This window comes from Bradyrhizobium sp. DN3, assembly GCF_041357655.1.
Taxonomy (GTDB): domain Bacteria; phylum Pseudomonadota; class Alphaproteobacteria; order Rhizobiales; family Xanthobacteraceae; genus Bradyrhizobium.
In genome coordinates, this window is record NZ_JAULLN010000014.1 from 1 (window position 1) to 56,828 (window position 56,828).

General features: G+C 62.0%; 56 protein-coding genes and 2 pseudogenes (1 of these 58 running past the window's edge). 19 read left to right on the plus strand and 39 right to left on the minus strand.

Going from position 1 to position 56,828, the window contains the following annotated elements; genetic code table 11:
- Positions 1–136 precede the first annotated feature (136 nt).
- From AAE027_RS20870 to AAE027_RS20900, 7 genes are all read right to left on the minus strand, one after another.
- Complete coding sequence (locus tag AAE027_RS20870) at positions 137–400, minus strand: hypothetical protein (protein ID WP_370986710.1); 264 nt, start codon at positions 398–400, stop codon at positions 137–139.
- Between the two features lie 204 nt (positions 401–604).
- Positions 605–1,189 carry a TIGR00645 family protein gene (locus AAE027_RS20875; RefSeq protein WP_091888732.1) on the minus strand — a complete coding sequence of 195 codons (585 nt, stop codon included), beginning with the start codon at positions 1,187–1,189 and terminating at the stop codon, positions 605–607.
- A 32-nt stretch (positions 1,190–1,221) separates the two neighbouring features.
- On the minus strand, positions 1,222–1,860 hold the full coding sequence (locus AAE027_RS20880; RefSeq protein WP_370986709.1) for a TerC family protein: 639 nt from the start codon (positions 1,858–1,860) through the stop codon (positions 1,222–1,224).
- Positions 1,857–2,219 (minus strand): hypothetical protein, encoded by a 363-nt coding sequence (locus AAE027_RS20885; protein ID WP_176945648.1) that lies wholly within the window; start codon positions 2,217–2,219, stop codon positions 1,857–1,859. Before AAE027_RS20885 ends, AAE027_RS20880 begins: the two co-directional genes overlap by 4 nt.
- A gap of 2 nt (positions 2,220–2,221) precedes the next feature.
- Positions 2,222–2,683: a tellurite resistance TerB family protein gene (locus AAE027_RS20890; protein WP_370986708.1), complete on the minus strand. Its 462-nt coding sequence runs from the start codon at positions 2,681–2,683 to the stop codon at positions 2,222–2,224.
- Positions 2,684–3,683: 1,000 nt separating this feature from the next.
- Positions 3,684–3,992 (minus strand): hypothetical protein, encoded by a 309-nt coding sequence (locus AAE027_RS20895; protein WP_370986707.1) that lies wholly within the window; start codon positions 3,990–3,992, stop codon positions 3,684–3,686.
- A gap of 105 nt (positions 3,993–4,097) precedes the next feature.
- Positions 4,098–4,526: a hypothetical protein gene (locus AAE027_RS20900; RefSeq protein ID WP_479714238.1), complete on the minus strand. Its 429-nt coding sequence runs from the start codon at positions 4,524–4,526 to the stop codon at positions 4,098–4,100.
- Here AAE027_RS20900 and AAE027_RS20905 point away from each other — a divergent pair.
- From AAE027_RS20905 to AAE027_RS20925, 5 genes are all read left to right on the plus strand, one after another.
- On the plus strand, positions 4,443–4,997 hold the full coding sequence (locus AAE027_RS20905; protein ID WP_370986705.1) for a nucleoside monophosphate kinase: 555 nt from the start codon (positions 4,443–4,445) through the stop codon (positions 4,995–4,997). The genes AAE027_RS20900 and AAE027_RS20905 overlap by 84 nt on opposite strands.
- A gap of 33 nt (positions 4,998–5,030) precedes the next feature.
- The gene (locus AAE027_RS20910; RefSeq protein ID WP_370986894.1) at positions 5,031–6,590 is read left to right on the plus strand and encodes a HEAT repeat domain-containing protein; all 1,560 of its coding nucleotides are present in this window, start codon (positions 5,031–5,033) and stop codon (positions 6,588–6,590) included.
- Positions 6,591–6,592: 2 nt separating this feature from the next.
- Entirely contained in the window at positions 6,593–7,135 is a 543-nt protein-coding gene (locus tag AAE027_RS20915; protein ID WP_370986704.1) for a DEAD/DEAH box helicase family protein, read from the plus strand.
- A 223-nt stretch (positions 7,136–7,358) separates the two neighbouring features.
- Positions 7,359–7,859: a class I SAM-dependent methyltransferase gene (locus tag AAE027_RS20920; protein WP_370986702.1), complete on the plus strand. Its 501-nt coding sequence runs from the start codon at positions 7,359–7,361 to the stop codon at positions 7,857–7,859.
- A gap of 167 nt (positions 7,860–8,026) precedes the next feature.
- Positions 8,027–11,032, plus strand: coding sequence for an HsdM family class I SAM-dependent methyltransferase (locus AAE027_RS20925; RefSeq protein WP_370986701.1), 3,006 nt, complete (start codon positions 8,027–8,029; stop codon positions 11,030–11,032).
- A gap of 76 nt (positions 11,033–11,108) precedes the next feature.
- Here AAE027_RS20925 and gor read toward each other — a convergent pair whose 3' ends face one another.
- From gor to rpiA, 3 genes are read right to left on the minus strand one after another with little or no spacing between them, the layout of a single operon-like run.
- Positions 11,109–12,497, minus strand: a complete 1,389-nt coding sequence (gene gor, locus AAE027_RS20930; protein WP_370986700.1) for a glutathione-disulfide reductase — start codon at positions 12,495–12,497, stop codon at positions 11,109–11,111.
- Between the two features lie 46 nt (positions 12,498–12,543).
- Positions 12,544–13,083, minus strand: a complete 540-nt coding sequence (locus tag AAE027_RS20935) for a DUF2059 domain-containing protein (protein ID WP_091888746.1) — start codon at positions 13,081–13,083, stop codon at positions 12,544–12,546.
- 11 nt (positions 13,084–13,094) lie between these two features.
- On the minus strand, positions 13,095–13,799 hold the full coding sequence (gene rpiA, locus AAE027_RS20940; RefSeq protein ID WP_128945585.1) for a ribose-5-phosphate isomerase RpiA: 705 nt from the start codon (positions 13,797–13,799) through the stop codon (positions 13,095–13,097).
- Between the two features lie 167 nt (positions 13,800–13,966).
- Here rpiA and AAE027_RS20945 point away from each other — a divergent pair, with 167 nt between their 5' ends.
- The 6 genes from AAE027_RS20945 (at position 13,967) to AAE027_RS20970 (ending at position 20,250) form a co-directional block, all read left to right on the plus strand.
- The gene (locus AAE027_RS20945) at positions 13,967–14,659 is read left to right on the plus strand and encodes an HAD family hydrolase (RefSeq protein ID WP_370986699.1); all 693 of its coding nucleotides are present in this window, start codon (positions 13,967–13,969) and stop codon (positions 14,657–14,659) included.
- A gap of 134 nt (positions 14,660–14,793) precedes the next feature.
- Entirely contained in the window at positions 14,794–15,261 is a 468-nt protein-coding gene (locus AAE027_RS20950) for a hypothetical protein (RefSeq protein ID WP_370986697.1), read from the plus strand.
- Positions 15,262–15,370: 109 nt separating this feature from the next.
- Positions 15,371–16,405 carry a GTP 3',8-cyclase MoaA gene (gene moaA / locus AAE027_RS20955; protein ID WP_370986696.1) on the plus strand — a complete coding sequence of 345 codons (1,035 nt, stop codon included), beginning with the start codon at positions 15,371–15,373 and terminating at the stop codon, positions 16,403–16,405.
- A 172-nt stretch (positions 16,406–16,577) separates the two neighbouring features.
- On the plus strand, positions 16,578–17,159 hold the full coding sequence (locus AAE027_RS20960) for a TRAP transporter small permease subunit (protein WP_370986695.1): 582 nt from the start codon (positions 16,578–16,580) through the stop codon (positions 17,157–17,159).
- 26 nt (positions 17,160–17,185) lie between these two features.
- Positions 17,186–18,841, plus strand: a complete 1,656-nt coding sequence (locus AAE027_RS20965; protein WP_370986694.1) for a TRAP transporter large permease — start codon at positions 17,186–17,188, stop codon at positions 18,839–18,841.
- 119 nt (positions 18,842–18,960) lie between these two features.
- Entirely contained in the window at positions 18,961–20,250 is a 1,290-nt protein-coding gene (locus AAE027_RS20970; protein ID WP_370986693.1) for a M20/M25/M40 family metallo-hydrolase, read from the plus strand.
- 129 nt (positions 20,251–20,379) lie between these two features.
- Here AAE027_RS20970 and AAE027_RS20975 read toward each other — a convergent pair whose 3' ends face one another.
- From AAE027_RS20975 to AAE027_RS20985, 3 genes are all read right to left on the minus strand, one after another.
- Complete coding sequence (locus tag AAE027_RS20975) at positions 20,380–21,786, minus strand: ATP-binding protein (protein ID WP_370986692.1); 1,407 nt, start codon at positions 21,784–21,786, stop codon at positions 20,380–20,382.
- A 1-nt stretch (position 21,787) separates the two neighbouring features.
- Positions 21,788–22,462, minus strand: coding sequence for a response regulator transcription factor (locus AAE027_RS20980; protein WP_370986691.1), 675 nt, complete (start codon positions 22,460–22,462; stop codon positions 21,788–21,790).
- 176 nt (positions 22,463–22,638) lie between these two features.
- Positions 22,639–23,202 (minus strand): MarR family winged helix-turn-helix transcriptional regulator, encoded by a 564-nt coding sequence (locus tag AAE027_RS20985; RefSeq protein WP_370986690.1) that lies wholly within the window; start codon positions 23,200–23,202, stop codon positions 22,639–22,641.
- Between the two features lie 363 nt (positions 23,203–23,565).
- On the opposite strand from AAE027_RS20985, the gene AAE027_RS20990 reads away from it, so the two are divergent.
- Positions 23,566–24,651 carry an alpha/beta hydrolase family protein gene (locus tag AAE027_RS20990; RefSeq protein WP_370986689.1) on the plus strand — a complete coding sequence of 362 codons (1,086 nt, stop codon included), beginning with the start codon at positions 23,566–23,568 and terminating at the stop codon, positions 24,649–24,651.
- Between the two features lie 45 nt (positions 24,652–24,696).
- Here AAE027_RS20990 and AAE027_RS20995 read toward each other — a convergent pair whose 3' ends face one another.
- Positions 24,697–25,599, minus strand: a complete 903-nt coding sequence (locus AAE027_RS20995) for a LysR family transcriptional regulator (protein WP_370986688.1) — start codon at positions 25,597–25,599, stop codon at positions 24,697–24,699.
- Between the two features lie 100 nt (positions 25,600–25,699).
- On the opposite strand from AAE027_RS20995, the gene AAE027_RS21000 reads away from it, so the two are divergent.
- Entirely contained in the window at positions 25,700–26,680 is a 981-nt protein-coding gene (locus AAE027_RS21000) for a Bug family tripartite tricarboxylate transporter substrate binding protein (protein WP_370986687.1), read from the plus strand.
- Positions 26,681–27,164: 484 nt separating this feature from the next.
- Here the strand turns inward: AAE027_RS21000 and AAE027_RS21005 are convergent, their stop codons facing one another.
- From AAE027_RS21005 to AAE027_RS21020, 4 genes are all read right to left on the minus strand, one after another.
- The gene (locus tag AAE027_RS21005; RefSeq protein ID WP_370986686.1) at positions 27,165–28,253 is read right to left on the minus strand and encodes a TRAP transporter substrate-binding protein; all 1,089 of its coding nucleotides are present in this window, start codon (positions 28,251–28,253) and stop codon (positions 27,165–27,167) included.
- Positions 28,254–28,417: 164 nt separating this feature from the next.
- Complete coding sequence (locus AAE027_RS21010; protein WP_091888831.1) at positions 28,418–29,506, minus strand: TRAP transporter substrate-binding protein; 1,089 nt, start codon at positions 29,504–29,506, stop codon at positions 28,418–28,420.
- Between the two features lie 205 nt (positions 29,507–29,711).
- Positions 29,712–30,848 carry an Mrp/NBP35 family ATP-binding protein gene (locus tag AAE027_RS21015; protein ID WP_370986685.1) on the minus strand — a complete coding sequence of 379 codons (1,137 nt, stop codon included), beginning with the start codon at positions 30,846–30,848 and terminating at the stop codon, positions 29,712–29,714.
- Positions 30,849–30,900: 52 nt separating this feature from the next.
- Positions 30,901–31,338: a VOC family protein gene (locus AAE027_RS21020; RefSeq protein WP_128945625.1), complete on the minus strand. Its 438-nt coding sequence runs from the start codon at positions 31,336–31,338 to the stop codon at positions 30,901–30,903.
- 197 nt (positions 31,339–31,535) lie between these two features.
- Here AAE027_RS21020 and AAE027_RS21025 point away from each other — a divergent pair, with 197 nt between their 5' ends.
- From AAE027_RS21025 to AAE027_RS21045, 5 genes are all read left to right on the plus strand, one after another.
- A complete protein-coding gene (locus AAE027_RS21025) occupies positions 31,536–32,408 on the plus strand; it encodes an NAD(P)-dependent oxidoreductase (protein ID WP_130213866.1) in 873 nt (290 codons plus the stop codon).
- Between the two features lie 118 nt (positions 32,409–32,526).
- Positions 32,527–33,807, plus strand: a complete 1,281-nt coding sequence (nhaD, locus tag AAE027_RS21030) for a sodium:proton antiporter NhaD (RefSeq protein ID WP_370986684.1) — start codon at positions 32,527–32,529, stop codon at positions 33,805–33,807.
- Positions 33,808–33,972: 165 nt separating this feature from the next.
- The gene (locus tag AAE027_RS21035; RefSeq protein WP_176945652.1) at positions 33,973–35,568 is read left to right on the plus strand and encodes a sensor histidine kinase; all 1,596 of its coding nucleotides are present in this window, start codon (positions 33,973–33,975) and stop codon (positions 35,566–35,568) included.
- 44 nt (positions 35,569–35,612) lie between these two features.
- Complete coding sequence (locus AAE027_RS21040; protein WP_370986683.1) at positions 35,613–35,816, plus strand: DUF1289 domain-containing protein; 204 nt, start codon at positions 35,613–35,615, stop codon at positions 35,814–35,816.
- A gap of 28 nt (positions 35,817–35,844) precedes the next feature.
- Positions 35,845–36,399 (plus strand): TIGR02281 family clan AA aspartic protease, encoded by a 555-nt coding sequence (locus AAE027_RS21045; RefSeq protein WP_370986682.1) that lies wholly within the window; start codon positions 35,845–35,847, stop codon positions 36,397–36,399.
- 5 nt (positions 36,400–36,404) lie between these two features.
- On the opposite strand, the gene dusA is transcribed toward AAE027_RS21045, so the two are convergent.
- From dusA to AAE027_RS21110, 13 genes and pseudogenes are all read right to left on the minus strand, one after another.
- A complete protein-coding gene (gene dusA, locus AAE027_RS21050; protein WP_370986681.1) occupies positions 36,405–37,397 on the minus strand; it encodes a tRNA dihydrouridine(20/20a) synthase DusA in 993 nt (330 codons plus the stop codon).
- Between the two features lie 469 nt (positions 37,398–37,866).
- A pseudogene (gene dhaK, locus AAE027_RS21055) lies at positions 37,867–38,845 on the minus strand (dihydroxyacetone kinase subunit DhaK).
- A gap of 38 nt (positions 38,846–38,883) precedes the next feature.
- On the minus strand, positions 38,884–39,315 hold the full coding sequence (locus tag AAE027_RS21060) for a hypothetical protein (RefSeq protein ID WP_370986680.1): 432 nt from the start codon (positions 39,313–39,315) through the stop codon (positions 38,884–38,886).
- Complete coding sequence (ptsP, locus tag AAE027_RS21065) at positions 39,312–40,937, minus strand: phosphoenolpyruvate--protein phosphotransferase (protein ID WP_370986679.1); 1,626 nt, start codon at positions 40,935–40,937, stop codon at positions 39,312–39,314. Before ptsP ends, AAE027_RS21060 begins: the two co-directional genes overlap by 4 nt.
- Positions 40,915–41,223, minus strand: a complete 309-nt coding sequence (locus AAE027_RS21070) for an HPr family phosphocarrier protein (RefSeq protein ID WP_370986678.1) — start codon at positions 41,221–41,223, stop codon at positions 40,915–40,917. Before AAE027_RS21070 ends, ptsP begins: the two co-directional genes overlap by 23 nt.
- Positions 41,216–41,602 carry a dihydroxyacetone kinase phosphoryl donor subunit DhaM gene (dhaM, locus tag AAE027_RS21075; RefSeq protein ID WP_027557143.1) on the minus strand — a complete coding sequence of 129 codons (387 nt, stop codon included), beginning with the start codon at positions 41,600–41,602 and terminating at the stop codon, positions 41,216–41,218. The genes AAE027_RS21070 and dhaM overlap by 8 nt, the downstream gene beginning before the upstream one ends.
- Positions 41,599–42,213 carry a dihydroxyacetone kinase subunit DhaL gene (gene dhaL / locus AAE027_RS21080; RefSeq protein ID WP_370986677.1) on the minus strand — a complete coding sequence of 205 codons (615 nt, stop codon included), beginning with the start codon at positions 42,211–42,213 and terminating at the stop codon, positions 41,599–41,601. Before dhaL ends, dhaM begins: the two co-directional genes overlap by 4 nt.
- A complete protein-coding gene (locus tag AAE027_RS21085) occupies positions 42,210–43,217 on the minus strand; it encodes an ABC transporter ATP-binding protein (RefSeq protein ID WP_370986676.1) in 1,008 nt (335 codons plus the stop codon). The genes dhaL and AAE027_RS21085 overlap by 4 nt, the downstream gene beginning before the upstream one ends.
- Entirely contained in the window at positions 43,210–44,307 is a 1,098-nt protein-coding gene (locus AAE027_RS21090) for an ABC transporter ATP-binding protein (protein ID WP_370986675.1), read from the minus strand. Before AAE027_RS21090 ends, AAE027_RS21085 begins: the two co-directional genes overlap by 8 nt.
- Positions 44,308–44,313: 6 nt before the next feature.
- A complete protein-coding gene (locus tag AAE027_RS21095) occupies positions 44,314–44,526 on the minus strand; it encodes a hypothetical protein (RefSeq protein WP_370986674.1) in 213 nt (70 codons plus the stop codon).
- The gene (locus AAE027_RS21100) at positions 44,523–45,476 is read right to left on the minus strand and encodes a carbohydrate ABC transporter permease (RefSeq protein WP_370986673.1); all 954 of its coding nucleotides are present in this window, start codon (positions 45,474–45,476) and stop codon (positions 44,523–44,525) included. The genes AAE027_RS21095 and AAE027_RS21100 overlap by 4 nt, the downstream gene beginning before the upstream one ends.
- Complete coding sequence (locus AAE027_RS21105; protein ID WP_370986672.1) at positions 45,473–46,432, minus strand: carbohydrate ABC transporter permease; 960 nt, start codon at positions 46,430–46,432, stop codon at positions 45,473–45,475. The genes AAE027_RS21100 and AAE027_RS21105 overlap by 4 nt, the downstream gene beginning before the upstream one ends.
- 101 nt (positions 46,433–46,533) lie before the next feature.
- Positions 46,534–47,868, minus strand: coding sequence for an ABC transporter substrate-binding protein (locus AAE027_RS21110; RefSeq protein WP_370986671.1), 1,335 nt, complete (start codon positions 47,866–47,868; stop codon positions 46,534–46,536).
- Between the two features lie 167 nt (positions 47,869–48,035).
- Here AAE027_RS21110 and AAE027_RS21115 point away from each other — a divergent pair, with 167 nt between their 5' ends.
- Positions 48,036–48,347, plus strand: coding sequence for a hypothetical protein (locus AAE027_RS21115; RefSeq protein WP_370986903.1), 312 nt, complete (start codon positions 48,036–48,038; stop codon positions 48,345–48,347).
- Here AAE027_RS21115 and AAE027_RS21120 read toward each other — a convergent pair.
- The 8 genes and pseudogenes from AAE027_RS21120 to AAE027_RS21155 form a co-directional block, all read right to left on the minus strand.
- A pseudogene (locus AAE027_RS21120) lies at positions 48,248–48,534 on the minus strand (SDR family NAD(P)-dependent oxidoreductase); the annotation flags it as partial. The gene AAE027_RS21115 and the pseudogene AAE027_RS21120 sit on opposite strands and share 100 nt — an antisense overlap.
- A gap of 35 nt (positions 48,535–48,569) precedes the next feature.
- Entirely contained in the window at positions 48,570–49,271 is a 702-nt protein-coding gene (locus tag AAE027_RS21125) for an HpcH/HpaI aldolase family protein (RefSeq protein ID WP_370986670.1), read from the minus strand.
- Positions 49,272–49,285: 14 nt separating this feature from the next.
- Positions 49,286–50,089 carry an SDR family NAD(P)-dependent oxidoreductase gene (locus AAE027_RS21130; RefSeq protein ID WP_370986669.1) on the minus strand — a complete coding sequence of 268 codons (804 nt, stop codon included), beginning with the start codon at positions 50,087–50,089 and terminating at the stop codon, positions 49,286–49,288.
- A gap of 7 nt (positions 50,090–50,096) precedes the next feature.
- Complete coding sequence (locus tag AAE027_RS21135; protein WP_370986668.1) at positions 50,097–51,779, minus strand: hydantoinase B/oxoprolinase family protein; 1,683 nt, start codon at positions 51,777–51,779, stop codon at positions 50,097–50,099.
- 12 nt (positions 51,780–51,791) lie between these two features.
- Complete coding sequence (locus AAE027_RS21140; protein WP_370986667.1) at positions 51,792–53,858, minus strand: hydantoinase/oxoprolinase family protein; 2,067 nt, start codon at positions 53,856–53,858, stop codon at positions 51,792–51,794.
- Positions 53,859–54,101: 243 nt separating this feature from the next.
- Positions 54,102–55,040, minus strand: coding sequence for a nitrogen assimilation transcriptional regulator NAC (gene nac, locus AAE027_RS21145; protein ID WP_370986666.1), 939 nt, complete (start codon positions 55,038–55,040; stop codon positions 54,102–54,104).
- A gap of 125 nt (positions 55,041–55,165) precedes the next feature.
- Positions 55,166–56,374, minus strand: coding sequence for an aspartate transaminase (locus AAE027_RS21150; protein WP_370986665.1), 1,209 nt, complete (start codon positions 56,372–56,374; stop codon positions 55,166–55,168).
- A gap of 60 nt (positions 56,375–56,434) precedes the next feature.
- Positions 56,435–56,828 carry the 3' portion of a branched-chain amino acid ABC transporter ATP-binding protein gene (locus AAE027_RS21155; RefSeq protein WP_370986664.1) on the minus strand. Its footprint extends 347 nt past the window's final position, so the window shows 394 of its 741 coding nt (coding positions 348–741); its start codon lies off the right edge, out of view; it ends in the stop codon at positions 56,435–56,437.

Genomic DNA, 56,828 nt, shown 5'->3' on the forward strand with positions numbered 1-56,828 from the left:
AATAGTCTCACCTAAGGCTGCGGCCCCTCACCCGATTTGCACTGGACGATGCTTCGCATCGCCAGGCGCAATCCGACCTCTCCCCGCCGGGGAGAGGTGGACCCCGAACAAACGACGGGCGTACTTCCAACATTCACTAACGGATGATCGTCGTCAGCGACGAGTAACGCCTGTTCGGCCTGGCTTCGCCCGGCGCAAATTGCGCAAATGCGTCGCTGACACGCACCGCCGGCGGCGTATCGCTCGCAAAGCGAAATTCCTTCGGCCGCGGCGCGTAGAAGCTGGCGCGGAAATAGGCGTCGTCGAAGCGTGCCTCGCCGACCCCGAACAATGCGTCGCAGACGAACAGGAGCGCGTACACCCCTGCGATCGCAGCGACGATCTCCCTGAGAATAGACATGCGGATGCCCTGCCCTTTTGCCGGCAGGATGCACGCGGGTTCCAAAGTCGAGGTTTAAGGCCGCACGTTTCTTGTGCGCAGGGTTTGCCGCTGCTGTGCGGATTGCAGACAATTTTATCGATCCGGAAAAGAGAGCCCGCCTGATCGCGCGATCAGGCGGGCTCCAGGCTTGGCCGCTCGGGAGGTATCAGACGGCCAGGTCCATCAGCCGTGGCGTGCCTCCTTGCGATGGCCGCTCTCGCTGAGGCGGTCGACCCAGGCGATGCCGATCGCCGAGATGATGAAGGTCAGGTGGATCAGCACCTGCCACATCACGCCGCTCTCGGTGAAATTGCTGCGCGTCGTGCCGAGATTGCCCGCCTCGATGAAGGTCCTGAGCAGCGAGATCGAGGAGATGCCGATGATCGCCATCGCCAGCTTGATCTTGAGCACGCTGGCATTGACGTGGCTCAGCCATTCCGGCTCGTCGGGATGACCGGTCAGGTTCAGCCGGGAGACGAAGGTCTCGTATCCGCCGACGATCACCATCACCAGCAGGTTCGAGATCATGACGACGTCGATCAGCCCGAGCACGACCAGCATGATCTGCTGCTCGCTGGCGTCGAACGAGTGCGCGACCAGATGCCAGAGCTCTTTAAGGAACAGCAGCACATAAACGCCCTGCGCGATGATCAGGCCGACATAGAGCGGCACTTGCAGCCAGCGCGAGCCAAAGATGAGCTGCGCAAACGGACCGATCTGCGGCGCTGGCGCGGAATGCGCCGAAAGTGCTTTGGTTTCAGACGTCATTGATCACTCCGGAGTGAGACAGGAAACGCGCCTCAGAGACTCGCGATGACAGGCGCGAGCTCGAGCGAGCCGCGATAGATCATCTCGAAGGCGACGTAAACGATGATGGCGAGACCGACATAGGCGATCCAGCGCTGCTTCTGCAGCACGCGGCCAAGCAGGTCTGCGGCTACGCCCATCATCGCCACCGACAATAGGAGACCGAACGCAAGGATGTAGGGATGCTCGCGCGCGGCGCCCGCGACCGCGAGCACGTTGTCGAGCGACATCGAGGCGTCGGCGGCGACGATTTGCAAGGCCGCCTGCCCGAAAGTCTTATGCGGCACAGGTGCGTCGCTCGCGCCGCCGCCATGGCTGAATGCAAGCTGACGCGAATGCGCGGCCCGCTCGCGCAGCTCGCGCCACATCTTCCAGCAGACCCAAAGCAGCAGCACGCCGCCGGCGAGCAGGAGGCCGATCACTTGCAGCAGCTGGGTCGCAACGCCGGCGAAGACGATGCGGAGCGCAGTAGCGGCGACGATGCCGACCACGATGGCGCGCCGGCGCTGCTCGGCCGGCAGCCCCGCCGCGGCAAGGCCGATGACGACGGCGTTGTCGCCGGCCAGCACGAGGTCGATCAGGACGACCTGGAGCAGCGCGGCCAGCGCCTCGGTGGTGATGAATTCAGTCATGATCGATCATGTTTCGATGCGGACGGATCGAGCCATTGCGGCTTCTTCCGCTCGACCCAGTCCAGGACTTTCGAACGTGAGGAGCGCAACGCGGGCACGTCCTCCGCAAGCAGCGCGAGGCCGAGTGGCAGCATCCAGACACCCAGTATCGGCAGGAAGGAGAACACGCCGCCGACGACGAGCAGCGCGCCCGAGGGGATCCTGACCCAGCGGCTCGACGGCTTGAGCAGATAGGTGACGGTGTCGCCCACGCGCGGCGGCAGGCAATTGACGAGTTTGTCGAGGCGCGGGTCGCCGCCGGCCATCTGGCTGGCAGCATCCTCGGCTCCCGTCGTACGCTGGTCCGAGGCAGTGGTCATGCTCATTCCTCGGCGGCGGCGCGGGCCGCGGCCGGTACGACCCGCTTTGCGCGCGGCAGCGCCAGCGTCAGCAGGCGCAACAGCTTGATCGCCTGCACCTCATGGGGATGGACGTCCTCGTCGGCGGCCGCGACGCGCTCCGACAACTCCATCAGATGAGACGACAGCGGCATGTCCGAGACCGGTCGCAGCGTCTCGATCACGACGTTGGCAAAATCCGGCTCCTCGAGTCGTTCGGCGAGTGCGTCGAACATCGCAAGCAGCCTTTCGTCGCCGATATGGGGCGCCAATCCGCGATCCCGGATGAACCGGATCACTTCGTCGCGCTCGACCGGCGAAACGCGCCGGTCGGCCACGGCGACCAGCGCGCCGGCAATGACCAGCGCCGCCGCAGCCTGCTCGTTCAGGCTGGACGGATCCGCGATCTCGATCTCGTTCGGATTTGAATGCTTGGCGTCAGACATCGTTGCTCCTCGATCTTGCGAAATGGCCGCACGGAGCTGCGATGGAGCGACTGGTCGGAGAGAACCGAAGAAGGCCCGACGATCGGCCGATCCATCGCATTCGCGCGGGACAGGTCATCCGACATCACGAGGTTTGCCGACATCGTCGGCGTCCTCGCCAGAGGGGCCCGGATTCTTGTTCACCGACACATAAAGACCGGTCTGTCGGAATCAAGGCGATGCGACTGCGACCAGCCGCCGCATCGGGTTCCATGGTGCGGCAGAGGCGACTTTGCACGATGGCGACGGGCACTCCCCGCCACGTGTGCACGAATGTAGCAACATCCTCGGTGTCGTCCTGGCGAAAGCCAGGACCCATTGCCACAGGGAGACGTTGTAGCCGATGAAAGTGGCCCCAGCGTGCTTCAATAACACTGACCGGGGTAATGGGTCCTGGCTTCCGCCAGGACGACATTGTGGAGGTCTCTCGCTCATTGCTTCAATCTCATCATGATGGTGTGCGGCACGCGTAACTCCCGCCATCTCTACCTGCGACCTCACCAAGGAGGTCACCGCGGTCGAGCGCGCGATTGCGGTCGAAAACAAATGGCGCGCCCATCATCGTCGCGCGCGGCAGCTCCGCGGAATTCCAGCTTCGCGCCTACGCGGAGGACATCGGGGCGGTCTCGCGCTGGATCGCAGCCTCGACGATCTCAGGCACGAGCACTCCGATCGGAAGCGTTCCTGCTCCGTCATAACGCCCACGCAAGCTTCGGCAACGAAATGTCGTCCCGAATTCGGGTATCGTGGAGAACCGCATGAATCATGTCACGTCTTGCTCCGGCTGCGGCCACGGACTTGTCCCAATGCTTTCGGCAAAGGGCCGCGCGGAGCTCAGCTGCCTCTGGTGCGAAGGCATCGACGTGCGAACGATGGACATGGCGAAGTGGGCGGACAGTCCATCCGGCAAACCTGAACGGGCCGCTCGCCAGTCGTTCGAATGACGGTCGTCCTGCTCCTGTCAGATTCCCGCCGCCACGCGTTGCGGAGGCATATTACCCGACTCCGGGACACGATCAGCCGATGACTGTCGGGGCGGCCGGCGCCGCCGCACGTAGAGGCAGTTGACGAGGATCGGCTCGTCATCGCCGAGCGTTGTACGCTCCTTGACGAGCAAGCTCATGACCGAACGCATCTTGAGGATTTCCTGCGCGACGAAGCTGCAGTCCTCGTCCCGGTCAACTTGCTCACGCATGATGGCTTCGGCCTCGAGCATGCTGACACGAAGCGCTCGAATGGTTCTGCGGATTTCGTTGATGCGGTTGTCCATCGCTGCCTCCCATCATGGTTGCATGCATAAGAACAAAACATGAACAAATCGTCAAGCCCTCAAAACGTCAAGCCCGCAAAACGTCAAGGCCTCACAGGCGAAAGGCTACTCCGCCGCCTGGCGCACGTGGAGTGCGGTCGGCGAGCGCATGGTGACGAGCTCTTCGGCCGCGGTCGGATGCAGCGCGATCGTGGCGTCGAAATCGGCCTTGGTCGCCTTCATCTTCACGGCGATCGCGACCGCCTGGGTGATCTCGGCGGCGGCATCGCCGACGATGTGGCAGCCCAGCACGCGGTCGGTGGCCCCGTCGACGACGAGCTTCATCAGCACGCGCGTGTCGCGGCAAATTCGTTGGCTTTCGGAGTTGGGGTTTGTGCACCGCATCATACTTAGGCTAGCCGATATCTCAGGTTGCTTCCGAAGGTAGAGGCGACTAATGTCGTTCGCGCGATGCTTGTAACCCTGTTTGGCCCGCCTGGCTCGGGAAAGAGCACTCTTGGGGATCACCTTGAGGGTTCGCATGGCTTCACGCATATCGCCATTGGCCGGCTCCTCAAGAACGAGGCATTCCGAAATCAAATCGGAGTTTCAGAGACACGCGTGATGACCGCAATACAAACTGGCCGTACCATATCTTTTGATCCCCTATTCGACTGGCTCGACCAGACTGTACTCGACTTGAACAAGCCAATCGTCATTGACGGGTACCCGCGGGAGTCTAGGGCTCTGCCTAGGTTCAACATTCTCGCTAACAAATTGAAAGGAAAACGTGCGGTTCTGGCTATTCATCTACCACTGACCTTTACTGACTCCCGCAACAGGCTTGCGCGCCGGGGGCGCTCAGACGATACCGCGAAATTGGCCGAAGTGAGATACGATGAATATATCAACGAGCAATTGCCGTTATTTGCGGAACTTCACCCATCAGTGTCTCGGATAGAGTTTCCGCCCGAAGCGACGACAAATGCTATCGCCTCCAGCATAATCGGGAGATGCATCCTTTAACGTCCCGTTTCTTCATCATTTCCTTTGTCTTATATGACTCCGCCTTTTTCCGCATTTTCCCTGCGCACAACACGACCTATACGCCGTACTGGCCTCATCATTCCTGCCAGTCCCGAGCGCACGCAATTCGTCCGTTTCCGACTAGCGTCTGCAGATCCGAGAGAGAATAAGCGCGGACTGCAAGATGCATGCGAATTACTTGAGACAGGTCATGCCTTCCTGGACAACGCAGCGCTCTTAAAAGAACTGGAACGATTGATCTCTAGCAGCGACCCCAGAGTAAGGCGGTGGTGCTACAAACTGGCCGCCTTGATCAAGGACGATCGAGCACTTCCTTCTTTAGTTTTGGCCTTTGAATCTGAACCTGACCCGGAAAATCAAAGCTGGATCGCCGCTGCCCTCTTTAGCATAATGCATGACCAACAAATCGCACATTGGCTCAAGCAGCACGATCAGAGGTTCTTTGGAACCTTCCTTGAACTCGCGGCTAGGCTGTTCGCAAGAACCACTTATCTCGAAGGGAAATCAGCGCTGGGGCGAAATCACTTCGATCGGGATCCGATGGTCCGCAAATGGACATCGCTTCTTTGCGGATATCGAGTGGAAATACCTCAGCCTATTCTGGGTCACATCGACCAACTAGACCTTGTCGGCAATCTCGCGGAAGACGACGATCACGAAAGCGTAGAGTATGCTATATGGGCCCATCATCGAAATCCCGATGGTTCGGATCGAAAACTAACCAAGAGCCCTCGCCAACTTTTGGACGACTCGCCGCCGAACGTTCGCCGTTGGGTACTAAGGGTTGTCACGAAGGAGCTAGATGCGGCAAAGCGAAATAAGGATATTGTTGTCGCTGGGATAGACGACAGTTCCATTGAGGCTCGCGAAGGCCTTGCACTTGGTTTGGGCCGAATTCGCCCCTTTGGCTTACAATCGGAAATCAGGAGATGGTTCAAGAATGAGCAAGACACGGCGGTTTGCGTGGCACTCGTGGATCACATTGCACGTTGCGCAAGCACTGACCCCAATTGCATGAATGAACTCATCAATAGGTACGCGGAGACCCATGATAGCAGCGTTCTGTGTCGCAAAATCGAAACGGCTTTGGCGGGCGAATCAGACGCAAAGCGCCGATTGAAAGATATCCGAGACAGATTCAAATCAACAGACGCGAATTCACAACAATCGAACCTCCCCTTTGGAGGCAACCAACCTCAAATGGTGTTCAACATGGTCAAGATTTCAAACTCAACGCTGTCCAACGTCGCAATCAACGTAGAGGAAATTTCGAATTCAATCATTGGGAACGTCAATGGCAGCAACAATGCTGGCGTTAGAGAGATGTCGGACGCTGTTCGCACACTTATAAAGGCGCTGAATGATGATACAACGTTGGACAAGGATCTTAAGAACGAGGTCTTAAACCAACTAAACGATTTTTCTGGAGCCGAGGACGAAGCAAAGCGACACTCTCTCGGCAAGCGGCTCTTGTTAAGCCTCAACGGACTCCTACAGCTTGGAGCGAACGCTGGAACGGTCGCTCTGGCCATTGAACAATTTGCTCCGAAGCTACAGGCGCTGTTGGGATAACTATGGCACTTCGCATCTACCTTTCAGGCTCAGTTCGGAAGGGAGCCACTGACGATCGGCCGTCAGAGCACTATTGGACCGACGATGATGAAGAACGGATTCGTGCTGGGCTACGGCCTCACGAGGTCACCCTACTCAATCCTCAGAAATCAGGAGTGGACCGCTCTGATCCCAAAGCCAATTTTGGCTGCGACTTATACCTGGTAGAAACTAGCAACGTAGTCTTAGTAGATGCCCGAACCAAGAAAGGAATTGGCATCGGTGCTGAAATGATGTTTGCATGCGCTCGAAATATTCCAACGATAACTATCGCTCCTAAACATTCTCACTATCGGCAGGCCCTCGTTCGCAATCTCTTCGGAGAGGACGTGCGCGACTGGACGCATCCATTCGTGTTGGGACTGTCAGATTATGTCGTCGAGTCGCTGACCGAAAGCATCGAACTGCTCAAACGACATGTGACGCTCGGCAGCTTACCTCTTACCAAGAACATTGATGAAGCGATCGAATATTATCGTCGCTCGCAAGGATCACATGCGATCTAATGATGTTATATTCGCTGCCCTTGGAGACGATATTTGGCTCTACACCAGTGAGACGCCCGGGCCTGATCATGTTGTGCGGGATGGACGACGATACTCCCGCTTTATGGACCGGATATACATTCCCTGCGCGACGGCCGAACTTAATCTGAGGCAAATTCTTATTCTCAATCGGTACCGAGAGAGCATTTTATCCTCGGACCCACAATTTAAGCATCGAACTCGGATGCGGCGCCTCGCGATCGACTTTATCGACGCCGTCAGCAATGGAAGTCTATTCGAGATTGGCTGCGGCCTCTATCCACTCGTGAACGAACTCGGGTCTCGGACAAATTACGTCGCTCTCGAGATCGATTCGTTTGCCTGCGCGCAATTGCGGGCCCAAGGACTGGATTGTTGTGCTCAGCCCTCCGAAATCCGATATCGCCTTCAATCATTCGATCTGGTGGTTGCCTTGTTCGTAATGCAGTTTCACGTGCCCGACGAGACCCTGCAGTTGCTAGTGTCCTCTACCGGCTTGGACACCGTGTTTCTCTTCAACGTCGCGACTAAAGACCCTGCAATCCGACACGCGGTATCATCCAAACTGCTTGAGCAAGGGATGTGGATGCACGCGATCCAAGCACCAACCTTAGGGAACGATACAATTTTTGTCGGCGCGAAGCGCGCTGGAATACTTCGGGCGCTTCATGGGGCGGCAGCCGTCCAAACCGGACTGCAGGACTGATTCGCTTCTCTCTCACACGCCCAGACCATCTTCAATATGAGCCCTCGCCGATATAGGATGGATTCTAGGTGGCATGGGATTAGAGAGTCGTGGACCAGTCCAACGTATTTGCAGAGGTGTTAGGTCAGACCGGATACTTGCTATCCGGACGGCCCGTGGCTGGGCTATTGCTTGCTAACGATTTTAAAACTGAAACTAGCAATTTTCTCCGATTCGAGCGCCTATTCGGTACCTCCGATAGAGGTTTTGGCGCCAATGCTCTGTTTGTCTCGCAAGGGTCGCCGATTATCGTCTTCAAGGACCTCACGGACACCTCGGAGCCAGTTGACCCCCAGATCATTGACTTCCAATCTCTGGCATGGAACGCCGGATTGGCTCCGCTCGTTTGGGTCACAACGAAGAATCGCATCTTCATATTGAATGGATATGCACGTCCCTGCGGAAACGTCGAGGCAATTACGCTGGAAAAGTTTGCGTGCGGAGATCAAACCGCACTTAAACGTCTTGAAAGTATCTTTGGGCGTCTCGCAATCGACTCCGGCCTTTTTTGGGAAACAGAGCTGGGGTGTCGCTTAGATCGCCGCACGAAGGTCGATGCCGCACTGCTCCGGGATCTCGCAGCTTTAGAAGAAGCACTTGAAACCTCAGGACTCGATAGCTTTCTCGCGCAAAAACTGATCGGGAGAACAATTTTTGCGAAATACCTTGCTGATCGCGGCCTATTGACTGGTTCAACCTTGAAACAGGTCACTAGGGCCCCTGGCCTCGTGGAGGCGCTTCGTTCTCCCTCGTCCGCTTGGCGGCTGTTTCGGTGGATACAGAAGACGTTCAACGGTGATCTTTTCCCACCCGAGCAGAAGGCGGAGCATAAGCTCGTCAACGCAGAACAACTTGAACTCCTCGCGCGCTTCTTAGAGGGGGAGCAACTCGATACAGGGCAGCGCTCACTGTTTCCTTTTCGCTTCGAGGCGATACCAATCGAAGTTATATCAGCGATGTATGAACAGTTCGCCCATGCAGTTGCTGGTACTGCAGCCGCTCAACAGAGCCTCCATTATACACCCACGAACCTTGTAGATTTTCTTTTGAATCGCGCGTTCGAAGGGATTACGTCGCACGCCAAAGTGCTCGACCCTGCGTGCGGCTCAGGTGTTTTCTTAGTTGAGAGCTTTAGAAGACTTGTACGGCTAAGAGCTGGCAAAAAGGAGGTGACCCGCGATTTGGTCCGAGAGGTCCTCTACAACCAACTTTTCGGAGTCGACATCAATCCAAGCGCTTTGCAGGTTACGGCCTTCAGCCTTTACCTGTCTGCGCTTGATATGGATCCCCTGGCGGGATCGAACTGGCACGATCTCAAGTTCGAGAAGCTGCTCGGACGCTCGCTCTTTTGTTGCGACTTCCTAACTTCTCCGCTTTTCTCAGAATGCAAGTTTGATCTAATCGTCGGAAACCCACCTTGGACCTACGGAGGAGCATCAAGTAGGCTCAAGCGCAAATCCGAGGGGCGATCTTGGGGGCCTACGCCGAGCAGATCTCCAGACTGGGATTTCTTATGGCGAGCAAGCAGCATTTGTTCCGCAAGTGCACGAATCGCATTGGTAATGAAGGCCACACCGTTTTTTAGCCGAGACGCCACGGCGGCTCGTGCGCGAAGTCAGCTCCTACTTTCATTCTCGAATGTTTCCCTCATCAACCTGTCGCAGCTTCGAGGCGAACATCTATTTCCCAGCATTTCCAGATCGTCGGATAGAGCAGGCGCTCCAAAACGCGGTCGTCCAAATCTGGCACCAGCCTTGCTGTTCTTTGGCTCCCGGAAAAATGCACAAGAGGATGCTGAGTTGACCGTGGGAAATGTTAGTTGGTCGAACACATTCCGGAGACACGGACTGATCCAGATCGCGCGAGAAACAATCAAGAACGTCCCAATACGATCTGCCAACTTGGACGTCGGCCTTCTGAAAGCTGCGACCCTTGGGAACTTACGCGAGTTTGAAGTTCTGCAGTCTATAGTCACTCGATCTTCGAATGTTCGACTTAGTGCTTGGTTGCGTTCCTACGAGCTTCCAGCTGACCAAGGATTTCAGCTCGGTGGCGGAGACAAAAAGCCTACGACACACCTTGAGCGAATGCCTGCATTGACGGCACCTGACTACCAAGCTCCCACTTTGCCTACAGAGCTTCCTCCTTTCGTAGCCTTGACGGCGCACCGCCCCCGCGATCCAAGAATTTATCGTGGGCCACTTGTGCTTTGCCCCGAGGGTTGCTTCACAAAGGCTTTAGAGCCGGGACGGTACTCAGCTGCCTATGAGACGCGCGACATTGCCTTCAACGAATCGTTCGTGGGAATTTCGTTTGCAAACTCCAGGCATGATGTGGGCCGAGCGCTGGCTGCCCTAATGCACTCGAAGATGATTGCTTTTCAGCTTGCGTTTGGGGCGTCGAACGTAGGTATCAAGCAGCCCAAAATTGAAAAGGTTGATTTGGGAGCATTGTGCATCCCTGATCTCTTCGCCGTTCCGGCGGGCTTCGTTGAACAGCTTGATCATCTGGGGGGCAGGCTCCGAGATCTGTCGGCCAACCCATCTGCCGTCTTGCGGGCACTTGATGACGTTGCCTACCGCCTTTTTCGCATTGACGCCTCTGATCAAACTGTAATCAACGATATTCTGGATCGTAGCCGCGCGCTCTTTTTGGACACCGACACCGCTAGGATACAGACGGTGCGATCTGTCGACAATGAAACTCTGAGGCGATATGTTCGTGAGTTTACAGACCTCATGGACAGAGAGCTCGCAAAGTTTTCTCATTTGCGCAGCCGGCATGTGACTACTCTCCGCTTCGGTTCCCATGTGCTAGCCTTGAGAGTTGAATTTGCTCGCGAGGGAGTGAAGCCCGCTCGACCCAAACTCGAAGCGAAACCTGAATTGTTTGAAGGAACTCTCTTTCGAAGCTTAGGCGGTAGTTCGATTCCAAATTTTCATCAGAACCGCTACTTCTTCGATCTATCTCCCGGAATGCTGTATCTTCTCAAACCTGATGAACACAGGCTTTGGCGACCATCCGACGCACAGAACGACGTCGCGATGCTCAAAGGCAGTGGTGAGAGTCTTTTGCAGCTCGATGGATTTGGAAGGAAACTCTCACTTCAGAGTCCTCCCCACAGTCTTCACTAGGTTCAATGGAGCACGAGGTCCAGACTAAGCTTTAGCTTAGATGCAACAAGCAACTGAGCCGCTGATGCAGGGGGCCCTACTCCGCCGCCAGGCGCACGTGGCGTGCGGTCGGCGTGCGCATGGTGACGAGCTCTTCGGCCGCGGTTGGATGCAGCGCGATCGTGGCGTCGAAATCGGCTTTGGTCGCCTTCATCTTCACGGCGATCGCGACCGCCTGGGTGATCTCGGCGGCGGCATCGCCGACGATGTGGCAGCCCAGCACGCGGTCGGTGGCCCCGTCGACGACGAGCTTCATCAGCACGCGCGTGTCGCGGCCCGACATCGTCGCCTTGATGGGGCGGAACGTCGTCTTGTAGATGTCGACGTGGCTGTACTGCGCCCGCGCCTCGGTTTCGGTGAGGCCGACGGTGCCGACCTCCGGCTGCGAGAACACGGCGGTCGGAATGTTGGCGTGATCGACCCTCACCTCGCGCTTGCCGAACACGGTGTCGGCGAAGGCATGGCCCTCGCGGATCGCGACCGGCGTCAGGTTGAAGCGGTGGGTGACGTCGCCGATCGCATAGATGCTGTCGACCGAGCTCTTCGAGAAATGATCGACCGCGATGCCGCCATTCCTGGGATTGATGGCGACGCCGGCATTCTCCAGCCCGAGATTGGCGACGTTGGGATGGCGGCCGATCGCGAACATCACCTGCTCGGAGGCGAGGCTCGATCCGTTCGACAGATGGGTGGTGAACTCCTCGCCATGGCGGTCGACCTTGGTCACGGTGCAGCCGGTGAGGATGGTGATGCCCTGCTTCTCCATCTCGGCGCGAACATGGGTCCGAACATCCTCGTCAAAACCGCGAAGGATGTTGTCGCCGCGATAGATCACGGTGACGTCGGAGCCGAAGCCGGCGAAGATGCCGGCGAATTCCAGCGCGATGTAGCCGCCGCCCTGGATCACGATCCGCTTCGGCAGCCTCGCAAGGTGGAACGCCTCATTGGAGGAGATCACGTGCTCGATGCCGGGAATTGCCGCGCCGTGGTTCGGCGCGCCGCCGGTGGCGATCAGGATGTATTTCGCTCTGATCTTCCTGTCGTTCTCGAGCAGGCGGATGGTGTGCGCATCCTCGATCACCGCGCGGCTTTTGACGATCTGCGCGCCCGACTTCTCGACGTTTGCGGTGTAGGCCGCCTCGAGCCGCGCGATCTCCTTGTCCTTGTTGGCGATCAGCGTCGGCCAGTCGAAGCTGGCGGACGGAACGGTCCAGCCGAAGCCGGCGGCGTCCTCGAGCTCGTGACGGAAATGCGAGCCGATCACGAACAGCTTCTTCGGCACGCAGCCGCGGATCACGCAGGTGCCGCCCATGCGGTACTCTTCCGCAATCGTCACGCGGGCGCCATGGCCGGCCGCGATGCGGGCGGCACGCACGCCGCCCGAGCCGCCACCGATGACGAAGAGGTCGACGTCGAATTCAGCCATTGTCCACTCCGACCCCTTTCAGCGATCTCTGATCAGATAGTATCGATCAGATCTCCTTGCCACGCTTGCGCATCTCGGCGCGGAAGGCTCCCATCACGGTTTCGGAGAAGTTCTGGGCCCAGGAGTTCATGAAGGCCATGCTCAGCCCGATGGCGCGGGGCTCGGCCTCGATCAGCTTCTTGCCCAGCGGCGACTTGTAGAAGGTGACGAGGTCCTTCAGCTCCTGCTCGGTGAACTCGCTGGCATAGATCTGCGCCATGCCTTCACCGATCTCGTTCTGGCGGCCGGCGAGCTGCTGGGCCACGATCGGCGCGACCTCGTTGAGGTCCTTCTGGTAGTTGAGGTTCTGCTGCGTCAGCGCGATCTTGGTCTTCTCGACGAGGCCGGGCACGGCGCCTTGATACATCGCGGTCGCGTTCTTGATCTGCAGGATCTCCCTGGCTGCGGCAATCGCCGCAGGCGAGGCTTTCGGCTGGGCAGGCGCCGCGGCCTTGGGCGCACCCTGCTGGGCCACAGCCGGGGCGACCGAGAGGGCCAGTCCCACAGCAAGGGTCGCGGCCGGCAACAATTTCAAAACGCTCTTCATTCCTAGTCTCCTTAGGGCTTTCGCCGTTCAATCACGCGGATTCCCTCGCCGCCCGCCAGAACGGCCGAGCTGGCCAGGCCGATGAACAGGCCATGCTCGACCACACCGGGGATGGCGCTCAACGCCTTGGCGAGACTGGGTGGATCCACAATACGTCCGAGCTGGGCATCGACGATCCAGTGGCCGCCGTCGGTGACGAAAACGTGGCCGTCCTTCGCCTTGCGGACCGCCATTTGCCCGGAAACGCCGCATTCGGCAAATGCCTTTTCGATCGCGCGGCGCGTCGCCCCAAGCCCGAACGGGATGACCTCGACCGGCAGCGGAAACTTGCCGAGCGTCGGCACCCATTTGCTGTCGTCGGCAATCACGATCATGCGATCCGAGGCGGCCGCCACGATCTTCTCGCGCAGCAGCGCGCCGCCACCGCCTTTGATGAGATTGAGCTCGGGATCGATCTCGTCGGCGCCGTCGACGGTGATGTCGAGATGGTCGATCTCGTCCAGCGTGGTCAGCGGCACGCCGCAACGCTCCGCATCAGCGCGCGTCGCCTCCGAGGTCGGCACACCGATCACCTTGAGCCCGGCGGCGACGCGCTCGCCGAGCAGCTCGACGAAATGTTTTGCAGTCGAGCCGGTGCCGAGCCCGAGCTGCATGCCGTCGCGCACCTCCTCGAGGGCGCGCGCTGCAGCCTGCCGCTTCAACTGGTCCATGTTCACGTTTGCGCCCGCCTTTGGATCGAGAATGTGCCGCCGGGTGTGGCCGGTTGCGGCGGCCTATGTAGCCTCGTTTTTCCCCGGAGAACAGGGTCTGGGAACAGGTCTATAAGCGGATATTATGGCCCCGCCCCTTGCTTCGATACGACCGCGCCGGTAGCGCTTCGCCCATGACCTCCCCTCACACCATCGTCTTCGATCTCGACGGCACGCTTGTGGATACGGCGCCCGACCTGATCACCGCGCTGAATCACGTGCTCGACCGCGCAGGGCTGCCGCCCGTGCCGATGGCCTCGGCCCGCAACATGATCGGCGCCGGCGCCCGCAAGCTGATCGAGCGGGGCCTGGAGGCCGAGGGTCGCACCGTCACCCCCGCAGACATGAACCGGATGACGGCCGATTTCATCGCTTATTATGCCGACCATATCGCGGTCGAATCCCGCCCCTTCGAGGGGCTCGAGGCCGCGCTCGACCATTTTGCCGCCCAGGGCCATCGCCTCGCAGTCTGCACCAACAAGCTGGAATGGCTGTCGCAGCGGCTTTTGGACCAGCTCGACCTCAGCCGTCGCTTCGCGGCGATCTGCGGCGCCGACACGTTCGGCGTCCAGAAGCCCGATCCGACCATTTTCCGCGAGACCGTGGCGCGCGCCGGCGGAGAGGTCAAAGCCTCCATCATGGTCGGTGACGCCGGAACCGACGTTGGCGTCGCCCGGCGGGCCGGCGTGCCCGTCATCGGGGTCAGCTTCGGCTATACGGACGTGCCGATCGCCGAGCTGAAACCGGACCGGCTGATCCATCACATGCGCGACCTCCCCGCCGCAGCGCACAGCCTGATGAATACCCGGACTCCCGCAAGCCACTGATTAAGCTATATTATTCCGCAGAACCCCGCATTAACCATCTATTACCTATGCGCAGCCCGCCGGTTGCCTGCCCCAAACGACACTCCTAAGGTCCGGCTGGGGTAGGTGGCGGTTCGTCGCAGAAATGGGTGGTCATGCGTCGTGTCATCGCGATTGCGTTAGCAGGAGCGAGCCTTGGTGGCTGCTCCTCGATGTCCTGGGACATGTTCAAATCGGCCCCGCCGACCGTCCAGGTCAGGCTCGAGTCAAGTCCTCCGGGGGCTGACGCCACAACCTCGCTCGGTCCGGGCTGCAAGACCCCCTGCTCCGTCTCGGTTCCCGCCCCCGATGCTCCGTTTACGGTCGCTTTCGCGCTGGCCAAGTACCAGCCGGCGAACGTGCCGGTGAACGTGATCAAGAATCCCGGCGATTTCACCACGCCCGCCTCGGTGACCACCGACCCGAATCCGGTGTTCGCGGAGCTCCAGCCGGCCACTCCGCCCAAACCGGTCCGCAAGCCGCACCGGCCGAAGAAGCCGAAACCGGCCGCTGCCGCAGCCCCGGCGGATGCCGCACAGACCGCGGCCTCGCCGTTCCCGGATCCGAACGCGGGCAAGCGCTGACCTTGCGTATCCAACCCGATTGTCCTCGGCCAGCGTGATGCTTAGATTGCTTCCAGAGCACCGCTAAAGCATCGGTGCGCGAGTCGCCCAAAGTGACAAGGCCTCCCGTATGAACGGATCTTCCGCGAGCCCTCTCGCCGCGCTATCGAGCCCCATGACCGATCCGTTCGGGCGGACCATCAGCTATTTGCGCGTCTCCGTCACTGACCGCTGCGACTTGCGCTGCTTCTATTGCATGTCGGAGGACATGACGTTCCTGCCCAAGGCGGACCTGCTGACGCTGGAGGAACTCGATCGGCTCTGCTCGGCCTTCATCGCCAAGGGCGTGAAGAAGCTGCGGCTCACCGGCGGCGAGCCCTTGGTCCGCCGCAACGTGATGACGCTGGTGCGCTCGCTATCGCGGCATCTTTCCAGCGGCGCCCTGAACGAGCTGACGCTGACCACCAACGGCACCCAGCTTGGGAAACATGCGAGCGAGCTTGCCGATTGCGGCGTCCGCCGCATCAACGTCTCGCTCGACACGCTCGATCCGCGGAAGTTTCGCGAGATCACCCGCTGGGGCGAGATCGACAAGGTTCTGGAAGGCATCGAAGCCGCACGCGCCGCAGGGCTCAGCGTGAAGATCAACGCGGTGGCGCTGAAGAACCTCAACGAGGACGAACTGCCCGAGCTGATGCGCTGGGCCCATGGCAAGGGCATGGGCCTGACGCTGATCGAGGTGATGCCGATGGGCGAGATCGGATCGGGACGGATCGACCAATATCTGCCGTTGTCGCTGGTGCGCGCCCGCCTCGCCCAGCAATTCACGCTGACGGATCTGGCCGAGACCACGGGCGGACCGGCGCGCTATGTCAGCGTCGCCGAGACCGGCGGCAAGCTCGGCTTCATCACGCCGATGACCCATAATTTCTGCGAATCCTGTAACCGGGTGCGCATCACCTGCACGGGAACGCTGCACACCTGCCTCGGCCACGAGGATGCCTCGGATTTACGCAAACCTCTGCGTGCATCGAATGAGGATGTGCTGCTTGCGGATGCGATCGACCGCGCCATCGGGCTGAAGCCCAAGGGCCACGACTTCATCATCGACCGCCGCCACGACCGTCCCAGCGTCTCCAGGCACATGAGCGTCACCGGCGGGTAGTCCTTAACCTGCTCGCGGGTGTTATTCCCCTTAACTATCAACAAACTTCCAATTGACTGGCGGCACGCCCGCTGGTTTGGTGCGGCTGCCTTATGCCTGCGCGGCGAGACAAGCCACGCGCCAACTCGGCGCAGTCAAGACGGCCGGGGCACAATCGGGGGAGGACCTATCGTTGCAAGCGCTCCTAAAGCTGAGCCGAGGAATTGACGCGTTCACGCGCTGGACGGGCAAACGCCTGGCGTGGTTGATCGTGGTCGCCGTCATCATTTCGGCGGTCAATGCGATCGTCCGCAAGACGTTCGACACGTCGTCCAATTCGTGGCTCGAGCTGCAATGGGTGCTGTTCAGCATCGTCTTCCTGCTGTGCTCGCCCTGGACTCTGCTCGATAACGAGCACATCCGCATCGACATCGTGAACAATGCGCTGCCGAAGACGGCTCGCAACGTCATCGACGTGATCGGTCACCTGTTCTTCCTCATTCCGCTGTGCATCGTCATGATCATCACGGGCGTGCCGTTCTTCGAGCGCTCGTTCCAGATCAACGAGCAATCCGGCAACGCCGGCGGCCTGCCGCAATGGCCCGCCAAATCCCTGATCATGATCGGGTTCGCTTTGCTGCTCGTTCAAGGCATCTCCGAGCTGATCAAACGAATTGCGGTCATGCGCGGAATGATGCCGGACCCGCACGAATCCCAGGTGTCGGCGCTGGAGGCGGAAGTCGAGCATCTCGTCGAAGCGATCGAGAAGAAGTAGCCGTTGGCGACGGTTTAGGGGGAATTATGACCGCGTTTATCATCGCCAATATGGCGCCCATCATGTTCGCGTCGCTGGTCGTCATGCTGCTGCTCGGCTATCCCGCAGCATTCTCGCTCGGCGCCGTCGGCCTGTTCTACGCCGTAGTCGGCATCGAGCTCGGCGAGTTCCGCCCGGACTTCCTCCAGGCCCTTCCGGAGCGGGTCTATGGCGTGATGAACAACGACACGCTGCTCGCCATTCCGTTCTTCACCTTCATGGGATTGGTGCTGGAGCGGTCGGGCATGGCCGAGGACCTGCTCGACACCATCGGCCAACTGTTCGGTACCATCCGCGGCGGCCTTGCCTATGCCGTGATCTTCGTCGGCGCGCTGCTTGCCGCGACGACGGGCGTGGTCGCCGCCTCCGTGATCTCAATGGGTCTGATCTCGCTGCCGATCATGCTGCGCTATGGCTATGACCGCCGCGTGGCAGCCGGCGTCATCGCCGCGTCCGGCACCCTCGCGCAGATCATTCCGCCCTCGCTCGTTCTGATCGTGATGGCCGACCAGCTCGGCAAATCCGTCGGCGACATGTACGAGGGCGCCTTCATCCCGGGCCTCGTGCTCGCCGGCCTCTACGCGGCCTACGCCTTCCTCGTCAGCGTGATCTTCCCGAAGGCCACGCCGGGCCTGCCGAAGGAGGCCATCGGCTTCCGCGAGGAGAGTGGCAGCCGAGGCCTCGGTTCGCTCGGCGTGTTGTTCCTCGCCAGCGGCGTGTTCGGCTGGTTCATGATGCGCGATTCGAGCGTGCATGGCGCCGATTACGTCGTGCTCAGCATGTTCTACGGCATCATCTTCGCATTCGTCGTCGCTGTGGTGAACTGGGTCATCGACAAGCTCACCGGCTTCCGTTTCCTCTCGAAGATGGCGCAGCAGACCACTTTCGTCATGGTGCCGCCGCTGTTCCTGATCTTCCTGGTGCTGGGCACGATCTTCATCGGCATCGCGACCCCGACCGAAGGCGGCGCGATGGGTGCGGCCGGCGCCCTCATCCTCGGTGCCGCGAAGCGGCGGCTGAGCTGGGATCTGATCCGGCAGGCCACGGAATCGACCGCCAAGCTGTCGGCTTTCGTCGTGTTCATCCTGGTCGGCGCCCGCGTGTTCTCGCTGACCTTCTACGGCGTCAACGGGCACGTCTGGGTCGAGCACCTGCTCACCTCCCTGCCCGGCGGCCAGGTCGGCTTCCTGATCTTCGTCAACGCCTTCGTCTTCGTGCTGGCCTTCTTCCTCGACTTCTTCGAGCTGGCCTTCATCGTGATCCCACTGCTCGGACCTGCCGCCGAGCACCTCGGCATCGACCTGATCTGGTTCGGCGTCATCCTCGGCGTCAACATGCAGACCTCGTTCATGCATCCGCCGTTCGGCTTCGCCCTGTTCTATCTGCGATCGGTCGCGCCGAAGGAGCGCTACACCGATCGCGTCACCGGCAAGCGGATGGACCCTGTCACCACGGGCCAGATCTATTGGGGTGCGGTCCCGTTCGTCGTCATCCAGGTCATCATGGTCGGTCTGGTGATCGCGTTCCCCGCGATGGTGATGCACTACAAGGGCGTCCAGACCAACATCGACCCCAACACGATCAAGATCGAGGTGCCGCAGATCGAGCTGCCGCCGCTGGATTTGGGACCACCGCAGAAATAGCGGGGACGACACTCGCCGTCATGCTGCGCTCAAGCGGCGCATGACGCACGACGGCGCGCGTGACAAGCACCGGAAACGCAGGCATACCGGGCCATCCTACACCCCATGGATGGCCGCTCATGCCCCGCTTGCACCCTACTCGATCGCTCGTTGGCCCGTTGATCGCCTCGCTCTGGCTGGCATGTGCCGCCACGACGGCGCAGGCCGAGCCGATCGCCGATATCCATACACTGGCGCAAAAGGAGCAGCAGCCGCTGCTCGACACCCTGCGCGATCTCGTCAACATCGAATCCGGCAGCAAGGACATCGAAGGCCTGAACCAGATCGCTGAGCGCGTTGCCGGCCAGCTCAAGCAGCTCGGCGGCACGGTGGAGATCCTGCAACCCACCGACATCTATCGCCTCGACGACACGCCTGAGAAGGTCGGGCCCGCCGTGCACGCCGTGTTCAAGGGCACGGGCAGCAAGAAGATCATGCTGATCGCCCACATGGACACGGTGTACCTGAAGGGCATGCTGAAGGACCAGCCGTTCCGCATCGACGGCGACAAGGCTTACGGCCTCGGCATCGCCGACGACAAGCAGGGCGTCGCGCTCATTCTCCATACCGTGGCATTGCTGCAGAAGCTGAGCTTCAAGGATTACGGCACGCTCACCGTGCTCACGAACGGCGACGAGGAGATCTCCTCGCCCGGCTGGCGCAGCACCATCACCCGGTTCGCCGAGGATCAGGACGTGGTGTTCTCGTTCGAAGGCGGCGGGACCGACGGCGCGCTGCGCCTCGCCACCAGCGGCATCGGTTCGGCCTATCTCACCGTGCATGGCAAGTCGTCACATGCCGGCGCAAGGCCTGAGGGCGGCGTGAATGCGCTGTACGAGCTCTCGCACCAGGTGCTCCAGATGAAGGACCTGTCTAAGCCCGAGCAAGGCCTGAAGCTGAACTGGACGGTCTCCAAATCCGGCACTAATCGCAATGTGATCCCTGCCGACGCCACGGCCCAGGCCGATGCGCGTGCGCTCAAGGTGGCCGACTTTGACGAGTTGGAGAAGGCGCTTCAGGACAAGATCAAGAATCGCCTGCTGCCCGAGTCCAAGGTCGCCCTGAAGTTCGAGGTGCGTCGCCCGCCGTTGGAGGCCAACGAGGCCTCGCGCCACGTGGCGGCCTACGGCAAGACGATCTATCAGGAGCTCGGAATGTCCCTCAAGGTCGACGAGAAGGCGACCGGCGGCGGCACCGACGCCGCGTTTGCCGCGCTCAAGACCAGAGGAGCCGTGGTGGAAGGCATGGGCCTGTCAGGCTTCGGTGCACACTCCAACGATGCCGAATATGTGCAGCTCAACAGCATCGTGCCGCGTCTGTATCTGGCCACACGTATGATCATGGATCTGTCCACCGGCAAGCTGAAATAGCGGTTGTTTTCTTCCTCCTCTCCTTGTGGGAGAGGGTTGCTTCCGCGCACTTCATGGCTAAGGGAACTCGCGGAGCGAGACCCTCACCCGTCTCGCCGCTATCGCCATAGCCGATGCAAAGCATCGGCGTTATGAGGACGGCGGCCGAAGGCCGCCTACGCCACCCTCTCCCGCACGGGGAGAGGGAAAAGAGACTGTCTCGTCCGCCAGCCGAAACCGCAGCGTGAATTCTGCGCCGCCGCCGGGGAGATTCTCCACCGCGACCGTCGCCGCATGATCGTCCGCGACCCCGCGCACGATCGAGAGCCCCAGGCCGGCGCCGTCGCTGCGCTGGCGGTCACGGCGCCAGAAGCGCTGGAAGATCAGCTCGCGCTCGGCCTCGGCGATGCCGGGACCGCAATCGCGCACCCGCACTGAGCCGTCCTCGCCCACCTCGACCTCGACGGCGGTATCCCTGGCCGTGAACTTGATGGCGTTTTCGGCGAGGTTGAAGATTGCGCGCTGAAGCATCTCCGAATTGCCGTGGATCATGACCGGCGCGTCGCTGCCCCGCAGCGCGATCTCCTTGTGCTGGGCGATCGCGAGCGGGGCGATCGAACCGACCACATCGGCGCAGACGGCGCGCAAGTCAGCGGTCTCGCTGGGATCGAGCACCAGCGTGTCGAGCTCGGCGATCTCCAGCAGCTGGGCAACGATCCGGCTCATGGCTTCGATGTCGGCATGCAGCGCCTGGCGTGCCGCGCCGTCGCCAAGCGTCTCGATCCGCGTGCGCAGGATCGTGAGCGGCGTGCGCAGTTGATGCGCGGCGTCGGCCGTGAACTGCCGCTGCAGCCGAAAGCCGTCCTCGAGGCGGTCGAGCGCCTGGTTGACGGCGGTGACGAGCGGCATGATCTCGCGCGGGATCTGCTTGGTCGGCAGGCGGATGTCGGTGCGCGCCGGGCCGATATTGCTGGCCTCCTCCGAGGCCCTCCACAGCGGCGCGATCGCGCGGCGGAAGATGATGATGTCGGTTGCGAGCAGGACCAGAAGGATCGGGATGGTGATCCACCCGACCCGCCGGAAGAAATTCGAAATGATGTCGTCGATGATGACGTCGCGATGCGCGAGATCCTCGGCGACCCGGATGCGTACCATCTTGCCGTCGATGATCCGAGTGACGCCAGCGCCGGAAATCGTTTCGGACGGCCGAAGAGCTGCGGCGCCGGTCCGCCGGTGCGAGGAAAACAGCAGCCGGCCTTCGCCATCTCGAATGTCGTATTGATAGCGGCCGTAAGCGTCCGAATAGAGCCCGCGCAGGCTGTCGGGCAGGTTGAACGTCAGCGAGCCGTCCGGCTGGGCGACGATGCGCTCCGCCAGCACCTCGGCCTGGGCGCGCATGCCGTCGCGGTGCAACTGGTCGATCTCGGAATTGAGCAGCCAGAACAGCACCAGCGGCAGGACGATCGCGACCATCGCGACCGCCACGATGTGCAGGAAGACGATCCGCCAGATCAGCGATTTGAACGTGAGCGATCTGACATGGCCGCCGGCAGCCACGCTATTTTTCCTCGGCCATGAGATAGCCGACGCCGCGGATGGTGTGGATCACCACCTTGGCGCCGTGCTCGGTGAGCTGCTTGCGCAGCCGCGAGACGTAGACCTCGACCGCATTGGAGGCGACCTCGCCTTCGAGCCCGAAGATGTGGTCCTCGACGTTCTTCTTCGGCACCACCCGCCCCTGCCGGCGCAGCAGGATCTCCAGCACCGAGGTCTCGCGCGCGGAGATGATCCGCGGCTGGTCGTCGACGAAGATCTGGCGGCTCTCGGTGTCGTAGACGAGATTGGCAAGGCGCAGCGAGCGTCCGAGCAGCTGGCCCGGCCGGCGCAGGATCGCCTCCAGCCGCGCCACCAGTTCCTCCATCGCGAACGGCTTTGCGAGATAGTCGTCGGCGCCGCTGCGCAGGCCGTTGACGCGGTCCTGTAGGCCGCCGCGCGCGGTCAGCACCAGGACCGGCAGCGGCTCCATCCTAAGGCGCAACTCGCGCAGCACCGACAGGCCGTCGCCGTCGGGCAGGCCGAGGTCGAGGATCATCGCGGCATAGCTGACGCTGCTCACGGCCTCGCGCGCCTCGGCGGCGCTTCCGACGATGTCGCTCTCATAGCCGGCTGCCGCCAGCCCGCCGGCCACGAGCCGCGACAGCTCGACATTGTCCTCGACGATCAGAAGGCGCATCAAAGTCCCGTGTATCACCGCGCGGCTCGCGCCGCCTCTGCGCCCTTTTCCAGCATTCGGGAGGCCTCGGCCAGCAAAAAAGCACCCAGCGGAACTGGTCACCGGTCAGGTTCGTGTAAGCCAATCAGGTGTGCACTCGTAAGGCGGGGACGGCGGGCGTAGCAAGCTGGCCCCTTTTAGCCCCGCCCCTCGAAATAGGCGCAAAGCAGGGTCGTCTCCTTTTGGGCTATGGATTTCCGAAAGAGCCGGCACTTGAAACGGCGGTCCTTCCCCTCTCCGCTCTCGATCAGGAACATGCATTCACTGCAAACGTCACTACGGTGACGGCGCTTGGCAACATCGAGCCCAACCAGGACGCGGCGAAGTGTATCGCGCAGCCGAGATTGATCGGGGAGCTCAAGGGCCACAAGCTGATCGCGCAGGGCGTTCATCGGATCGCGCTCCAGGAACCTCTCGCCTTCACTTGTAAGGCAGAGCGAAATCGAGCGCTTATCCTCTGCAGATGGCTTGCGGACCATCAGTCCCTTGCTCTGCAGTACGGCGGCAATCTGCGATGCGGCGCTGCGGGGCGTGCCCAAAAAGCTGGCGAGAGCAGTCGGCGTCCGCGAAAATCTGTTTGCGCGAGCGAGAAAGCGCAAGGCCATCCATTCGCGATCGCTAAGACCCGAACGATTACCTTCAAAATGCCAACTGTCGGCAGATTGTATCAGGAGTTGTACGATCTCAATTGCCATGCTCATCGATAAGTCCCCACGGGAAACGGCCGCCCTGGCATCTCGATCGGAGATCGAGAGCCGCCGTGTCAGGTGAAAGCTGAATTCCCGTCGGAACTGGTTGAGTCCGGTATGCTGTACCGTGAAGTCGGAACGACGGTGAACGAACCGCCGCGACTTCAGCCCGATTGCCGGATTCCGATAGCCTGATCGTTCCGCGAAAGGAACACCGAAGAACTACGCATCGCGCTAGCGTTGAGATGACACCAAATCTCGCGCGTTCGATGGACATCGACAGCCTCTGCCCCGCACCGCTGATGAGCATGCATCGAGAGGGCAGAGGCACTCTTGTCAGGTTCGTGTAAGCCATGGCCGCGCACAGGTCGTAGGATGGATGGAGCGCAGCGAAACCCCATCCTGCGGACCGATCCGTTCCAAACAGAGACTCCGGCAGAACTCAAACGAGAGCAACACATGCACCTGTTCAGATTCACACTCGCATCCGCCTTCTGCATGATGACGACGTTCGCCCAGGCGGCCGGCTTTCGCTTCATCACGGTGCCGGCCGATGCTGGCTTGCCAGCATTCCAGGCGGCCGTGTGGTCGCCGTGCCAGGAGCAGGCGGGCGAAGTCAAACTTCGCACGATCACTTTGCCTGCGACGCGGGACTGTGCGGTCTCAGGTGACAAGCTGCCATTGATCGTGATCTCGCATGGCTATGGGGGATCCTTCATCGGCCATCATGACACGGCCGAGGTGCTCGCCGATGCCGGGTTCGTCGTCGTCGCGCTCGACCATCCCGTCGACGCCGGCGGTGGCGACATGAGCCGTGCGGACACGCTCGCCGCATTGACGGAGCGACCCGCAGACATCACGAGATTGATCGACCATATGCTCACCGCATGGTCCGATCATGCGAAGCTCGGCCGTGACCATGTCGGGTTCTTTGGTTTTTCGAGGGGCGGCTATACCGGCCTGGTGGTCGCGGGCGCCAATCCCGATCTGCGAAAGGCCATCGCCTTGTGCCCGGAAAATTCGCCGAAACCCAGCTGCGCCGAACTGCGACGAAACGAGATCCCGGCACAAGCATTGGCGCATGACCCGCGCGTCAAGGCCCTTGTCGTTGCCGACCCCGCCTTCGGTCCATTGTTCGACCGGGAGGCTCTGAAGGACGTAAAAATTCCGATCCAGCTTTGGGCGTCGGCGCTGAGCGGAGACGACAAGACCGGCGGCGAAGTCACGCTGGATTATGTTTCACTGATTGAGCGCGACCTGCCGGTCAGATCCGACTATCATCTCGTGCCGAATGCCGGTCATTATGCATTCCTTCCGCCCTGCACGCCGGATCTGGCGAAGAAGCGTCCCGACATCTGCACCGACAGACCTGGGTTCGACCGCGCCGCCTTTCACGATCAGCTCAACGCCGCCGCCCTGGCCTTCTTCCGAACGCATCTGGCAGGGACCGATCGGCCGTGAAGGGGCGCCATTGTCTTGCGCCGAAGCGGACAGGTGAGCTCAGAATTACGAAGGTCTCTTCTTTGCCATCACCCGAACCAAGCTCAGGAACTTCTTCAGGACCGGCGACGGATCATCTCGCCGCCAGGCCAACCCGAGAACAGCCTTTGGAGAGGCATCTGCAAGACGGCGATAAGTGACCCCCTTGATACGGGCGCTCTGCATCGTCGACGGCACAAGTGCGATGCCCAGCCCGGCCGCGACCAAGCCAAGAGTAGATGTAATTCGGGGCGCCGGCTGGCCCAGGCGAGGCGTAAACCCCGCCGCTCGACACGCCGCCATGGTCTCGTCGTGCAGACCGGTCCCCGCCGGACCGATCATGATGAATTGGTCGCTTGCCAGACCTTTCAGCGAGACAGTTTTCGATCTGGTCCTTGCCAAGGGGTGATGACTTGGCAGCGCCGCGATCAACGGCTCCTCTTGAAGAAGTGTCACCACGACTCCGTTTGCATGCACTTGAGGAGCACGTACGAATGCCACGTCCATCTGATCGTTGTCGAACTGAGCAACGATCTCGTTGCTGAGCCCTTCGTGCAAAACCAGCGAAACCGTCGGAAATCTTTCACGGAACGTGCAGATGGCGTCGGGAACGAGTGGGTTGAACGGCGCAGTTGGTGCGATGCCGATGCATAGAGTACCTTGCTCACCCCGTGCTGCACGGCGCGTTGTTTCGATCGCGCGATCGAACTGCACGAGGACGGCTTTGGCCTCGCGAAGGAGTGCCTGACCCGCGATGGTCAATTCGACGCCACGAGAGGAACGACGGAAAAGCTGAACGTTCATTTCTCGTTCCATCAAGCTGATTTGGCGACTCAGGGGCGGCTGCTGCATGTCGAGGCGCTCTGCTGCACGCGTGATGTGCTTTTCTTCAGCGACGGCAATGAAATATCGAAGGCGCCGGAGATCCATGGACATACCCAAAAAGTATCACGATCGCTCCGAGCATATCATAGCGAACGCCCGCTCAAAGTGCGATATCTGCCGTCACCTGGCTCGGAGGAGAACGGGTATGCCATTGCAAAGGCGTGATCTCCTGAAAATCGCATTTGCCACGATCGCGACGGCGGCTGTGCCACGGATCGCGTTGGTTGCTGAAAGTTATCCGACGCGAAGTGTGCGCCTCATAGTGGGATTTCCCGTCGGAGGACCAGTCGACATCGCGGGCCGAGTGATTGCTCCTTGGCTTTCCGAGCGCTTGGGCCAGCCCTTCATCGTCGAAAACCAACCGGGCGAGAGCGGAAATGTCGCCACCAGATCCGTCGTCAAGGCAGAACCTGACGGCCACACGCTTCTCGTCTGCGGGCCGGTGAACACGATCAACACGACCCTCTTCAAAGAGCTCGACTTCGATTTTGGTCGCGATATCACGCCAGTTGCGGATCTTTACCAAGTCCCGCTTGTCATCGAGGTGCATCCTTCCGTTCCGATCAGGACGGTTTCGGAGCTGGTTGCCTACGCCAGGGCCAATCCCGGAAAGCTCAAGGTCGGATTTGCCGGCCGAGGCACGCCACAGCACATCGGCATCGAGCTGTTCAAGACCATGACAGGCATAGACGTCACGCTCGTACCCTATCTCGGCTCAAGACCCGCGCTCTCGGACCTTCTGGCCGGCAGCATCCACGCAATGTTCGACCCAATGCCTTCGTCGATTGCGCACATCAAGCGGGGCGAACTTGTCCCGATCGCTGTGACAACTCTGAGCAGATCGGCAAACCTCCCCGACGTGCCGATTGCTGCCGACACCGTCGCAGGCTACGAGGCAGGATCGTGGTTCGGCATAGGCGCGCCGCGAGCAACACCGAAAGATATCGTCGATAAGCTAAATGGCGAGGTCAACGCTGCACTTGCGACCCCGAGCATCAAGGAGAAGCTTGCAGAGCTCGGAGGGAACATGATGCCCGGCTCACAGGCACAATTCGAGCAGTTCATCGTGCAAGAAACTGAGAAATACGCCGGCGTGATCCGCTTGGCAGGACTTGCAGCGAAGTGAGAGGTTTCCGCTCATAGCCCTAAGCCGATCGGTTTGGCCCATGCCTTGCGCAGTGCGCCTTGAACCTCATCGGGATCGAAGTCCATGGTCACTCCCAAGGATCGGCCAAGGATGGGCACAGCGACAGGGTTTTCGGATTTTTCGATGATAGCTTTTTGCCACTGTGTTGCCCGACGAGTCAAGCGGCTTCGCAACTAGCAGCATCGGGAGATGCCGAAACGTTTCCGTCGCTCATTGGTCCCGCCCCCCACTTCCGCTCTCAAAACACGGCGCGCGCCGCGGCCGCGCGAGGATCGTCGCATCCCGCTGATTTACGACGACGTATCAGTCTGTTGGCAACATCGACAGGAAGTACCGCCGTGACCCCTCGTCTACTGTGCATGGGGTTGTTTTTGCATATTTTGAGTCTGGCACTCTCCAAACGCGGAGACGACAACGCCCCGGAGCCTTCGCTCCGGGGCGTTGCAGGCAACAGCTGGCGTGATCAGCTCTGCGAGCGCCGCGCCATGAAGATGTCGTAGCCGACCTCGGCGACCTGGAACCAGGCGTAGCCGTCGCTCGTGAACTTGGCGAGGGAATCGTGCACCTTCTTGAAGCTGGCGTTGGTCGCGCCGACTTCGGCGTGCAGCTCCTTGGCAGCCTTGTGGCAGGCATCCATGATCGACGGCGAGAAGGCGTGCAGCTTGGTGCCGCCCGCCAGCAGCTTCTTCAGTGCCAGCGGATTGGCGTTGTCGTAGCGCGCCATCATGTAGTTGTTGGCGTAGTGGCCGGCCTGCTCCAGCACGCTCTGGTAATATTTCGGCAGCGCGTTCCACTTGTCGAGGTTGACGAAGGCGAGCAGCATCGGTCCGCCTTCCCACCAACCGGGATAGTAGTAGTGCGGCGCGATCTTGTAGAAGCCGAGCTTCTCGTCGTCATAGGGGCCGACCCATTCGGCGGCGTCGATGGTGCCCTTCTCCAGCGCGGGATAGATATCGCCGCCGGCGAGCTGCTGCGGCACCACGCCGAGCTTCTGGAGCACGCGGCCCGCAAAGCCGCCAATGCGGAATTTCATGCCCTTCATGTCGTCGGGCGTGTTGACCTCCTTCCTGAACCAGCCACCCATCTGGCAGCCGGTGTTGCCCGCGAGCAGCGAGACGACATTGTAGCCCTTGTAGAATTCGTTGAGCACGTCGCGCCCACCGCCCAGCATGTACCAGGCCTGGTTGATGCGCATGTTGGGACCGAACGGCACGGCCGAGCCGAAGGTGAAGGTCGGGTCCTTGCCGAAATAGTAGTAGGACGCGGTGTGGCCGATCTCGCAGGTGCCGTTCTGCACGGCGTCGAGCACCTGGAGACCCGGCACGATCTCGCCGGCGGCGAAGATCTGGATCTGGAATTTGTTGTCGGTCGCTTCCGCGACCATCTTGCACATCATCTCGGCGCCGCCGAACAGCGTATCGAGCGATTTCGGCCAGCTCGTCGGCATGCGCCATTTGATTTCCGGCATCGACTGCGCGATCGCGGGCGCCGCGAGCGTGGCGGCGCCGGCCGCACCAAGTCCCGTGACCTTGATGAAGTCTCTTCTCTTCATGATTTCCTACCCTGATGGATCTGCTTGTTGGGCCTTCTTGCCGAGGCTTGGGGACAGCATGGATCATCGCTCCGCCGAATGCCATCCCGATCGCACTGCGGCAAAGAAAAAGCCCGGCCTCCTAGAGGAGGCCGGGCTACTGGTCTTACGACTTAAGCCGTAGATCAGCCGCGGGTGCGCGAGCGGATCATGAAGCTGTCGTAGGTATATTCGGCGACCTGCCACCACAGATATTCGTCGGAGCGGTAGGCCTGCATGGCGTCGATCGACTTCTTGAAATCGGCGTTCTTGCCCGAGATCTCAGCCCACAGCTCGTTGGTCGCCTTGAGGCAGGCTTCCAGCACCTCGTTGGTGAAGGGACGCAGCTGGGTGCCGCCGGCGACCAGACGCTTCAGCGCCGCCGGATTCTGCATGTCGTAACGCGCGGCCATCCAGCTGTTGGCGTTGGCCGTCGCGTTGGTGAGGATCGCCTGGTAGTTCTTCGGCAGCGCATTCCACTTTTCCAGATTGGCGAAGGCGTGGACGGTCGGACCGCCTTCCCAGAAGCCCGGATAATAGTAGTACTTGGCGACCTTGGCGAAGCCGAGCTTCTCGTCATCGTAGGGGCCGACCCACTCGGCCGCGTCGATGGTGCCCTTCTCCAGTGCCGGATAGATGTCGCCGCCGGCGAGCTGCTGCGGCACCACGCCGACCTTCTGGAGCACCTGGCCGGCAATGCCGCCGATGCGCATCTTCAGGCCGGAGAGGTCGGCAACCGTCTTGATCTCCTTGCGGAACCAGCCGCCCATCTGGGTGCCGGTGTTGCCGCAGGGGAAGCCGATCACGTTCGACTTCTTGAAGAACTCGTTGGCGAGCTCGTTGCCGCCGCCCTGATAGAGCCACGAATTCTGCTGGCGCGCATTGAGGCCGAACGGCACCGAGGCGAAGATCGCGAAGGTCGGGTCCTTGCCGACATAGTAGTAGGACACGGTGTGGCACATCTCGACCGTGCCGCTCGAGGTCGCATCCAGCGCCTGCAGGCCGGGGACGATTTCACCGGCGGCGAACACCTGGATCTGGAACTTGTTGTCGGTCATCTCGGCGACGTATTTCGCCACCTGCTCGGCGCCGCCATAGATGGTGTCGAGCGACTTCGGGAAGCTCGAAGTCAGGCGCCACTTCACCTCGGGCGAGGACTGCGCGATTGCCGGCGAGGCCACCGCGGTCGCCGCCGCGCCTGCTGCCGACACTTTGAGAAAATCACGACGCTTCATCTTCATCTCTCTCCTTGCTGGGGCGTTTCCCCTCAACTTCTCTTTTGCTGCCGCTCATTCCGGCGACGCGTGAAGGCCGCGTCGAACCGAAGGGGCTTGACTGCCGTGGGCCTTTAACACGGACGGCCCAGTTTCGGAACGCGACAATGGCATGACGGGGCTCTACGAAAGTCGCATGTCCCCGGAGCTTGCCGCGGCGGCCGGTTCAGGCCGCGGCGATGACACCCTTGAGCTGGTCCCGTACCTGGCCTGCAATGGCGCGGTAGATCGCCGCATGAGGTCCGTCCGGCTCGCTGTCGACCACGGGATTGCCGGCATCCGAGGTGGCGCGAATCGCCATGTGCAGGGGGATCTCGCCCAGGAACGGTACGCCGAGCTTCTCGGCCTCGTGCCGCGCCCCGCCATGGCCGAAGATGTCCGACTTGGTGCCGCAATGTGGGCACTGGAAGTAGCTCATGTTCTCGACGATGCCGAGCACGGGCACGTTGACCTTCTTGAACATGGCAAGCCCCCGTCTTGCGTCGATCAGGGACAGGTCCTGCGGGGTCGAGACGATCACCGCGCCCTTCAGCGGCACGTTCTGCGCCAGCGTGAGCTGGGCATCGCCGGTGCCCGGCGGCATGTCGACGACCAGCACGTCGAGCTTGCCCCACTCGACGTCGCGCAGCATCTGCGTCACCGCCGACATCACCATGGGACCGCGCCAGATCATCGCGGTCTCCTCCTCCACCAAAAAGCCGATCGACATGATGGCGAGGCCGAAGCGCCGCAGCGGAATCATCTTGCGCTCGTCGTTCAGCTCCGGCTTGTCGCGCAGGCCGGTCAGCCGCGGCACCGAGGGACCGTAGATGTCGGCGTCGAGCAGCCCGACCTTGAGACCGACGTCGCGCAGGCCGAGCGCCAGATTGAGCGCGGTGGTCGACTTGCCCACCCCGCCCTTGCCGGAGGCGACCGCGATCACGGCGGCAACGCCGGGAATCTCGGACTGCCGCGCCATCGGCGATTGGCCGCCCTGCGGCGGCTTGTGGGCGTGGACCGGCTGCACGCCGGGCGTGCCACGGCTCGGCTGCGGGGGTGGCGGCGGCGCGGAGCCCGGCTTGCGCTCGGCGGTGAGCGCCACCATCGCGGTGGTGACGCCGGGAATGGCGCGCACGGCGGCTTCCGCTTCGGCCCGGATGGACTCCCAGGCCCGCGCCTCGGCGGCATCGACATTGATCGAGAAGAACACCTTGCCGTCGGAGGCGCTGATCGCGCTCAGCACGTTGGCATTGGTGAGCGCGACCCCGCGCGGCGACTTGATCCGGCCAAGGCTGTCGAGAACCTGTTGCTGCGTCACGCTCAAAGCGCATCTCCTGATTTCAAGATGCCCCATTAGAGCGGAAACGCCCAAAAGGCTACTGCCTGCCGATATCGTCAGCCATCTCCGCGGGCGCCGCCCCCTGCTCCCTGGCCGCCTCGTAATTCAGCTCGATCATCACCCCGTTGGGGTCGTGGACGAAGATCTGCCAGAGCTCGCCGCCGGGCACCTGGCGGGACTCGAACTTCATCCCCTTGGACGCCAGCCGCTGCTTCATACCGTCAAAGCCGCGGCTGACGAAGGCGACATGGTGGACAACGCCGGAATCCGGCTTTTGTGGCTCGGCGGTCGGAGAAATATCGACGAGGTGCACCACCGGTTTCCCCTCGCTGTACATCCAGGCGCCCGGGAAGGCGAAATTCGGCCGGGCGCCATTTTCCAGGCCCAGCACGTCTTCGTAGAAGCGGACCGTCTCGGCCAGTTTCCGGGTTCGGATGTTGAAATGATCGAGCACGCCCACGCTCACGCCGCCCAAACCCATGCCCATGCCTTCGCTCCCTTTTTTGAAGTCCTTGAGGTCCGCCATCCTAGCACAGGGGACCGCCAAACGAAGCCGTTGCCCTCTGGCCTCAAGGGTTTATGGTGCGCCCCAATCCGCCCTCACGGCGGAACCAGGCGCCCTGCTCGCCCGGCAAGAACCGTAAAACCCAAACTACGGACAAGGTACCATACATGGCAAAAGTCGCTTTCCTCGGTCTCGGTGTCATGGGCTTCCCCATGGCCGGACACCTCGTGAAAAAAGGGGGCCATGAGGTCACCGTCTATAACCGCACCGCGGCCAAGGCGAAGGAGTGGGCAGACAAGTTCGGCGGCAAGACCGCACCGACCCCAAAGGCCGCCGCCGAAGGCCAGGATTTCGTGATGTGCTGCGTCGGCAACGACAACGATCTGCGCGCGGTCACGATCGGACCCGACGGCGCGTTTGCCGGCGTCAAGAAGGGCGCAACCTTCGTCGACCACACCACCGCTTCGGCCGAAGTCGCACGCGAGCTCGATGCGGCCGCGACCAAGGCCGGCTTCAAATTCATCGACGCCCCCGTCTCCGGCGGCCAGGCCGGCGCCGAGAACGGCGTGCTGACGGTGATGTGCGGCGGCGCGCAGGACGCCTATGCCGGTGCCGAGCCGATCATCACAGGCGCCTATGCGCGGATGTGCAAACTGCTCGGCCCCGCCGGCTCCGGCCAGCTGACGAAGATGGTCAACCAGATCTGCATCGCCGGTCTGGTGCAGGGTCTTTCCGAAGGTATCCACTTCGCCAAGAAGAGTGGCCTCGACGTCGCCGCAGTGATCGAGACCATCTCAAAAGGGGCCGCACAGTCCTGGCAGATGGAGAATCGCTACAAGACCATGAACGAGGACAAGTACGATTTCGGCTTCGCGGTGGAATGGATGCGCAAGGACCTCTCGATCTCGCTGGCTGAAGCTCGCCGCAACGGCGCCAACCTGCCGGTGACCGCACTGGTCGACCAGTTCTACTCCGAGGTGGAGAAAATGGGCGGCAAGCGCTGGGACACGTCGAGCCTGCTCGCGCGTCTGCAACGCTGAGGAACATCTTGACTGTTTGCTGCCGGGCACGGCGCCGTCCCAGACCTCGACGCGGCCTGCACCGCGACGAGGTCTGGCGAGCACATTGAGCTGAAAGAACAAGTTCGGGGGGACTGACTTGCTGAGCGTGATCGCCGCCGTTTTCATCGTTGCGTATGCTGCCATCGCGCTCGAACACCCGCTCGGCATCAACAAGAGCGCTACGGCTCTCCTGGGAGCGGGCCTGCTCTGGACCATCTACGCGATGTCCGTCGGCGACGCCTCGCTCGTCAACCACCAGCTCGACGAATCCGTCGCCTCGACGGCGCAGATCGTCTTCTTCCTGATTGGCGCCATGACGATCGTCGAGGTGATCGACGCCCACAACGGCTTCGAAGTCATCACCTCGGTCATCCGCACCACGAAGCAGACCACGCTGATGTGGATCATCGGCTTCGTGACGTTCTTCCTGAGCGCGATCCTCGACAACCTCACGACCACCATCGTGATGGTCTCGCTGGTTCAGAAGCTGATCGGCAACAGGAGCGACCGCCTGCTGTTCGCTTCCCTGATCGTCATCGCCGCCAATGCGGGCGGCGCCTGGACCGTCATCGGCGACGTCACGACGACGATGCTCTGGATCGGAGGGCAGATCTCGCCTGTCAGCATCATGGGAGCGGTATTCCTGCCGTCTCTGCTCAACCTGCTGATACCGCTGCTCATCATTGGCTACTCTGTCAAAGGGAAGGACATCGTCCCGCCGCTGCAACGAGAAGCGCAGGCTCTCAAGGTCGAGCTGTTCGAGCGCAATCTGATGTTCTATCTCGGCCTCGGCACACTGGTCGCCGTCCCGGTTTTCAAGGCCGTGACGCACCTCGCACCCTTCATCGGGATCTTGTTCGGGCTGGGCATCCTCTGGCTGGTCGGCGAGATCGTTCACCGCCACAAGGACGAGGATGCGCGTCGCCCCCTCACCCTCGTCCATGCGCTGACGCGCATCGACATGAGTTCCATCGTGTTCTTCGTCGGCATTCTCCTGGCCGTCGCCTGCCTGGAGCACGCCCGCGTGCTGGAGCTGCTGGCCAAATGGCTCGATACCACGGTCGGCCGTCTCGACATCATCGTCATCCTGCTCGGCCTGTTGAGCGCCATCATCGACAACGTGCCGCTCGTCGCGGCGACGATGGGCATGTACAATCTGGTGCAATACCCGCCGGACAGCTTCATCTGGGAATTCATCGCCTATTGCGCCGGCACCGGCGGCTCGATCCTGATCATCGGCTCGGCGGCCGGCGTCGCCGCGATGGGGCTCGAGAAGATCGAATTCTTCTGGTACGCCCGCCGGATCGCAGGTCCCGCGCTTGTGGGATATCTCGCGGGTGCACTGGTCTACATTGCGCAGCACTCGCTGCTGTATTGATCCGTCGTGACTGGACGTTCGGCACTGCCGGTTCCGGCAGAGGTGTTTCTTAATCATCCGTTAACGTAATTCTTTAGCTCCTTAAGTCACCTCTTAAGGATTTCTTGCCAGAGATAGACAATGCAGAAGGCCCGCGTCCGGCGTGGGCAGGAATCGTGTTGCTTGATGAGTAACCCCGCTGAAAAGCCCGAGGTTGTGCAGCTTCCGGCCGAGCCGGTGAGCGCTCCATCGGCTAGCAGCCGCAGGGCTGCGGCGCAGCGGGTGCGCGAGGCGCGCGACAAGTTAACCTCGACCAGCGGAACCCGGCCGGCCTTCGACGCCGAGATGCTGCGCCAATATGCCCAGACGCGGCTGTCGGCTTCCTATGTCGTGATGCTGCTAGTGGTCGCCACCGGCGTGCTGTTCGGGCTCTGGATGCAGCCGATTCCGGCGGCGGCCTGGACCGCGGGCATGCTCTGCATCCACAGCGCGATGATCCGCAGCTGCCGGCGGTTCCTGACTGAGGCCACCTCTCCGGCCGCGACGCGCGCATGGCGAACGCGTTTCGTCGTGCTCGATCTGCTCTATGGCCTGTGCTGGATGGCGATCCTGATCCACCCCGTGCTCGACATGGTCACGGAAACGCTGATGATGTTCCTGATGCTGCTGGTGATCGCGGTATCGAGCATGCTGGCCGCCAATCTGCCGATCGCCGCCGTTGCCGCCACCGCGCCCGTCGCGGTCGCAATGGCCCTGAGCTTCGTGATGACCGGCTCGCTGGACAATTACATTCTGGCGGCACTCGCGGTCGCAGCCGAAGGCTATTTCGTCCTGCTGGCCCACCGCCTACACTCCTCGACCTTCGCCACGCTCGAGGCACGCGCCGAGAAGGACGCACTGATCGGCGAGCTCGAACAGGCCAAGGCAATCTCGGACGAAGCACGTCACCGCGCCGAATCCGCCAATGTCGCCAAGTCACGCTTCCTCGCGCAGATGAGCCACGAGCTGCGCACGCCGCTGAACGCCATCCTCGGTTTCTCCGAGGTGATGAAGAGCGAGATTTTTGGCGCACACGCGGTGCCGGTCTACAAGGAGTACTCGGCGGACATCCATAATTCCGGCGTGCACTTGCTCAACCTCATCAACGAGATCCTCGATTTGTCGCGGATCGAGGCCGGCCGCTATGAACTCAACGAGGAAGCAGTGTCGTTGGTCGGCATCGTCGCCGACTGCCATCATTTGATGAAGCTGCGCGCCTCGAGCCGCGGCATCACCATCCACGAAGTGTTCGAGCAGGCCATGCCGCGGCTCTGGGCCGACGAGCGTGCGATCCGCCAGGTCGTGCTCAACCTGCTCTCCAACTCCATCAAGTTCACGCCGCAGGGCGGCGAGATCTGGCTCAAGGCGGGATGGACCGCTTCGGGTGGACAATATCTATCGGTGAAGGATTCCGGCTCCGGAATCCCCGAGGACGAGATCCCGGTCGTGCTCGCCTCGTTCGGCCAGGGCTCCAACTCGATCAAATCGGCCGAACAGGGCGCAGGCCTCGGCCTGCCCATCGCCAAGAATCTGATCGACCTGCATGGCGGCACGTTCACGCTGAAATCGAAGCTGCGCATCGGCACCGAGGTGATCGTCACCTTCCCGCCGGAGCGCGTGATGAGCGCGCTGGCGCCGCTGTCGGATGATTCTCCGCCGCTGCAGCCCGAGAGTTCGCTCGTTCCCGACGAGAAGCGCCGGCCGCGCCACAAGCCGATCATGAGCGCAGGCACGGGCTCTTAACGAGATGCTTGCAGACATGCCCGACGATCCCTCACAATGTCCGTATGAGCAAAGAAACGCCGTGCGTCGCCGTCTGCATGATCGATCCCAAGACCAAGCTTTGCTTCGGCTGCGGCCGGACTTTGCCGGAGATCGCGCGCTGGCACGCCATGGACAGCGCGGAGCGGCTGACGGTCATGGCGCTGTTGCCGGCGCGGATGGATCAGGCAGGACTCGCACCGATCGCGACTTCGCCGAAACGTACCTGATCGGCTCGCGCGCATCTGGAGGCGCGCAATGATCCGCTTCCTGCTCGTTCTCATCATGCTCGCCGGCACCGCAGGTGCGGTCGTCGCCTATGGCGATCCCGACCAGATCGCGCGCGCCAGCCACAAGGTCTCGCACATCTTCCGCGCGCAGACCGCCGCCCCGGCCCCCGCCGTGCATATCCCGCGCGGCCAGGGTGGCGAGTTCGCACTGCGTGCGAAGATCAACGGCGTCACCGCGCCGATGGTGATCGATACAGGTGCGACCTCCGTGGTGCTGACCTGGGAAACCGCGAAAGCGATCGGACTGCCGCTCGAGATGCTCGAATACGACGTCGACCTGGAGACCGCGGGTGGCCACACCAAGGCGGCGCGGCTCACGCTCGACCGTCTCGCGGTCGGCAAGCTGGTCGAGAAGTCGGTGCCGGCCCTGGTCGTGCAACGTGGCCAGATGAAGACCAATCTGCTCGGCATGAGCTTCCTCGACCGCCTGGAAAGCTGGGGCGTGCGCGCGGACACGCTGATGCTGACAGGTTATCCGGAGCTCCAGAAGGGCCCCCGCCGCTCGCGCATCGCGATCGACTAGACGAGCTACGCCGCCTCCGCTGGCGCAGGTGCACCGATACGCGCGATCGCCTCGCGCAGCACGTCGAGACCGGCGCCCGGCTTCACCCCATGCTCGGCAAGATGGCGGCGGAAGGCGCGCGCGCCGGGAACGGCGTGGAATGCGCCGACGAAATGCCGCGTGATCGCGTGCAGCCGGGTGCCGCGCGCGAGCTGCTGTTCGATGTAGGGCATCATCGCCTCGAGCGCGTCCTGCATGGACGCGTGCGGCGCCGCCTCGCCGAAGATGTCGGTATCGACGCTGAGCAGCCGCCACGGCTCCTGATAGGCGGCGCGGCCGAGCATCACACCGTCGACATGGGCAAGATGCGCCTTCGCATCGTCGATGCCCGGGATGCCGCCATTGATGATGACGGGCACACCAGGCATCGCGCGTTTGAGCCGATAGACGCGATCATAGTCGAGCGGCGGGATGTCGCGGTTCTCCTTCGGCGACAGGCCGTTGAGCCAGGCTTTGCGGGCGTGCACAATCAGTGCATCGGAGCCGGACGCCACCACCGCGCGCGCGAGCGTATCGAGCGCCACTTCAGGGTCCTGCTCGTCGATCCCGATACGGCACTTCACCGTGACGGGAACCGCGACCGCGCGCTTCATGGCGTCGACGCATCTCGCCACCAGTTCCGGCTCCGCCATGAGGCAGGCGCCAAACCGGCCATCCTTCACGCGATCGGACGGGCAGCCGACATTGAGATTGATCTCGTCATAACCGAACGCCTCGCCGATCCGCGCAGCCAGCGCGAGCTCGTGCGGCTCCGACCCGCCAAGCTGAAGCGCCACCGGATGCTCGCACGCGTCGAACCCAAGCAGCCGCTCCCGATCGCCATGAATAATGGCGCCCGTGGTCAGCATCTCCGTATAAAGCAGCGCCCGCCGCGTCAGTTGACGGTGGAACACCCGGCAATGCCGGTCGCTCCAATCCATCATAGGGGCTGTGGAAAATTTTCGATCTAAGCCATTCATTTTACTGAGATATTTCGTTCCGATCGGCCCTTCATGCTATTGGACCGATTGAGACATCTGGTTTGACGAGGCTTCCGCAGCTTGGCTCTTCTAGGACCATATATGCATGAATTGGAAGCGGAAATCGCTCCTTCGGATTCTCAGTGCACACGTCACGCACACGAGGGGAGGAGTGCGCAGGCTGTCTCGCTTATACTCATTTCGCGATGTGAGTATATTCGCGGCCCGGTGCGCCCCTTAGGAACTGGCGGCTATTGGAGCGGCGCGCTGCGGCGATAATACAGCAGCGAACACGGCGTCACGCCAATGACGGCCCGGTTTAAGCAAAACGCCCTGTCATCAACTTTGGAGAAAGTACTTTACACTCCACCGATGGTGTCTATGGGGCAAACGACTTTGGCCGACGGCCGCATAGCGAGCCTCAGGATTATCCTATCATCGCGCATGATCAACCTTGCGTTCCCGTCCATCAGATACCCCAGCGTATCGCTGCGGTATGCACCGGGGCGTTTTGATTGGCTGTCGAGCACCGAGACGGTGATCGAGGCGCCGGCCATGTCGAGCGACGTGACATAAGAACCCGTCAGGAAACGGGTCGCCGTGATGCCCGCCCCATCCAGAATACGCTTGGCGCTATTGACCATCAGATAGAGTTCGATCAGTGGCGTTGCGCCGAACCCGTTAACCAGAAGCAGGACTTCGCTACCCCTGCTTGGTGCGAGGTCATCCAGGATCGCATTGAGCATCTCGCCAGCGATGTCATCGGCGGACGCCAGCGGCACCCTGCGGCGCCCCGGCTCCCCGTGAATACCGACACCCATTTCCATTTCGTTATCAGCCAGCGTGAAGTTCGGCCGGCCTGCTGCCGGAACAGTACACGGCAGCAGCGCCACACCCATCGAGCGGGTGCGCTGATTAACGCCATCGCCGAGCGTCTTGAGCTCGGCGAGCGGCATGCCCTTTTCGGCGGCGGCGCCGACCATCTTTTCCACGATCAACGTTCCCGCGACGCCGCGACGGCCGGTCGTGTAGGTGGATTTCTCGACCGCGACGTCGTCGTTGGTTACCACGCTGGCGACGTCGCGCCCGGCCATCTCGGCGGCCATGGTGAAATTCATCACATCGCCTTCGTAGTTCTTGACGATGAAGAGCACGCCCGCTCCCGTGTCGACGGCTTCGGCAGCCTCGATCATCTGGTCCGGCGTTGGTGACGTGAAGACCTGCCCCGGACAGGCTGCATCGAGCATGCCGTGGCCGACGAAGCCCGCATGAAGCGGTTCATGGCCGGAGCCGCCACCCGAGATGAGCGCGACCTTGCCCGGCTTCAGGCTGCGACGGCGCACGAATTTCCGCTCAGTGCCGAGCAGCAGGATATCGGCATGGGCCGCCGCCAATCCGTCGAGACTCTCTTCAAGCATCGTGTCGGCGCTGTTGATCAGTTTTTTCATGGCGTCCTCCCGATTATCTTTTTTACTGTTCGAATTCGTCAGCCGATGCTTTCGGCGTAGCGCGCGAGCTGAGCAGCAAAGTCGACGATGAGCTGCTCCAGCGCGCGATTTTTCTTGTCGTCGCCGAGGTCGGGCACCGTCACAGTAACGACGCGCGTGCGCGCCTCGCGATGGGCGCCGCGCAGCCGCCCCGGATGCGCGCGCCCATAGGCTTCGAGGAAAGCCGCACGCTCGGCACCCGAGAGATGGCAGACCTCGAAGATGATCGCGACATGCTTGGCCGGGATCGGTACCAGATAGGCCGGATTTGTGATCTGGCTGACGAAGGAGCGGTTCTTGCCGAGCGCCGCCGCGAGTTTCAGCCGCGTCCCGGATGGTCGGTTGTCGAGCGCTCGGCGCAAGATAAGCTTGTAATCCGCTACATTACTGTCGCCCGGCCGGCTTGTGTCTTCGTCTTTATCATCCGTCATGCAGTCACCCCAGCGATGGCAGCCTTGAGCCTAGCCACCGCAATCGGCGAGACCGAGAGCGTCGTCAAGCCCGTCGCCAGCAACGCCTTGGTCAGACGCGTGTCCGCCGCGGCATCGCCGCAGAGCGAGACCTCGACGCCACGCTTGCGTCCGGCCTCGACCGTCCGCGCAATCAGCGCCAGCACCGCAGGATGGCCGGCATCGTTGAGGTCTGCGACAGCGCCGATATCGCGTGCCGCAGCCATTGTGTATTGGGTCAGGTCGTTGGACCCGACGGAATAGAATGCCGCACTGAAGTCCTCTGCACATAACGCGGCCGACGGGACCTCGACCATGATGCCGAGCGGTGGCCGGGCGCAGGCGATGCCCTCTGCCTTGAGGGCTGCAAACTCCGCATCCAGCATGGCGTTGGCGCGGTCAAGCTCCGCGGGGACCGCGACCATCGGCAACATCACCTTCAGCGTCCCATGGACGGCCGCCCGGCACAGCGCTCGCAACTGCACACGAAACACGTCCGGCCGCGCCAGCGAGAGCCGGATTCCGCGCAAGCCCAGGAATGGATTGCGCTCGCCATCGACCGTCAGGCCCGGGATTGGCTTATCGCCGCCGGCATCAAGCGTACGGATCGTCACCGGCCGTCCTGCGGCCCATTCGAGAATGCGGCGGTAGACCGCGTATTGCGCATCCTCACCGGGCAGGCCTCTCGACCCCTCGAACAGAAACTCCGTCCGCACCAGGCCGATGCCGTCGCAGATGGCGGGATCGAGGCTCGCAAGGTCTTCAGGCGCGGCAACATTAAGTAGGACAGCGATGCGCCTGCCATCGGCCGTTACCGCCGGCTTGAGGCGCCCGGCGTCGGCAGCAATCTGCGCGGCATTCGCTGCCGCCATGCGACGCTCGAACTGGCGGCGCGTCTCGGGTTTGGGATCAAAGATTACGGTACCGTTGTCGCCATCGACCAGCGCCAGTGACGGCGGCTGCCCGTTCCATGGCAATGGCCCCAATCCAATCACCATGGGAGCGCCGCGCGACCGTGCAAGCATCGCGACATGCGACGACGGCGATCCGCTGGCAAGCGCAATGGCGCCGCCGCGAGTCCAGTCAACGGCGAGGAACGTCGACGGAGAAATATCATCACCTGTGACGACGGAGTCGCCGGAGATCTTTGCGATCGCATCAGTACCATTCAGACTCGCGAACACGCGGTCACGAATGTCGACCAGATCCGCGGCCCGGGCCCGGAAGTATTCCTCATCCGCGGCGCGATAGCCGGCGATCTCCGCGTCGAGTGCCGCGCGCCAGGCCTCATCGGCAGCTGTACCGCCCGCAATAGCTTGATAAGCCCCCTCCGCAAGCGCATCGTCACCGAGCATCGCGACCTGGAATTCCAGGATCTCCGCGGCCTCGCCATGAACCTTCGCGATCAATTCGGCGAGCTCTGCGGCTGCCGCCTCGATCGCCCCCCTCAACGCTGCGGCTTCCTGAGCTGGATCCCCCTTCGTCGCCCTGCTCGCCACTGCACTCGTCAGTACGACAACCGGGCCGATGGCGAGGCCTGGCGATGCGGGATGACCGGTGAGATGGATCTCGCCCACGATCTCACGCCTCGCCGAAGCCGTCATGGACCAGCGCCAGCATGGCCGCGAGTGCCGCCTCTCCATCCGGACCACTGATGCGGAAATGCAGCGTCGCACCCTGCGGTGCCTTCACACGCATCACCTTCACCGGGCTCTTGGCATCGGTCCAGGGCCCGTCGGCAGCGAGGGCAATTTCGATCTTTGCGGCAAAACCCTTCGCGCATTGCGTCAGCTTTACCGATGGCCGCGCGTGCAGGCCGACCGGATTGACAAGAACCGCCGAGGCGGTCAGCGGCGCAAAGTTCTGAGCCGCCCGGTTGACATCATGCATAGAATTCCTCCGCACTGCGCTTGACAGCGGCCAGCGACGAGCCGCCCGAAGACTCGGTCGCAGCGATCACAGCCCCTTCGACCACCGGGGCATTGCAGACCAGGACGCGCGCGCGCCGATCTTCAGGGAGCATCTCCACCGCCATCTCGGAATTGGTCTCGGCTCCGCCGAGATCGACCAAGATCGCAACGCCTGCCGGTGACCAGGCTGTTTCGATCGCTTCGAGGATTCCTGCGACATTCGTACCTAGCCCGCCATCGACATCGCCACCGGTCCAGGCCAGCGGCACTGCGTCTCCAACCATCTGGCGCACCATATCGGCCGCGCCTTCCGCGATCTTCGGCGAATGCGACACGATGACAATTCCGACATTGCTCATGTATTGACCTCGAACTCCAGTGTCTCAACTGCTGCGCCGATCAGAAGGGACGCCGAGCGCGCCCCCGGGTCCATATGACCGATGGAACGTTCGCCGAGAAACGACGCGCGGCCGCGGATCGCCTGCATCGGCGTGGTGCGATCGGCCGCTTGTGCCGCCTCGGCCGCGATCGACCTGGCATCGCCGCCTGCCGCAAGCAAGGCGTGCACCGGCACCAGGACATCCAGCAGCGTCTTCTGCCCCGCTTCGGAACGGCCGCGCGCCTTGACGGCCTCGATCGCCTTCTCCGTTGCCGCAACCAGATCAGCCCGGCTCGGCTGCTCTGGAACGGCCTTGCCCAGTTCCATGAAGAAAGTTCCGACCAACGGTCCCGAAGCACCGCCGACCTTCATGACGAGGGTCATTCCGATCGCCTTCAGCATTTCCGGGAGCGACTTGTCGGCAAGGCCCGGCAGTGCCGCGAGCACCGCTTCGAAACCGCGCTTCATGTTCAGCCCATGATCACCATCGCCAATCGCCTGGTCGAGGCTCGTCAATTCGTCCGCGTGCTCGATCACTGACGCCGCCAGCGCTCGCACCAATCTTTCCCTGGCTACCCGATCAAGGCTCATGCCGCTACCCTCCAGCCCTTCGCATCGAAAAACAGCGGTTTATTCAGACGGAGCGACACAATGTCCCCGGCGCCAAAGCCCACCTCGGGATCCGCCAGGGTCACGACCGGCCGACCAGCGACGTCGAGATGGAGATGGCTCTGGTCGCCGAGATGTTCGACGCGCTTGACGGTTGCCGAGACGTCGCCGCTGCCGCGCGCAATCGTCAGATGCTCGGTCCGCGCGCCGATCGTCTCGGCGCCATCAGGCGCGCCGGCGAACAGGGCCGCCGGCAGCAGATTGATCACCGGCTGGCCCAGCCGCGCGGCGACATGCGCGTTGATCGGGTTCTCGTAGATCTCCCGCGGCGTACCGATCTGCATCAGCCGCCCGCCTTCGACCACGCCGATACGCGACGCCATGGTCATCGCCTCGGTCTGATCGTGGGTGACATAGAGGATCGTCGCGCCGAGATCGACCTGAATCCGCTTGAGCTCGAGGCGCAGCTCGCCGCGAAGCTTGGCATCCAGCGAGGAGAGCGGCTCGTCCATCAGATAGATCGAGGGCGAACGGACCAGAGCCCGGCCGATCGCAACGCGCTGCATCTGCCCGCCCGACAGCTGCGTCGCCTTGTTGTCAAGCTTGGTCTCGATATGAAGCAGACGCGCTACCTCCTGCACCTTCGCGCGGATGTCAGCTTCGGGCACACGGCGCGTCGGCGCGCGCAGCGCGAAGGCCATGTTCTCGAACACGGTGAGGTGCGGATACAGCGAATATTGCTGGAAGACAAAGGCAACGTCGCGATCGGCCGGCGCATCGGCGGTCACGTTGCGCCCGTCGATGCGGATCGAGCCAGAATCCGGCTGCTCCAATCCGGCGATCAAGCGCAATGCCGTGGTCTTGCCGGCACCGGTCGGCCCGAGCAGTGCCACGAACTCGCCGTCACCAACGGTCAGCGACAGATCGCTCAACGCGTGAGTCTTGCCGAAGGCCTTTGAGACGGAGTTGATCTCGACCTCAGCCATGCGCGCCTCCTTCATGCAACGCGGTGCGTATAGCCCGGCCGGATGCCTTGTCGAAGATCGACAGCGTATCGGGCCGGAAGTCGAGCCCGACGGTCTCGCCGGTCCGAAACGATCTGCTGCTGGGTGAGCGGGCCTTGAGCGCACCGTAATGCGTCGTCACGGTCACGATCTGCGTCGTGCCCAGATATTCCGTGCCATAGACTTCGCCGCGCACCATGCCGCGATCGGTAAAGCGCACATGCTCGGGCCGTACCCCGAGCACGAGCTCGCTTTCCGCCATCGCCTCCCGCACCGCAGGAATTGCTACATCGCGCTCGCCGAGCCTGATCGCCTCTGCGTCGGTTTGCAGGCCGCCACGGAACGACAGGAAATTCATGGGCGGCGAGCCGATGAAGTCGGCGACGAACAGCGAAGCAGGCCGGTCATAGATGTCACGCGGGCTCGCCACCTGCTCGACGACGCCATTGTTCATCACCGCGATCCTGTCAGCCATCGCCATGGCCTCGAGCTGATCATGCGTGACATAGACGGTCGTCGCGCCGAGCCGGTCGTGCAGGGCGCGCAGTTCATGAATCATGGCCTCGCGCATCTCGGTATCGAGCGCGCCGAGCGGCTCGTCCATCAGGAAGCATTTTGGCTTGCGCACAATCGCCCGCCCCAGCGCAACACGCTGCCGGTCGCCGCCGGCAAGGCCGGAGACGGAGCGGTCGAGAAGGTGCGAGATCCGCAGGCTGCGCGCGGCCTCGACGACTCGCCGGTTGCGCTCGGCCGCACCGATGCCCTCGCATTTCAGGGGAAAGCCTATGTTGCGCCGGACATTCATATGCGGATAGAGCGCAAAGAGCTGGAACACGAAGGCAATGTCGCGCGCCGATGCGCGGTTCATCGTCACGTCCTCGCCGTCGAGCCTGATTGTGCCCGCCGTCGGCAGCTCCAGCCCCGCGATCATGCGGAGCGTCGTGGTCTTGCCGCAACCGGACGGGCCCAGCAGGCAAAGGAACTGGCCGTCCTCCACCGTGAAGCTGGCGGACTTGACCGCATGGAAGTTACCGAAGGATTTGTCGAGCGCCTCGACCTTGATCTGTGCCATCGCGCCCTACTCCCGGACCTTGGACACGATGGTGAACATCACCGTGCCGAACAGGGTCGTCGCAAACGACCAGGAATACAGTGTCAGAGACAATGGCTGCATCAGCATTACGATGCCGGCGGCGATGATCGTCGTCGCGATGGCTTCGAGCGCGCCGCGGCGCAGGACGCGATCGGCGAGACCACGACGCGCGATGGTTGGGGTGAGATCGAGACTCATTTGCGAACGGCTCCAAAGGTGATGCCGCGCAGCAGATGCTTGCGCAGAAGCACCGTGAACACCACGATCGGCACCAGGAACAGTGTCGTCCCGGCGGCGACCGCGGGCCAATCCTGTCCGCCCTCGCCGATGATGATCGGAATGAACGGCGGCGCCGTCTGCGCGTTGCCCGAGGTGAGAAGCACCGCAAAGGCGTATTCGTTCCAGGCGAAGATCAGGCAGAAGATCGCGGTTGCCGCGATTCCCGTGGTGGCCTGCGGCAGCACCACCTTCACGAAGGCCTGGAAGCGGGTGTAACCGTCGATCATCGCGGCTTCCTCGTACTCGCGCGGGATTTCGTCGATGAAACCCTTGAGCAGCCAGACCGCAAGCGAGACGTTGACCGAGGTGTAGAGCAAGATCATCCCGAGCCTTGTGTCCGACAGACCGATGGTGCGGTACATCAGATAGATCGGGATTGCGACCGCGATCGGCGGCATCATCCGGGTCGACAGGATGAAGAACAGCAGATCGTCCTTCAGCGGCACGCGGAAGCGCGAGAAGCCGTAGGCCGACAGGGTACCCAAAGCGACAGCGAGCACCGTCGAGCCGAACGCGATGATCAGCGAGTTGACGAAGCGCGGCACATAGTTCGAGGGACCTGCGACCACCATGTTGCGGTCGCGCGCGATACTATCGCAAAGCCCCTGCGGCGGCCCCAGTGAGCGGATGAATTCCGGCGTCTGGCGCGAGCGGGTCGTGAACAGATTGCAGAAGCCTTCAAGCGACGGCTTGAACATCACCTTGGGCGGATAGGAGATCGCATCGTCAGGCGACTTGAACGCGGTGAGCATGATCCAGACCAGCGGGATCATGGTGATGATGGCATAGAGCACGACCAGCGTGCCGGCAAAGCGCCGCGTCGTGGCCGATGGCTCGACGACCGAATGGGCTGTGGTGGCTGATGTCATCGGCTTTTCACCTTGTTCAGCGCCTTGACGTAGATATTGGCGAGGCCGAAGACCGTCACGAACAGGATGATCGCGAAGGCCGAGGAATAGCCGGTGCGCCAGCTCTCGAAGGCCGCACGCTTGAGCGTGATCGAGGCGACTTCCGTGGTCGATCCCGGCCCGCCGCCGGTGAGCAGGTTGACCATGTCGAACATCTTGAAATTCTCGATGCCGCGAAACAGCACCGCAAGCATGATGAATGGCAGCGCCATCGGCAGCGTGATCGACCAGAACTGCCGCCATTTCGACGCGCGGTCGACCTCCGCCGCCTCATAGATGTAATCAGGGATCGAACGCAGGCCTGCGAGACAAATCAGCATCACATAGGGCGTCCACATCCACGCATCGACGATAACGATGGCCCAGGGGGTCAGCGTGACGTCGCCCAGCATCTGGAAGGACGAGGCTGCACGGCCGGTGAAGAAGGCGACCACGTAATTGAACAGTCCGATCTGCGGCTGGTACAAGAACGTCCAAAAATTGCCGACGACGGCGGGCGACAGCATCATGGGCAGCAAGATGATCGTGGTCCACATCCCGTGGCCGCGGAATTTCTTGTCGATGAGGTAAGCAAGCCCAAATCCAAGGACGGTCTCGATCACCACCGTCCAGATCACGAAATGCGCCGTCACCTGCATCGCGGCCCAGATGTCGGGATCGGTCAGGATCGACTGGTACCAGTCGGCGCCCAGCCAGATCATCGGCACGTTGGCCCGGTTGGCGCGGTAGTTCGTGAACGACAGATAGATCGTCCAGAGCAGCGGGAAGATATTGATCGCCAGCAGCAGCACGATCGTCGGCGTGATGAAAAGCCAGGCGAGCGTCCTGTCCGACAGACCCCGGATACGACGCGCCACGCCTGGCCGGACCGGGACGGCCCGATAGGTGATCCGCGAAGAGGCACTCAATTCATTCATTGCAGCGACCGATCCTGGCACCCGGCGTCGACACTACGACGAATTCCGGTCATCTCGAAGGAAACCCGGAGCGCGAGCGCTCGCGCTCCGGGCAGCTGATTTCAGAACTTCTTGCCTTCTTCCTTGAAGATCGCCTTCCAGTCCTTCACGAGACCGTCGAGCGCTTCCTGCGCGGTGCCCTTGTCGGCCACCACATAGTCATGCACGCGCTTCTGCTCGGCTTGCAGCAGCTGGGCGTAGGAAGGTTCGGCCCAGAAGTCGACGACCATGCCCATCGACTGCAGGAACTCCTTGGCGAAGGGCGCGCTGTTCGGGAAGCTCGGGTCGTTCAGCACGGACTTGGCGCAGGAATAGCCGCCGAGCGCCCACCACTTCTTCTGGACGTCGCCGCCGGAAAACCATTTGATGTATTGCAGCGCTTCGGCCTGGTTCTTGGAGTAGGAGACCACCGAGATGCCCTGTCCCCCGAGCTGCGTCGCCTGTGCGGCGGGACCGGCCGGATTGACGAAGAAGCCGATCTTGTCGCCGCCGACATTCGGGTCCTTGTAGAGGCCCGGGAAGAAGGCGAAGAAGTTCATCTGCAGCGCGACTTGGCCGGACTTGAAGGCGTCAAGCCCCTCCGACATGTAGGAATTGGAGGCGCCGGGCGGCGTGCAGCACTTGTAGAGATCCTTGTAGGCCTCGAGCCCCTTCACGGCACTGGCCGAGTTCACGAACCCGTCCATCGCATAGGGCTTCTTCGGATCGTCGTATTTGAAGCCGTAGTCGTAGAGGTAGTTCGAGACACCCATGGTGATGCCTTCGGAGCCACGCTCGGTATAGATCGAGGCGCCATAGACTTTCTTGCCGTCGATCTCACGACCCTGAAAGAATTGCGCGATGTCCTTGAGCTCATCGAGCGTCTTCGGCACCGCGATATCGCGGCCGTACTTGGCCTTGAAATCTTTCTGCACGTCCGGCCGCGCGAACCAGTCCTTCCGATAGGTCCAGCCCACCGCATCGCCCATCGCCGGCAGCGCCCAGTAGTTCGGCGTGTTCTTCGGCCACTCGGAATAACCGACCACCGTGGCCGGCATGTAGTCGTCCATGCTGATTCCTTCCTTTTTGAAGAAATCATTGAGCTTGACGTACTGGCCGTTCTCCGCAGCGCCGCCGATCCATTGTGAATCGCCGATGATGAGGTCGCAGAGCGAGCCGTGCGAATTGAGCTCGTTCAGGAAGCGATCGGCGTAATTGGTCCACGGCACGAATTCGAACTTCATACCAATGCCGGACTTGGCGGTGAAGTCCTTCGACAATTCGACCAGCGCGTTGGCCGGGTCCCATGCGGCCCAGCACAGCGTGATGGTCTTGCCTTGCGCCTGCGCGGAGGTCGTCCCCGCTCCGACACCGAATGCGGCGGCAACAGCTCCGCATGCCACAACAAGCGTCTTCATTGTCCGTTTCATTACACGTTCCCTCCGAGTGGGCCGGCCATCGACATGGCGCGGCTTTCCTACCCGCTCGAATGCCTCGAGCAGAGCGACACAGTCCGTAACGAGTTGAATAACTAAACTGGCGTTTCCTCGCGCCGCCCGGATTCTAGAGGCCCGGCAGGCTCGATTTGTTTAGTGAAACACCATTTACTAAACATTGCAAGCGCAGTTTGGCTGGTCATCCGCTCGGCCGCCGGCAAGTTTGGTTTCGTCACGAGTTGATCGCTGTTGCAGACAAGCAGGAGCGTCGCCGGAGCAAGGCTGATCACCAGGTCCAGGTGATGACAGTTAGCTTGATAGCTTTAGATGAATGGCATCGACCAGTAAGCAACGCGCTGGTGCCGGCATTGTTGACGAGAATGTCGATCGGCCCGATCGCCGCTTCAATGCGCGAGATCCCGCCGCGAACGGCCTCGGCGCAGGTTACATCGAAGCTATGACTGCGACGTCATGGCCGCCGGCTCTGATGCTCGCCGCGGCCGCATCCAGTTTATTGCGGTCGCAGCCATTCAGGACGACCGGTGCGCCGTGCTCGGCCAGCCCTCGCGCGATCGCAAGCCCAATCCCTTGCGACGATCCCGTAACCAGCGCGCGTCGCCCGGCGAGATTGAACAATACGAATGCCATGGCTTCTCTTTCACAGCAGGGTGTGGCGTCCGAACTCAGCGAGCGAGCGACTTCTTGATGCCGGCCAGACCGACACGCAGGAACGGGTCGGAGTGGATGTAGAAATACCGCACACCTTGTTCGAGCAGGGAGGGCAACTCGTCCGACGTCACGAGCGTGCCAGCGACCTTACCCGCTGCGCGAATCTTCTTCACGGCGTAGACAACCCGCTCCATCACGGCCAACGGACGCGGCTGCCCGAACGGCGGCGCCGGCGGATAACCCATGTTCTGCGAGAGGTCGCCGGGCCCGATGAAGAACACGTCGATCCCTTCGACCGCGAGTAGTTCGTCGATGCCATCGATCGCCTTCGGCGTCTCGATCATGGCAATGACGAACCGCCTCTCGTGATCGGCAGGGCATGCATAGCGCACCGCATCGACGATCGCGCGCGCCTGGTCTGCGGTATCGACCATCGGCACCATCAGGCCGTCGGCGCCGGCATTGAGATAGCGGATCAGGACCGGCCGCTCATGGGAATGCGGGCGAACGATCGCGGCGCCGCCGGCACCGCGGATAGCTTGGGCCGTGACCCGCACATCCTCAAAGCTCCAGGTGCCGTGCTCGCAATCGAGGAAGATGGCATCGGCACCGAGCTCGACCAGCCGGACAGCCAGTCCCGAGGACGAGTGATGCGGCGTGAACATGGTGACCGCCTCGCACTTCGCAAGGCGCTCGCGCAACTTGGCTCCGTTCATGGGAATCCTCTTCTCTAGCTCTTCGGCTTGTCGGCGAGGCCCGCGGGCGCGCCGACCCAGCGAGCCGTCTCGATGTCCGCGGACGTATCGCGCATGAAAGTCGGGCAGATGTGCAACTCGGGTATCATCGCGCCCTTTTGCAGGCTCGCGCAGAGCAGAACCGCGCGCGCGACGTCGTGCGGATTGAGCATCGCGGCGCGTTCGCTATCCAAAGGCGGACGGGCGCGATTATCCATGATCGGCGTGTCGGTCTCGCCAGGGAGGATCGTCGTCGCACGGATGCCCTGATTGCGAAACGTGTTGTGCAGGAAAGTCATGAAGTTCTTCACGCCCGCCTTGGCCGCGCCGTAGGCTGCTCCTCCGAGCAGGTTCGGATTGACGACCGCCAGCGAGGAGACCGTGATGATCGTGCCTTCCTTCCTGGTAATCATGTCCTCCAGCACGGCCTGCGTCAGGTTGAACACGGCGGTAAGATTGACGTTGATCGTAGCGTTCCACTCCGCCTCGCTGATGAACCGCGCGTTGGGCACCTTGCTGGCACTGCCGGCGTTGTTGACGAGGATGTCGACCGACCCGATATGGCCCTTGACCCAGGCAACGATTTCCAAGATCGCATCCCGCGACGCAACGTCGAGCGCGCGAGCGACGGCATTGCCGCCCACCTTCTCGATCACGGACACAACCTCCTGCAGCGGCGCGACACGCCGCCCCGTCAGGACAACCGTCGCGCCTTCCTGGGCGAGCAGAATCGCGGTCTCGCGCCCAATCCCCGTTCCCGCACCCGTGACGAGTGCGATCTTTCCGTCGAGCAGGCCCATGGCTCTCCTATTCGGCGGCCGTCGCCGCCAGGCTTGAATGTTGATAGCCGTAAATCTGCCTCGCGGCCGCGGGCGTAATCAACCCTTCCGCGAGGTCGAGTTCGATCGATGCCGCACTGCGTTCGGACGTCTTGCCCCACCCGCCGCCGCCGGGCGTTTCGACCTGAAGACGATCGCCGGTTTTCAGGACGACCCTGCCCTTGGGGAACTGTGGTTCACCGTTCTTGTGCACCTTGCCGGCACTGCCGGACTGGCCGCCAACGACACCAAAGCAGGGATGGCGCACGCGCTCGGACGCCAGATAAATGTTCATGGGATTGCGACCGAGGTTGCGCAGCACCACGCGCTGGCCGAGACCGCCGCGGGTCTTTCCGGCTCCGCCGGAATCCGGGATCAACTCCTTGCACTCGGTGAGCGCCGGCACGGCAATCTCGAACATCTCGATCGCCGTGACTTTGCAGTTGGACGGGAAGCTCAGCGTATCGAGGCCGTCGAATTCGGCACGCGCACCCTGCCCGCCGTGGAAATTCTGCACCGAGCCGTATTGCGAACCATCGTCGCGCCGACCGACGCAGTTGGCGGCCCAGATCGGCGCGCCGCCGCTGTCGCCCATCACTTTGCCCGGCACCACGCCCTCCAGCGCCTTGAAGATCAGCGACGGAATGACGTGCCCAATCAGGTTGCGCGAATTGCCCGCCGTCCATTGTTGCGGATTGAGGATCGAGCCAAGCGGCGCCTCGTCGGTAATCGGGGTGATGCACCCCTCGTTGTTCGGCGTGTCCGGATCGAGCAGGCATTTCAATGCGTAGACCGAATGGGCGTAGCGATAATTGGTCCGGCAATTGATCGAGTGAAGGATCTGGTCGGACGTCCCGGCGTAGTCGACATGGATGGAATCGTCGCGGACGATGACAGCCGCTTTGAGCTTCACGTCAGTGTCGTAGCCGTCGAGCAGGACCTCTGCAGTATAGGTTCCGTTCGGCCATTCCCGAATTGCCTTGCGGGTCTGCGCCTCGGATCGAGAATGGATCGCGTCCGCGAGCTCATCAATGCCGTCGAGATCGTACTCGTCGAGGAATTTCTGCAATTCGCGGCCCATGACGTTGTTGGCAGCGATCATGGATTCCAGGTCGCCTATCACCTCGGTCGGAAGGCGCACGGAAGCCCCAATGATGTCGAGCACATCCTGGTTGGGAACGCCCGCCTTGTGCAGCTTCACGATCGGAAAGCGTATGCCTTCCTCGAAGATGTCGCTCGCTTCGGAATGCAAGGGAGCGCCGCCGATATCGGGCAGATGGGCGATCGAGCCGGCATAGGCCACGACCTTACCCTTCTTGAAGATCGGCGTGATCATCGTCACGTCAGGGAGGTGACCCGTGCCGATCTCGGGATCATTGGTGGCGAGCACGTCGCCTTCCTGCAGGGTCTCGGCCGGAAACTTCGGCAGGAAGTACTTTTGTGCGGCCACCGGCAGCGATGAGATGAACACCGGAATCGACCAGGTGCATTGGGCGAGTGCTCGGCCACGGCTGTCCATCAGCACGGTCACGTAGTCGTGGTTCTCGCGCACGATCGGCGAGAACGCGGTCCGGCCGAGCACGATGTCGGCCTGGTCTGCGATGAAGATCAACCTGTTCCACATCACCTGGAGGTTGATGGGATCGTTGAAGTCGGCGGCGTTCACGGACATGAGGCGTCGTCCTTAGGCGATGTTGATCACGAGATTGCCGTTGATGTCGACGTGAGCGGCGCCACTCGGTCCCACGACCGCGGTCGACTCACGCTGCTCGACGATGGCGGGACCCTGGATTTCCAGGCCGGCTGGCAGTTTGTAATGATCATAGACCGGCGTATCGGTATAGCCCCCGAGCTCGTTGAAGTAGACGGAGCGCGTGCCCTTCCTGGCCTCCGCAGTCTGCCTGCTATGCGGCCGGGCGACCTGATCCTTCTCTCCGCTCGAGCGCAGGCGCCACGTGATGACCTCGACAGAGGAGCCCGCAACAGTCCGGCCGAACAGCTCGCGATACAGTTTGTAGAAATTGTCGAGGAGTTGACCGAGAAATTCGTTCGACGGCAGGCTGCGATCCGGCAAGGCCACCGTGATCTCATGCCCCTGGCCGACATGGCGCATATCAACAGTATAAGTGTTGTTGATCGTCTCCGTCGCAACGCCGGCGGCGCTGACGACTTCGGCGCCTTGCGCCGCGAGGTCCCCGAGCAGCCGATCCATCGCGTCGAAATCCCAGTTATCGACCTGCATCGGGAAGCTCGCCGAAAGGTCGACCGCGACCGGCGCTATGAGCAGGCCGATCGCCGAGGTGACGCCGGCACCCGTCGGACAGATGATGCGCTTGATGCCGAGCTTGCGCGCGATGCCATAGGCGTGAACGGGACCCGCGCCGCCGAAGGCGACCATCGGCAGGCTGCGCGGATCGACGCCGAGATCGGTCGCATGAACGGCCGCGGCTTTGCTCATCGATTCATTGACGAGGTCGTGAATGCCCCAGGCGCAGCGGGCAACGCTGACGTCCAGGGAAGCCGCGAGCTTCGCCATGGTCGTCTGCGCCGCGTCCTTGGAGACCTTGAACGAGCCGCCGACGAAGGATTCGGTACCCATGTAGCCGAGCAGAATATCGGCGTCGGTGACGGTCGGCTCGGTGCCGCCGCGCTGATAGGCGGCGGGTCCCGGGAGCGCGCCCGCCGAGCGCGGACCGACGTCGAGGAGGCCAAGCGGATTCTTCGCGGCGATCGAGCCACCACCGGCGCCGATCTCGATCATGCGGATCGACTGGATCTTCAGCGGAAAGCCCGAACCCTTGCGGAAGCGATGATAGTGCGCGACCTCGAGGTCCGTCCCGACCGTCGGCTCGCCGTTGGGGATCAGGCACAATTTGGCGGTGGTGCCGCCCATGTCGAAGGACAGCACGCTGCCCTCGCCTGCGATGCGACCGAACTCTGCCGCTGCAACGGCACCGGCGGCCGGCCCCGATTCAATCAGGCGAACCGGCAACTCGGCGGCACGACGACTCGGTACGAGACCGCCCGACGAGGTCATCCAGAGCACCTGGCGATCGATACCTTTCGCAGCAAATTCGCGCTCAAGATGTGCGACATGGCCCGACATTTGCGGGCGCGTATAGGCGTTGACCACCGTAGTCGAGGCCCGATCGAACTCGCGGACCTCCGGGCAGACGTCCGAGGACAGCGACACGAAGACGTCGGGGTTTTCTTCCCGAAGCAGCGCCGCGATGCGCTGCTCGTGCGCCGGATATTTGTAGGCGTGGAGCAGGCACACGGCGACGGACTTGATGCCTTCGTCGCGCAGCCGGCCGGCGATCTCGCGGACGGTCTCCTCCTTCAGCGCCGTTATGACCTCGCCATTCGCCGTGATGCGTTCCACCGCGCCAAAGCTGTGGGCGCGTGTGATCAGCGGATCGGGATATTTGAGGTTCAGGTCGTAGAGGTCATAGCGCCCCTCGTTGCGGATGCGCAGCATGTCCTGGAAGCCGGCCGTCGAGATGAACCCGGTCTTGACACCTTTGCGCTCCAGCACGGCATTGGTGACCACCGTGGTCGCCCCCAACACCTGGAGCTTGCCGAGATCGACCACGTCGCCAAACTGCTCGAGCAATTCGGTCACACCGCGAACGACGGCTTCGGCAGGATTATTCGGCGTGCTCAGCACCTTGTGGAGATGCAGTTCGCCTTGGTCGTCAAGCAATGCAAAATCTGTAAACGTTCCTCCGGTATCGAATGCGAGCTTGGCCATCTTTTTCCTCGAAGCGATCGTCGTGCAGATGACAAGGATTTCCGATCTGTCTGCTGAACCGTACGATCAAGACGTGAATCGAGAACGCCGGCTTCGACGATGGCTGTGAGGGTAGGAAATGCACCCGCTGCTGGCCAACATAACTCCGGTCTGCCGCCATATGTTTTGCTTATGGCGTAGGCACAGCAACGTTCGGCCGCAGAGAGGCGACATTAGCCGAGGGAGCTCAAATGGATTTTCCGTTTAGACGGAGCGAATGCCCTGCGGATGGCTGCGCATCAACTTTTCCACGACCGTGAGAAGCACGGATCGCGTCGCCAAGGCGGGCTCCGAGAGCGGAAGGTGATCGGACACACACAAGGAAACGGTCGCCTCGATGGCGGGACGAACGAGCCTCCGGACCTCAATGCTGCCAAAGCTCGATGCGCTGGCGGCCACGGACGCCGGCAGGATGGTCGAGCCAAGCCCTTCGGTGACCGCCGCTCCGAGCGCCGACACGGATTCGATTTCCGAGGCGACATTCGGCGTCACCCGCGCCCGCGCCAGCGATTCGTCGATCAGGCGTCGGAGGAAATGGCCCTGGCTCGGCAGCAGCAACTTGACGTCGGCGAGCGCCGAGAGCGGGAGCGGCTCATCCACCTGCCTCTTCACCGTCGGATCAACTCGGGAGACCAAATACAGCTCCTCCCGAAACAACGGCTGAAGCTTGACGCCCTTGATGGGACCGGAGCCGTAGATCATGGCCATATCCATCTTGCCGGTCATGATGAGCTCGCTGAGCACATGGCCGAAACTATCGTTGATATGGACGATGATCTGCGGATGCAGCGCCGACATCTCCTTCAGGATCGGCAGCGACAACGTGCTCGATGCCGAATAGGTCGCGAGACCGATGGAAACGCGCCCGGCCAACGCCTTGGTCGATTGATCGATGTCGATCTGGGCCTGCTCGATCTGCTTCAGGAGCAGTTGGGCATGGCGATAGAGAATGAGCCCCGCTTCGGTCGGGACGATGCCGTGATTGCTGCGCAGAAGCAGCTTGTGCTTGAAATGGCTTTCAAGAGCAGCGATCTGCTGCGACAGCGCCGGCTGTGCGGTCCGCAATAGGCCGGCGGCGCGCGAAACGCTGCCGGCGTCAACGACTTTGACAAAGCTCTTCAGCTTCCTGAAATCGACGCTCATTAGGGGCCGAACGCTGGTCCTGAAAAAACAGTCTGGAGCGGCACTATCCTTTATCTAGCCTATTGATTTCAATGAGATTCTTGCCGATGCGGCCCGGTTTTCGGATGCAGCCGCGCGCCCCGCGCTCAGGATAGCGCCTTGCAGGCCTTCTCGATGCGGTCGCAGGCTTCCTTGATCGCCTCCATCGAGGTCGCAATCGACAAGCGGAAATACGGCGAGAGCCCGTAAGCCGTGCCCTGCACGGCCGCCACGCCGACGTCGTCTAGCAGATAGAGCACGAAATCGAGATCGTTCTTGATCACCTTGCCGTCCGGCGTGGTCTTGCCGATGACCCCGGCGCATCCGGGATAGAGATAGAACGCCCCATCCGGCACGAGACAGGACAGGCCTGGGATCGCATTCAGCCGTGCGCAGGCGTAGTCGCGACGTTCCCTGTAGAGCTTGACGCTATTGCGCACGAACGATTGGTCGCTGGTGAGCGCATGGGCGGCAGCCGCCTGGCTGATCGATGAGGGGCAAGACGAGATCTGCGACTGCAGCTTGTTGATCGCGGCAATCAAAGGCGCCGGGCCCGCGGCGTAGCCGATCCGCCATCCGGTCATGGCATAGGTCTTGGAGACACCGTTGGCGAGCAGAACGCGTTCCTTCAGGGCGGGGACGGCAGCCGCCAACGTGGTTGCCGGCTCGTCGCGGTACCAGATCTGGTCATAGATGTCGTCGGAGAGCACCATCACATTCGGATGGCGCAGCAGCACTTCGCCGAGCGCCTGCAGGTCCGATCGCGAATACGCCGCGCCCGTCGGATTGGAGGGCGCATTGAGGATCAGCCAGCGGGTTTTCGGCGTGATGGCGGCCTCGAGCGCCTCCGCAGTCAGCTTGAAGCCTTGGTTTTCGGAGCAGCGCACGATGACCGGCTTGCCATCGTTGGCAATGACCATGTCGGGATAGGAGACCCAATAGGGTGCGGGGATGATGACTTCCGTCCCCTCCTCCACGCTCGCCATCAGCGCAAGAAACAGGATCTGCTTCGCGCCGCCGCCGACGCAGATCTCGTTGTCTGCGTATTCCAATCCAAGGCGCCGCTTGTAGTCGGCGACGATCGCCTTGCGCAGCGCGACGGTGCCGTTCACCGCGGTGTATTTCGTCTCTCCGCGGTCGATCGCCTCATGCGCCGCTGTCTTGACGTGATCGGGCGTGTCGAAATCCGGCTCGCCGATCGCCATGTCGATGATGTCGCGTCCGGCCGCCTTCAGCTCGCGAACCCGCGCGGAAGCTGCCGTCGTGGGGGAGATCTTGATGCGCGAGACGCGCGCAGCCGGCACGAAAATCGTCACTTTGGTCGTCCTTTGGGGTTCGAATGTGTCCGCGCCCGCTCGCGGCGAACGCCGTGAATTCTAGTGCTCGACCTCGGTTTCGCCGCGCATGCGGCCCGTGAGGAACAGCTCGCCGAGCTCGTCGTGGGTGATATCCGCAGGCCTGCCGTCCCAGATCACCTTGCCGAGGCGTAGGATGACGGCGCGCTGGGCGACCTCCATGGCCTTCTTGGTGTTCTGCTCGACGAGCAGGATGGTCTGACCGCTCGCGTTGATGCGGAGCAGCTCGTCGAAGACAATCCCGATAGCGCTCGGCGAAAGTCCCACGGATGGCTCGTCGACCAGCAGAATCTTGGGGCGCTGAAGCACGGCCATGGCCACCTCCAGCAATTGCTGCTCGCCGCCGGACATATTTCCGGCGAGCGTATTGCGTCGTGTCTTCAGGATCGGGAACAGGTCGTAGACATAGTCCCGC

Coding starts and splice junctions, on each gene's coding strand:
- AAE027_RS20870 (WP_370986710.1), bottom strand. CDS start 400: ATGTCTATTCTCAGGGAGATCGTCGCTGCGATCGCAGGGGTGTACGCG.
- AAE027_RS20875 (WP_091888732.1), bottom strand. CDS start 1,189: ATGACGTCTGAAACCAAAGCACTTTCGGCGCATTCCGCGCCAGCGCCG.
- AAE027_RS20880 (WP_370986709.1), bottom strand. CDS start 1,860: ATGACTGAATTCATCACCACCGAGGCGCTGGCCGCGCTGCTCCAGGTC.
- AAE027_RS20885 (WP_176945648.1), bottom strand. CDS start 2,219: ATGACCACTGCCTCGGACCAGCGTACGACGGGAGCCGAGGATGCTGCC.
- AAE027_RS20890 (WP_370986708.1), bottom strand. CDS start 2,683: ATGTCTGACGCCAAGCATTCAAATCCGAACGAGATCGAGATCGCGGAT.
- AAE027_RS20895 (WP_370986707.1), bottom strand. CDS start 3,992: ATGGACAACCGCATCAACGAAATCCGCAGAACCATTCGAGCGCTTCGT.
- AAE027_RS20905 (WP_370986705.1), top strand. CDS start 4,443: ATGCTTGTAACCCTGTTTGGCCCGCCTGGCTCGGGAAAGAGCACTCTT.
- AAE027_RS20900 (WP_479714238.1), bottom strand. CDS start 4,526: ATGCGTGAAGCCATGCGAACCCTCAAGGTGATCCCCAAGAGTGCTCTT.
- AAE027_RS20910 (WP_370986894.1), top strand. CDS start 5,031: ATGACTCCGCCTTTTTCCGCATTTTCCCTGCGCACAACACGACCTATA.
- AAE027_RS20915 (WP_370986704.1), top strand. CDS start 6,593: ATGGCACTTCGCATCTACCTTTCAGGCTCAGTTCGGAAGGGAGCCACT.
- AAE027_RS20920 (WP_370986702.1), top strand. CDS start 7,359: ATGCGGCGCCTCGCGATCGACTTTATCGACGCCGTCAGCAATGGAAGT.
- gor (WP_370986700.1), bottom strand. CDS start 12,497: ATGGCTGAATTCGACGTCGACCTCTTCGTCATCGGTGGCGGCTCGGGC.
- AAE027_RS20935 (WP_091888746.1), bottom strand. CDS start 13,083: ATGAAGAGCGTTTTGAAATTGTTGCCGGCCGCGACCCTTGCTGTGGGA.
- AAE027_RS20945 (WP_370986699.1), top strand. CDS start 13,967: ATGACCTCCCCTCACACCATCGTCTTCGATCTCGACGGCACGCTTGTG.
- AAE027_RS20950 (WP_370986697.1), top strand. CDS start 14,794: ATGCGTCGTGTCATCGCGATTGCGTTAGCAGGAGCGAGCCTTGGTGGC.
- moaA (WP_370986696.1), top strand. CDS start 15,371: ATGAACGGATCTTCCGCGAGCCCTCTCGCCGCGCTATCGAGCCCCATG.
- AAE027_RS20965 (WP_370986694.1), top strand. CDS start 17,186: ATGACCGCGTTTATCATCGCCAATATGGCGCCCATCATGTTCGCGTCG.
- AAE027_RS20970 (WP_370986693.1), top strand. CDS start 18,961: ATGCCCCGCTTGCACCCTACTCGATCGCTCGTTGGCCCGTTGATCGCC.
- AAE027_RS20980 (WP_370986691.1), bottom strand. CDS start 22,462: ATGCGCCTTCTGATCGTCGAGGACAATGTCGAGCTGTCGCGGCTCGTG.
- AAE027_RS20985 (WP_370986690.1), bottom strand. CDS start 23,202: ATGAGCATGGCAATTGAGATCGTACAACTCCTGATACAATCTGCCGAC.
- AAE027_RS20990 (WP_370986689.1), top strand. CDS start 23,566: ATGGATGGAGCGCAGCGAAACCCCATCCTGCGGACCGATCCGTTCCAA.
- AAE027_RS20995 (WP_370986688.1), bottom strand. CDS start 25,599: ATGGATCTCCGGCGCCTTCGATATTTCATTGCCGTCGCTGAAGAAAAG.
- AAE027_RS21000 (WP_370986687.1), top strand. CDS start 25,700: ATGCCATTGCAAAGGCGTGATCTCCTGAAAATCGCATTTGCCACGATC.
- AAE027_RS21005 (WP_370986686.1), bottom strand. CDS start 28,253: ATGAAGAGAAGAGACTTCATCAAGGTCACGGGACTTGGTGCGGCCGGC.
- AAE027_RS21010 (WP_091888831.1), bottom strand. CDS start 29,506: ATGAAGCGTCGTGATTTTCTCAAAGTGTCGGCAGCAGGCGCGGCGGCG.
- AAE027_RS21025 (WP_130213866.1), top strand. CDS start 31,536: ATGGCAAAAGTCGCTTTCCTCGGTCTCGGTGTCATGGGCTTCCCCATG.
- AAE027_RS21035 (WP_176945652.1), top strand. CDS start 33,973: ATGAGTAACCCCGCTGAAAAGCCCGAGGTTGTGCAGCTTCCGGCCGAG.
- AAE027_RS21040 (WP_370986683.1), top strand. CDS start 35,613: ATGAGCAAAGAAACGCCGTGCGTCGCCGTCTGCATGATCGATCCCAAG.
- AAE027_RS21045 (WP_370986682.1), top strand. CDS start 35,845: ATGATCCGCTTCCTGCTCGTTCTCATCATGCTCGCCGGCACCGCAGGT.
- dusA (WP_370986681.1), bottom strand. CDS start 37,397: ATGAATGGCTTAGATCGAAAATTTTCCACAGCCCCTATGATGGATTGG.
- AAE027_RS21060 (WP_370986680.1), bottom strand. CDS start 39,315: ATGACGGATGATAAAGACGAAGACACAAGCCGGCCGGGCGACAGTAAT.
- ptsP (WP_370986679.1), bottom strand. CDS start 40,937: ATGACGGCTTCGGCGAGGCGTGAGATCGTGGGCGAGATCCATCTCACC.
- AAE027_RS21070 (WP_370986678.1), bottom strand. CDS start 41,223: ATGCATGATGTCAACCGGGCGGCTCAGAACTTTGCGCCGCTGACCGCC.
- dhaM (WP_027557143.1), bottom strand. CDS start 41,602: ATGAGCAATGTCGGAATTGTCATCGTGTCGCATTCGCCGAAGATCGCG.
- dhaL (WP_370986677.1), bottom strand. CDS start 42,213: ATGAGCCTTGATCGGGTAGCCAGGGAAAGATTGGTGCGAGCGCTGGCG.
- AAE027_RS21085 (WP_370986676.1), bottom strand. CDS start 43,217: ATGGCTGAGGTCGAGATCAACTCCGTCTCAAAGGCCTTCGGCAAGACT.
- AAE027_RS21090 (WP_370986675.1), bottom strand. CDS start 44,307: ATGGCACAGATCAAGGTCGAGGCGCTCGACAAATCCTTCGGTAACTTC.
- AAE027_RS21095 (WP_370986674.1), bottom strand. CDS start 44,526: ATGAGTCTCGATCTCACCCCAACCATCGCGCGTCGTGGTCTCGCCGAT.
- AAE027_RS21100 (WP_370986673.1), bottom strand. CDS start 45,476: ATGACATCAGCCACCACAGCCCATTCGGTCGTCGAGCCATCGGCCACG.
- AAE027_RS21105 (WP_370986672.1), bottom strand. CDS start 46,432: ATGAATGAATTGAGTGCCTCTTCGCGGATCACCTATCGGGCCGTCCCG.
- AAE027_RS21110 (WP_370986671.1), bottom strand. CDS start 47,868: ATGAAGACGCTTGTTGTGGCATGCGGAGCTGTTGCCGCCGCATTCGGT.
- AAE027_RS21125 (WP_370986670.1), bottom strand. CDS start 49,271: ATGAACGGAGCCAAGTTGCGCGAGCGCCTTGCGAAGTGCGAGGCGGTC.
- AAE027_RS21130 (WP_370986669.1), bottom strand. CDS start 50,089: ATGGGCCTGCTCGACGGAAAGATCGCACTCGTCACGGGTGCGGGAACG.
- AAE027_RS21135 (WP_370986668.1), bottom strand. CDS start 51,779: ATGTCCGTGAACGCCGCCGACTTCAACGATCCCATCAACCTCCAGGTG.
- AAE027_RS21140 (WP_370986667.1), bottom strand. CDS start 53,858: ATGGCCAAGCTCGCATTCGATACCGGAGGAACGTTTACAGATTTTGCA.
- nac (WP_370986666.1), bottom strand. CDS start 55,040: ATGAGCGTCGATTTCAGGAAGCTGAAGAGCTTTGTCAAAGTCGTTGAC.